General features: G+C 39.5%; 49 protein-coding genes and 1 other annotated feature (1 of these 50 running past the window's edge). Of the genes, 19 read left to right on the top strand and 30 right to left on the bottom strand.

Annotated elements, in window-relative coordinates; genetic code table 11:
• Positions 1–772, top strand: partial view of a tRNA dihydrouridine(16) synthase DusC gene (gene dusC, locus GWI58_RS13950; protein WP_094959980.1) — the 3' portion only. 161 nt of this gene lie to the left of the window's left edge; 772 of the gene's 933 nt are visible here — the last part of the coding sequence; its start codon lies beyond the left edge, outside the window; it ends in the stop codon at positions 770–772.
• A gap of 205 nt (positions 773–977) precedes the next feature.
• Entirely contained in the window at positions 978–1,226 is a 249-nt protein-coding gene (locus GWI58_RS13945) for a GlsB/YeaQ/YmgE family stress response membrane protein (protein WP_004244486.1), read from the top strand.
• 83 nt (positions 1,227–1,309) lie between these two features.
• Here the strand turns inward: GWI58_RS13945 and sseA are convergent, their stop codons facing one another.
• The 4 genes from sseA to metC all read right to left on the bottom strand — a co-directional run bounded on the left by sseA (position 1,310) and on the right by metC (position 5,217).
• Entirely contained in the window at positions 1,310–2,155 is an 846-nt protein-coding gene (gene sseA / locus GWI58_RS13940) for a 3-mercaptopyruvate sulfurtransferase (protein ID WP_161769290.1), read from the bottom strand.
• Between the two features lie 12 nt (positions 2,156–2,167).
• On the bottom strand, positions 2,168–2,353 hold the full coding sequence (locus GWI58_RS13935) for a hypothetical protein (protein ID WP_012367682.1): 186 nt from the start codon (positions 2,351–2,353) through the stop codon (positions 2,168–2,170).
• Positions 2,354–2,638: 285 nt separating this feature from the next.
• Positions 2,639–4,006 (bottom strand): C4-dicarboxylate transporter DcuC, encoded by a 1,368-nt coding sequence (gene dcuC, locus GWI58_RS13930; protein ID WP_161769289.1) that lies wholly within the window; start codon positions 4,004–4,006, stop codon positions 2,639–2,641.
• Positions 4,007–4,041: 35 nt separating this feature from the next.
• Positions 4,042–5,217, bottom strand: coding sequence for a cystathionine beta-lyase (metC, locus tag GWI58_RS13925; protein ID WP_161769288.1), 1,176 nt, complete (start codon positions 5,215–5,217; stop codon positions 4,042–4,044).
• 408 nt (positions 5,218–5,625) lie between these two features.
• Here metC and purB point away from each other — a divergent pair, with 408 nt between their 5' ends.
• Together purB and GWI58_RS13915 are read left to right on the top strand one after the other, a co-directional pair.
• Positions 5,626–6,993: an adenylosuccinate lyase gene (gene purB / locus GWI58_RS13920; RefSeq protein WP_161769287.1), complete on the top strand. Its 1,368-nt coding sequence runs from the start codon at positions 5,626–5,628 to the stop codon at positions 6,991–6,993.
• A 70-nt stretch (positions 6,994–7,063) separates the two neighbouring features.
• A complete protein-coding gene (locus GWI58_RS13915; protein ID WP_004252118.1) occupies positions 7,064–8,443 on the top strand; it encodes an MmgE/PrpD family protein in 1,380 nt (459 codons plus the stop codon).
• A gap of 120 nt (positions 8,444–8,563) precedes the next feature.
• Here the strand turns inward: GWI58_RS13915 and GWI58_RS13910 are convergent, their stop codons facing one another.
• Positions 8,564–9,472 carry a LysR family transcriptional regulator gene (locus GWI58_RS13910; protein WP_004244494.1) on the bottom strand — a complete coding sequence of 303 codons (909 nt, stop codon included), beginning with the start codon at positions 9,470–9,472 and terminating at the stop codon, positions 8,564–8,566.
• 263 nt (positions 9,473–9,735) lie between these two features.
• Here GWI58_RS13910 and dinG point away from each other — a divergent pair, with 263 nt between their 5' ends.
• On the top strand, positions 9,736–11,844 hold the full coding sequence (gene dinG, locus GWI58_RS13905; RefSeq protein ID WP_004247579.1) for an ATP-dependent DNA helicase DinG: 2,109 nt from the start codon (positions 9,736–9,738) through the stop codon (positions 11,842–11,844).
• 60 nt (positions 11,845–11,904) lie between these two features.
• Here the strand turns inward: dinG and dps are convergent, their stop codons facing one another.
• Both dps and rhtA read right to left on the bottom strand, forming a co-directional pair.
• Positions 11,905–12,411 (bottom strand): DNA starvation/stationary phase protection protein Dps, encoded by a 507-nt coding sequence (gene dps, locus GWI58_RS13900; RefSeq protein ID WP_004244496.1) that lies wholly within the window; start codon positions 12,409–12,411, stop codon positions 11,905–11,907.
• Between the two features lie 277 nt (positions 12,412–12,688).
• Positions 12,689–13,579 carry a threonine/homoserine exporter RhtA gene (gene rhtA / locus GWI58_RS13895; RefSeq protein ID WP_094959982.1) on the bottom strand — a complete coding sequence of 297 codons (891 nt, stop codon included), beginning with the start codon at positions 13,577–13,579 and terminating at the stop codon, positions 12,689–12,691.
• A 348-nt stretch (positions 13,580–13,927) separates the two neighbouring features.
• Between rhtA and GWI58_RS13890 the strand changes: the two genes are divergently transcribed.
• Together GWI58_RS13890 and GWI58_RS13885 are read left to right on the top strand one after the other, a co-directional pair.
• Positions 13,928–14,506, top strand: a complete 579-nt coding sequence (locus GWI58_RS13890; protein WP_060557036.1) for a TIGR00730 family Rossman fold protein — start codon at positions 13,928–13,930, stop codon at positions 14,504–14,506.
• A 9-nt stretch (positions 14,507–14,515) separates the two neighbouring features.
• On the top strand, positions 14,516–14,980 hold the full coding sequence (locus GWI58_RS13885) for a GNAT family N-acetyltransferase (RefSeq protein WP_004244499.1): 465 nt from the start codon (positions 14,516–14,518) through the stop codon (positions 14,978–14,980).
• 63 nt (positions 14,981–15,043) lie between these two features.
• Here the strand turns inward: GWI58_RS13885 and GWI58_RS13880 are convergent, their stop codons facing one another.
• The 3 genes from GWI58_RS13880 to moeA all read right to left on the bottom strand — a co-directional run bounded on the left by GWI58_RS13880 (position 15,044) and on the right by moeA (position 19,015).
• A complete protein-coding gene (locus tag GWI58_RS13880; protein ID WP_046335115.1) occupies positions 15,044–16,744 on the bottom strand; it encodes an amidohydrolase in 1,701 nt (566 codons plus the stop codon).
• Between the two features lie 256 nt (positions 16,745–17,000).
• The gene (gene moeB / locus GWI58_RS13875) at positions 17,001–17,768 is read right to left on the bottom strand and encodes a molybdopterin-synthase adenylyltransferase MoeB (RefSeq protein WP_036971803.1); all 768 of its coding nucleotides are present in this window, start codon (positions 17,766–17,768) and stop codon (positions 17,001–17,003) included.
• A 5-nt stretch (positions 17,769–17,773) separates the two neighbouring features.
• Entirely contained in the window at positions 17,774–19,015 is a 1,242-nt protein-coding gene (gene moeA, locus GWI58_RS13870; protein WP_094959984.1) for a molybdopterin molybdotransferase MoeA, read from the bottom strand.
• A 215-nt stretch (positions 19,016–19,230) separates the two neighbouring features.
• On the opposite strand from moeA, the gene GWI58_RS13865 reads away from it, so the two are divergent.
• From GWI58_RS13865 to yeiB, 3 genes are all read left to right on the top strand, one after another.
• Entirely contained in the window at positions 19,231–20,400 is a 1,170-nt protein-coding gene (locus tag GWI58_RS13865) for a YbfB/YjiJ family MFS transporter (protein ID WP_004244503.1), read from the top strand.
• A 145-nt stretch (positions 20,401–20,545) separates the two neighbouring features.
• Positions 20,546–21,208, top strand: a complete 663-nt coding sequence (gene folE, locus GWI58_RS13860) for a GTP cyclohydrolase I FolE (RefSeq protein ID WP_004244504.1) — start codon at positions 20,546–20,548, stop codon at positions 21,206–21,208.
• Positions 21,209–21,217: 9 nt separating this feature from the next.
• A complete protein-coding gene (yeiB, locus tag GWI58_RS13855; protein ID WP_094959985.1) occupies positions 21,218–22,369 on the top strand; it encodes a DUF418 domain-containing protein YeiB in 1,152 nt (383 codons plus the stop codon).
• Here the strand turns inward: yeiB and sanA are convergent.
• From sanA to metG, 6 genes are all read right to left on the bottom strand, one after another.
• Positions 22,366–23,091, bottom strand: coding sequence for an outer membrane permeability protein SanA (sanA, locus tag GWI58_RS13850; protein ID WP_004244506.1), 726 nt, complete (start codon positions 23,089–23,091; stop codon positions 22,366–22,368). The two genes, yeiB and sanA, sit on opposite strands and share 4 nt — an antisense overlap.
• A gap of 134 nt (positions 23,092–23,225) precedes the next feature.
• Entirely contained in the window at positions 23,226–24,923 is a 1,698-nt protein-coding gene (locus tag GWI58_RS13845; protein ID WP_004244507.1) for an NAD-dependent malic enzyme, read from the bottom strand.
• A gap of 214 nt (positions 24,924–25,137) precedes the next feature.
• A complete protein-coding gene (cdd, locus tag GWI58_RS13840; protein ID WP_004247586.1) occupies positions 25,138–26,022 on the bottom strand; it encodes a cytidine deaminase in 885 nt (294 codons plus the stop codon).
• A 215-nt stretch (positions 26,023–26,237) separates the two neighbouring features.
• On the bottom strand, positions 26,238–26,939 hold the full coding sequence (locus tag GWI58_RS13835; protein ID WP_004247587.1) for a CidB/LrgB family autolysis modulator: 702 nt from the start codon (positions 26,937–26,939) through the stop codon (positions 26,238–26,240).
• Complete coding sequence (locus GWI58_RS13830) at positions 26,933–27,400, bottom strand: CidA/LrgA family protein (protein WP_004247588.1); 468 nt, start codon at positions 27,398–27,400, stop codon at positions 26,933–26,935. The genes GWI58_RS13835 and GWI58_RS13830 overlap by 7 nt, the downstream gene beginning before the upstream one ends.
• 135 nt (positions 27,401–27,535) lie before the next feature.
• Complete coding sequence (metG, locus tag GWI58_RS13825; RefSeq protein ID WP_094959986.1) at positions 27,536–29,563, bottom strand: methionine--tRNA ligase; 2,028 nt, start codon at positions 29,561–29,563, stop codon at positions 27,536–27,538.
• Positions 29,564–29,767: 204 nt separating this feature from the next.
• Between metG and apbC the strand changes: the two genes are divergently transcribed.
• The 5 genes from apbC (at position 29,768) to dcuC (GWI58_RS13800) (ending at position 36,172) form a co-directional block, all read left to right on the top strand.
• On the top strand, positions 29,768–30,880 hold the full coding sequence (apbC, locus tag GWI58_RS13820) for an iron-sulfur cluster carrier protein ApbC (protein ID WP_004247590.1): 1,113 nt from the start codon (positions 29,768–29,770) through the stop codon (positions 30,878–30,880).
• A 212-nt stretch (positions 30,881–31,092) separates the two neighbouring features.
• Positions 31,093–31,734 carry a uridine kinase gene (gene udk / locus GWI58_RS13815; RefSeq protein ID WP_004247591.1) on the top strand — a complete coding sequence of 214 codons (642 nt, stop codon included), beginning with the start codon at positions 31,093–31,095 and terminating at the stop codon, positions 31,732–31,734.
• 76 nt (positions 31,735–31,810) lie between these two features.
• The gene (gene dcd / locus GWI58_RS13810) at positions 31,811–32,392 is read left to right on the top strand and encodes a dCTP deaminase (RefSeq protein ID WP_004244515.1); all 582 of its coding nucleotides are present in this window, start codon (positions 31,811–31,813) and stop codon (positions 32,390–32,392) included.
• A 45-nt stretch (positions 32,393–32,437) separates the two neighbouring features.
• Complete coding sequence (asmA, locus tag GWI58_RS13805) at positions 32,438–34,369, top strand: outer membrane assembly protein AsmA (protein WP_049218427.1); 1,932 nt, start codon at positions 32,438–32,440, stop codon at positions 34,367–34,369.
• 441 nt (positions 34,370–34,810) lie between these two features.
• Positions 34,811–36,172, top strand: a complete 1,362-nt coding sequence (gene dcuC, locus GWI58_RS13800) for an anaerobic C4-dicarboxylate transporter DcuC (RefSeq protein WP_161769286.1) — start codon at positions 34,811–34,813, stop codon at positions 36,170–36,172.
• A 161-nt stretch (positions 36,173–36,333) separates the two neighbouring features.
• Here the strand turns inward: dcuC (GWI58_RS13800) and GWI58_RS13795 are convergent, their stop codons facing one another.
• Positions 36,334–37,914, bottom strand: a complete 1,581-nt coding sequence (locus GWI58_RS13795; protein ID WP_104836320.1) for a TerC family protein — start codon at positions 37,912–37,914, stop codon at positions 36,334–36,336.
• A gap of 244 nt (positions 37,915–38,158) precedes the next feature.
• Here GWI58_RS13795 and gndA point away from each other — a divergent pair, with 244 nt between their 5' ends.
• Positions 38,159–39,565 carry an NADP-dependent phosphogluconate dehydrogenase gene (gene gndA / locus GWI58_RS13790; RefSeq protein ID WP_004247595.1) on the top strand — a complete coding sequence of 469 codons (1,407 nt, stop codon included), beginning with the start codon at positions 38,159–38,161 and terminating at the stop codon, positions 39,563–39,565.
• A gap of 119 nt (positions 39,566–39,684) precedes the next feature.
• Here gndA and GWI58_RS13785 read toward each other — a convergent pair whose 3' ends face one another.
• Positions 39,685–40,182 (bottom strand): YbaK/prolyl-tRNA synthetase associated domain-containing protein, encoded by a 498-nt coding sequence (locus GWI58_RS13785; RefSeq protein ID WP_104836321.1) that lies wholly within the window; start codon positions 40,180–40,182, stop codon positions 39,685–39,687.
• Positions 40,183–40,495: 313 nt separating this feature from the next.
• On the opposite strand from GWI58_RS13785, the gene yiaY reads away from it, so the two are divergent.
• Positions 40,496–41,647: an L-threonine dehydrogenase gene (gene yiaY, locus GWI58_RS13780; protein ID WP_036920008.1), complete on the top strand. Its 1,152-nt coding sequence runs from the start codon at positions 40,496–40,498 to the stop codon at positions 41,645–41,647.
• Positions 41,648–41,789: 142 nt separating this feature from the next.
• On the opposite strand, the gene hisIE is transcribed toward yiaY, so the two are convergent.
• From hisIE to hisG, 8 genes are read right to left on the bottom strand one after another with little or no spacing between them, the layout of a single operon-like run.
• Positions 41,790–42,407 (bottom strand): bifunctional phosphoribosyl-AMP cyclohydrolase/phosphoribosyl-ATP diphosphatase HisIE, encoded by a 618-nt coding sequence (gene hisIE, locus GWI58_RS13775; RefSeq protein WP_049197219.1) that lies wholly within the window; start codon positions 42,405–42,407, stop codon positions 41,790–41,792.
• A complete protein-coding gene (hisF, locus tag GWI58_RS13770; protein WP_004244523.1) occupies positions 42,407–43,180 on the bottom strand; it encodes an imidazole glycerol phosphate synthase subunit HisF in 774 nt (257 codons plus the stop codon). The genes hisIE and hisF overlap by 1 nt, the downstream gene beginning before the upstream one ends.
• A complete protein-coding gene (gene hisA, locus GWI58_RS13765; protein ID WP_004244524.1) occupies positions 43,162–43,899 on the bottom strand; it encodes a 1-(5-phosphoribosyl)-5-[(5-phosphoribosylamino)methylideneamino]imidazole-4-carboxamide isomerase in 738 nt (245 codons plus the stop codon). Before hisA ends, hisF begins: the two co-directional genes overlap by 19 nt.
• Positions 43,900–43,905: 6 nt before the next feature.
• On the bottom strand, positions 43,906–44,496 hold the full coding sequence (gene hisH / locus GWI58_RS13760; protein ID WP_094959759.1) for an imidazole glycerol phosphate synthase subunit HisH: 591 nt from the start codon (positions 44,494–44,496) through the stop codon (positions 43,906–43,908).
• Positions 44,496–45,563 (bottom strand): bifunctional histidinol-phosphatase/imidazoleglycerol-phosphate dehydratase HisB, encoded by a 1,068-nt coding sequence (gene hisB / locus GWI58_RS13755; protein WP_104836322.1) that lies wholly within the window; start codon positions 45,561–45,563, stop codon positions 44,496–44,498. Before hisB ends, hisH begins: the two co-directional genes overlap by 1 nt.
• Positions 45,564–45,611: 48 nt before the next feature.
• The gene (hisC, locus tag GWI58_RS13750) at positions 45,612–46,694 is read right to left on the bottom strand and encodes a histidinol-phosphate transaminase (RefSeq protein ID WP_104836323.1); all 1,083 of its coding nucleotides are present in this window, start codon (positions 46,692–46,694) and stop codon (positions 45,612–45,614) included.
• A 2-nt stretch (positions 46,695–46,696) separates the two neighbouring features.
• Positions 46,697–48,013, bottom strand: a complete 1,317-nt coding sequence (hisD, locus tag GWI58_RS13745) for a histidinol dehydrogenase (protein WP_004252067.1) — start codon at positions 48,011–48,013, stop codon at positions 46,697–46,699.
• 6 nt (positions 48,014–48,019) lie between these two features.
• A complete protein-coding gene (gene hisG / locus GWI58_RS13740) occupies positions 48,020–48,919 on the bottom strand; it encodes an ATP phosphoribosyltransferase (RefSeq protein ID WP_004244529.1) in 900 nt (299 codons plus the stop codon).
• Positions 48,920–48,963: 44 nt separating this feature from the next.
• Positions 48,964–49,095, bottom strand: a sequence feature (His leader region).
• A gap of 330 nt (positions 49,096–49,425) precedes the next feature.
• Between hisG and GWI58_RS13735 the strand changes: the two genes are divergently transcribed.
• Positions 49,426–50,247: an SDR family oxidoreductase gene (locus GWI58_RS13735; protein ID WP_004247604.1), complete on the top strand. Its 822-nt coding sequence runs from the start codon at positions 49,426–49,428 to the stop codon at positions 50,245–50,247.
• Here GWI58_RS13735 and GWI58_RS13730 read toward each other — a convergent pair.
• Positions 50,244–50,864: a glutathione S-transferase family protein gene (locus GWI58_RS13730; protein ID WP_004244532.1), complete on the bottom strand. Its 621-nt coding sequence runs from the start codon at positions 50,862–50,864 to the stop codon at positions 50,244–50,246. The two genes, GWI58_RS13735 and GWI58_RS13730, sit on opposite strands and share 4 nt — an antisense overlap.
• Positions 50,865–51,021: 157 nt before the next feature.
• On the opposite strand from GWI58_RS13730, the gene GWI58_RS13725 reads away from it, so the two are divergent.
• On the top strand, positions 51,022–52,224 hold the full coding sequence (locus GWI58_RS13725; protein WP_004247605.1) for a serine hydrolase: 1,203 nt from the start codon (positions 51,022–51,024) through the stop codon (positions 52,222–52,224).
• A gap of 89 nt (positions 52,225–52,313) precedes the next feature.
• Here the strand turns inward: GWI58_RS13725 and GWI58_RS13720 are convergent, their stop codons facing one another.
• The 3 genes from GWI58_RS13720 to GWI58_RS13710 form a co-directional block, all read right to left on the bottom strand.
• Positions 52,314–53,984, bottom strand: coding sequence for a formate--tetrahydrofolate ligase (locus GWI58_RS13720; RefSeq protein WP_161769285.1), 1,671 nt, complete (start codon positions 53,982–53,984; stop codon positions 52,314–52,316).
• Between the two features lie 347 nt (positions 53,985–54,331).
• Positions 54,332–55,696: an L-serine ammonia-lyase gene (locus GWI58_RS13715; RefSeq protein ID WP_004244536.1), complete on the bottom strand. Its 1,365-nt coding sequence runs from the start codon at positions 55,694–55,696 to the stop codon at positions 54,332–54,334.
• 114 nt (positions 55,697–55,810) lie between these two features.
• A complete protein-coding gene (locus GWI58_RS13710) occupies positions 55,811–57,139 on the bottom strand; it encodes an HAAAP family serine/threonine permease (protein ID WP_004244537.1) in 1,329 nt (442 codons plus the stop codon).
• Positions 57,140–57,671 lie beyond the last annotated feature (532 nt).

The raw sequence follows: 57,671 nt of genomic DNA, 5'->3' as shown, positions 1-57,671 counted from the left end.
CACCCAAAGCCGCACGCAAAGTGGCACCTTGGTGCGGGTACAATTATTAGGGCAAAATCCACAATGGTTGGCAGAAAACGCTTTTCGAGCCGTCTCTTTAGGTTCATGGGGGGTTGATCTTAATTGTGGTTGTCCTTCTAAAACCGTCAATGGTAATGGCGGTGGTGCCTCGTTATTAAAACAACCAGAAATGATTTATCAAGCAACTAAAGCGATGCGTGGTGCTGTACCTGCGGATTTACCTGTTTCTGTAAAGGTACGATTAGGGTGGGATTGTTCATCTTATTGCCATGAAATTGCCGATGCGGTAGAACAAGGTGGCGCGACAGAAATTACTATCCACGGTAGAACAAAAGAAGATGGTTATCGTGCTGATAAGATAAACTGGCAAGCGATTGGTGAAATTCGCCAAAAATTGACTATTCCCGTTATCGCTAACGGTGAGATTTGGTGTCGAGAAGATGCTATCTCTTGTTTAAAGATAACCGGTTGTGATGCGATTATGATAGGTCGCGGGGCGATGCATACGCCCAATTTAAGTAATGTGATAAAAGGTATTGAAGAAAAAATGCCTTGGTCACAAGTGATCCAATTACTTAAACGCTATATTCGTCTAGAAAAACAAGGGGATACCACTTATTACCATGCTTCCCGTATAAAACAGTGGTTGGGATATTTAAGAAAAGAGTATCAAGATGCTGATGCACTTTTTAGTCAAATTAGAACGCTAAAAACCTCACCTGAAATAGCCAAAATAATAGAAGCGTTATAATAACCACAATAGGTTATTAATAGCCAAAACCAGCATTAATAATAAGGTGCTGGTTTTTTCTATAAAAAGGTAAAAATATCTGAATATGAAAAAAATAATTGCTGTTTAAGTACAATTATTGGAAAAAATCACTATTTCGTCTTACACTCTTAAAGTGACCATTTTTAATATACTATCTATATTATCACTACATTTAGGGGGAACTATGGGATTTCTTTCTTGGATTGTGTTCGGTCTTATTGCGGGTATCTTAGCCAAATTCTTAATGCCTGGCTCGTATGATATCGGCCTTATCTGGACCTGTATTCTAGGTATTGTGGGTGCTGTAGTTGGTGGTGTAATTAGTAATTTCTTTGGTAAAGGCAAAGTAGATGGTTTCAATTTTGGTAGTTTTGTCGTTGCCGTAATAGGGGCAATCGTTGTGCTTTATTTAGCAAAAATATTTGCCAGTTAATTGGAAATAAAGAGTCTATTAATACTATTAAACCCGCATCTGCGGGTTTACTTTTTTGCGTTAACTTCACTATCGCTTTTATTTTATTCGCATTCACAAGGTAATGCGTTTTCTGCTCCCCACTGCGCCCAAGAGCCATCATACAGTGCGATATTCTGGCAGCCCAATAGAGTTAAAGCTAAAAATAGAATAGCTGCTGTCATACCTGAGCCACAACTGACAATAATTGGTTGAGATAAATCGACACCTGCTTGTTCAAAAATGTGCTGTAATTGCGCTTTATCTTTTAATTGTCCATTAATAACTAAGTTATCCCAAGGAACATTTTTACTATTGGGAATATGGCCCCTACGTAAACCGGGACGAGGCTCTGGTGCTCTACCATAAAATCTATCCGCCGAACGAGCATCAATGATTTGGTTTTGTTGCGTAGTCAGATTATCCAGTATTTGTTGTTTATCGACACGACGTTGAGTGTGGCGTGTGACGATAAAAGGGGAAGTGGCTGGGACTTTGGGCGTTTCTCTTTGTTCAAGGGGAAACCCCGCTTCTTGCCAAGCTTGTAAACCACCGGCCAGAATACGCACCTTGTGACAACCTAAGGTAGTAAAAGTCCACCAGCCACGAGGTGCTGAAAAGAGATTACCGATATCATAGAGGATCACTGTTGTATTATTTGAAATACCTAACTGAGTTAAGGTTTCAGAAAACAGTGTGTCAGATGGCAACATATGTGGTAATGATGTTGTTTTATCGGCGATTTCATCCAGATCAAAAAAATGGGCACCAGGGATATGACGTTCAAGATAGCGTTGATGATAGTCAATATCTTGCGTAGGCATGGGCGCACTGACATCAACTATCACCAGATCTTGATCGTCGTGATGTTCAAAAAGCCATTGTGGAGTAACAAAATAATCAAATTCCATGGTGCAACCTCTTTATTTCGTTGATGGTGAGCTATCTGGTAGAGCTGGAAATTGCTGTGCTGGTGAGCGATTAGGTTGAGTTTGCTCTGTGTCTACGGGTGTGGTTGAGCGCGTATAAATATTTAGTCCGGCAAGAAAAACGCCCCCAAGGGAGCCAAAAGCCAGTAGTGCGATAACAACAAGAAGTAATTTTTTCATAAGATTTATGTGCAGATGAATGTTACTAAAAAGTATATCTAGATATGCCATTGAAACAAGTGCTGTACCACATAAAGCAGTAAATTGGTTAGTATTAAAATAGGATATCGCTGTTCAAAAAACAAACAGATTTGGAATATAATAATACCTAGTTTTAATTATGGTGATAGTTATTGTTTAGGGTGATGGATAATAACAAAAAGCCCTTAAACTCAGGAGTCACCGAGTTTAAGGGGAAGGGAATACAACTTATTATTTTATTTGATACACAATCGGTGCTGTAAATTATGTGTATAAAAACCAGAATGTCATCGCTAAGTTAACGGTAGCGGCGATAGCCATTGGAATTGCGGTTCTTTTCACTATTTGGAAAGGTGAGACATTGGCAATTCCTGCAATAGCAACAATAGCTGCCGTAATAGGTGAAACTGTGCGACCAAAGCTGGTCATAATTTGCATAGGTAAAATTAAAGTGATGACATCGACTTTTAAGAACGCAGCAATTTTGGGTGTTAATGCGGCAAATGAAAAGAATGCAGCATTACCCGATCCCATTAAAAAGGCTGCTAATGCTAAGATGGCACTCATCACAATAATCATCGTAGCAATACCAAAGCCAGCATCTTGAGCAGAACTAATTAAGGTATCTACCGCGCCACTTTTTAGTAATCCATTAGCAAAAAATTCCCCAGATACAATCAACGATACAACTAAAACAAACTGTTTTCCCATGCCTTCAAAGAACAACATAAAACTGTTCATTACCGCTTTAGCATCGCGCAATCGCACATATTCAAAGACTAGTGCAATAACCGTACTAATAATCATTGCGGTAGTCACTTCTAATTTAATGTAATTATGAAATAACGGACTAAAACCAATAATGAGAATTAAAGGGATCACGGGTAATAAGGCATATGATAATGGCACCTGACTTCCTTCTTCTTTTACATTATCAATAGCTGTTGGGTCGAAAACAAAACCCTCACGTTTATCCCACCAACGTTGAATAAAGAAATGGGTAATAGCAACCGCAATGATAATAGGAATAGTGATAGGGAGTTGGAGTTGAACAAAATAGACTGCAGGTTCAATATCCGCTGTTTTAGCCGCCATAATAACATTTCCAGAGCCGGGTCCATGATCAATAAATTGACAACAACCGATAACAGCTAAAGCAGATAGAGGACTAATACCTGAGCGAATTAAAATAGGGTACATCGTTACCATGAGTAACATTCCTAAACCTGCATGGCTAGGAATAAAAATAACTAAAATTTGTGTGACTAAAAATGAAATAACCAGTAATAAGTAGGGGGATTTAATCGTTTTTAATGGTTTTTCAAAAATAGCAAATAAAGCTCGGCTGGCGCCCACGTGTTCCATATAACGTGAGAAACCAGCAATTGCCATTAAGGTTAAACCTAAACCCGCTAAACGCGAGCTCATAATATCGGTAAAAATTTGGAAAATATCAAAATACTTAAATTGTGTAGATTTATTTTCCGGTAATAAAGGGTTGAGATCGAGAGAAGCTGTAAGGAGCAATAACAGCATGCCTCCGAGTAATAACACAGGTTGAGGTTTATAACCTCGAGCCAGCAAATAAACTACCAACGCAGTAACTAGCGCGGCAATAACTAAACCAGTCATAATTAATTCCCCAGTGTCGTGATGCAGTATTGTTGTTATTGATTTAATGCACTAAATGCTTGGGTGAGATCTGCAATTAAGTCATCAGTAGACTCAAGACCAATATGTAAACGTACAAAAGGACCGTGGCCTTCACGCCAATCTGTTGCTGTTCTGGCACCCATAACATTGGCGGGTAATGCAAGACTTTCAAATCCTCCCCAAGATGCACCAATACCAAATAAGGTTAATGCATCAATAAATTGTTCAGATTGTTTAATGGTATATTTTTGTTTAAATTCAATGGTTAATAATCCATTACTACCTTTACAATCACGTTTCCATAAGTCATGGCGAGGATGTGTGGGTAACTCTGGAAACCAAACTTTGGCCACTTCAGGGCGTGTTTCTAACCACTGAGCGATAGCCAGTGCTGATTTACCATGATTTGTAAGACGTTGAGCAAGAGTCCTCATTCCTCTCAGGACTAAGGCGGCATCATCAGGGCTACTTGCTTGACCAAGAGCTTCTGGTAATGCCCCAATTTGTTTCCATGCGGTTTCATTTGCGATCATAATGCCCATCATGACATCTGAGTGACCGCATAAATATTTAGTTGCAGCAATTACAGAAACATCAGCACCTAATTCCAAAGGGTTATAAAGCCATGCCGAGCCCCAAGTATTATCCACCCCAACAGGAATATTTTTTTCATGAGCGATATGGCAAATTTCTGGTAGATCCAGCATTTCATAAAGTAATGAACCCGGTGATTCAACGAAAATAAGTTGAGTGTTTTCTTGAATTTTTTGCTCGAAATCTGAACCGTCAGTTTTAAAAAAGCTATAAGTGATATTATTAGGCTCTAAAAAAGTAGAGGCTATTTTACGTACGGGTTCATAGACAGAATCAGCAAATAAAACATGCCCACCACTTCGGGCGTAGCCCATAATAGTAAATGCAATTGCGGCTAGCCCTGTAGGAAAGAGCTGTGCTCGATAACCACCTTCTAATTCAGTTACTAATGCTTCAAGTGCAAACGCTGTTTCTGTACCACGAGCACCATAGCTTAATACTCGTTCAGTAATACGACGATCGCGTATTTCACGCCAACTTTTTATTGAATCAAAAACAATAGTACTGGCTCTCATAACAGGAGGGTTAATTGGGCCAGATGTTTTAATTGCTTGACGCCCACTATGTATCAATGTTGTTTGTTTATTCTGTTTCATTATTTATATCTCCGAATATAGAAAATAAGATCTCCCAGTAATTAATTTAGAATTTAATTACTATTTTGAGCTGGAAATTTGTAGTTGCTATTATTTATAACAAAGATATTTATTTTTAAAATATCTATTTTTAAAAAATGATGATCTTGCTCTAATTTTTTATCATTAATTATTCTAATTAAATCTTAAAGATTGTTTAAGATTTAAAAGGTATAAATAATAAATTAATTTTATTTTGCAACCCATTGAATTTTAATTAATTTTCAATTGATTAGAAATTCTTTAAATTAGATTAAAATTATCAAAGTGTTTTTATTAAAATTCTATTGCATAAATAAAGTAACAAGCTAACAACTCGTTTTCTTTTAAAAACGATTTTTTATTATTCTTTTAACAGGGGAAATAATTATGGGAACTAGTGTGTTTGATTCTGTTTTATTAAAAAACTTATGGTCAACAGAAGAAATGAGAACTATTTTTTCTGACAAAACTAGAATGCAAAATTGGCTTGATTATGAAGCAGCATTAGCAATAGAACAAGCTGAGCTTGGTTTAATTCCTCAAAAGGCGGCTGAGGTTATTGTACAGAGTGCAAAACTTGAAAAATTAGATATGGATTATGTATTAGAACAAGTTCGTCTTACTCGACATCCATTAGTACCTACTATTCGAGGCTTAGAATATGCTTGTTCTGAACATTATGGAGAATATGTTCATTTTGGGCCGACAACACAAGATGTTATTGATACAGGCTTAGTGCTACAACTTAAAGCTGCTCATCAAACTTTTTTACGTGATATTAAAATATTAGGTCGTTCATTACTTTCTTTAAGTGAAAAACACCGCAATACACCTATGGTTGGACGCACTTTAGCGTTACAAGCGTTACCAATCACATTTGGGCATAAAACAGCAATTTGGTTGACAGAGTTAGCGCGTCATTATCAACGACTTAAAGAGGTGGAACCTCGTCTATTTGTTGGCAGTGTAGTCGGTGCTGTCGGGACTAAAGCTTCTTTAAGCGATAAAGCTGATGAATTAGAAAAACGCGTATTAAAACGCTTAGGATTAGGTATACCGGAAATCTCATGGCAACCAGCACGTGATAGATTTAGTGAATATGGTATGTTAATTGGATTAATTAGTGGAACGTTAGGGAAAATAGCTAACGAGATCTTAATATTAGCACACAATGAAATTGATGAGCTTTCAGAGCCTTTTGGTAAAGGGCAAGTTGGCTCTTCAACTATGCCACATAAACGCAATCCAGCTATTGTTGAAAATGCCGCCTGTGTAAGTAATACCTTAAAAGCTAATCTTTCTGTATTAACGGATATGATGAAACATCAACATGAACGTGATGGTGCTATCTGGAAGATGGAGTGGAAGATTATGCCAGAAATGTGTCTGATGTTATCTGTTATCTTGGATAATATGAAAACAGTACTAGGTGGGCTAAATGTTCATATTGAAAAAATGCGTCACAACATGGATATCTTAGGTGGGTTTATGTTAGCAGAACGTGTGATGTTTGCTCTGTCCGATAAAGCAGGCAAACAAACTGCTCACGAAATTGTGTATGAAGCGTCAATGTCTGGACAAGAAGAGGGGATTACTTTCGTAGAAGCTATTAATCGTGATACTCGTATTCGTGACCATATTTCACAAGAAGAGTTAAATGCTTTGCTAGATCCAACTACCTATGTTGGTAATGCTCCTGAGCAAGTTGATCGTGTAGTCGCTCAAACAAAAGCTTCCGGCTGGTTAAATGATTAATTGATGGAATGAAATCTCATAAAAAGCCAGTGATAACTGGCTTTGTTATTATCAGCATTGAGGTATTTATATGACATTGAGTCAGCATGTAGCTAATTTTATTACTACAACGACATTTTCACAGCTTCCAACGCAACTGATAGCTCGAGCCAAATTACATTTATTAGATACATTAGGTGTAGCACTTGCAGGGAGTACACAATCTAGCTCGAAACAAGGACGTCATGGGATTACTCTTTTACCCGATAGCCAAGGTAAGATCCCCATTTGGGGAAGTATGCAGACAGCTAATACCACTGCAGCAGCCTTAGCCAATGGTATTGCTGCACATGCATTAGATTTCGATGATACACATACTGATTCTATTACTCACGGTAGTGCTGTATTAACACCGATAGCTTTTGCGTTAGGGGAAACATTAAACGCCTCAAATGAAGAAATATTAACGGCTTGGGTTATTGGTTGGGAAGTTGCTGCACGGGTTGGTTTAGCGAGTCACAGTGGTTTCCATCAACGTGGATTTCATGCAACGGCGATTGCTGGGATCTTCGGTGCAACAGCATGTGCGGCTTCATTATTAAAACTTACGTCACAGCAGGCGGTAAATGCGTTAGGACTAACGGCAAGTCAAGCAGCGGGTATCGCTGAATATCTGACTAATAGCTCATCGGCAAAATGTTTTCATGCCGGATGGGCCGCTCAATCCGGTATTATTGCAGCCTCGTTAGCTAAAGGGGGAATGACTGGGCCTGAGACAATATTTGAAGGGCGATACAGTATTTATCATACTCATGGGATCAGCGAGCAAGCGATCCCTGAACAAGTTGCACAAGGATTAGGTGAACAATGGGAGTTTTTAAATGTTTCAATAAAACCTTATCCGGTTTGCCATTTTGCTCATGCTACTGTTGATTGTGGACGTCGTTTACTTAAAAGAGGGATCAGTGCGGAAGAAATTGAACAAGTAGAATGTGTGATTGATCCAGTTGCTGCTGCATTAATTTGTGAGCCACTCGAAACAAAATGGGCGCCAAAAACAGCTTATGGGGCAAAATTTAGCTTACCTTGGTTATTTGCTATTGGTTTTTTGGATAATGCGTTAACTTTATCATCGCTTTCAGCGGAAAACTTACAGCGTAACGATATCCAACTATTGGCGAAAAAAGTGAGCTATCGTTATCCATCAGAAAATGAAATTCCCTTTCCGAGCTATTTTCCTGGATTAATCTTTGTTAGATTGAAAAATGGGCAACAATTAACTGAAAGGATCGATATTCAGTATGGTAACCCTGAAAATCCGATGGTTGATACGGATGTAATAGCGAAGTTTTATGATAATGCCAAGTGTGTAATGAAAAAGACACAAGCTGATCAACTGATTGAAAATATAATGAATTTTGAAAATATACCTATTTCATTACTTACACAATTATTACGGGTAGAGGCATAACTCTTTTATCTGCATCCACAGGGACAAGATAATGAATCTGATACCTTTTGTTTAAATGAGTTGCACCTGATAAATGGCACTGACAATTTATTGTAGTGCCATTTTTGTTTCCTTAATGAGTTAGTGGTTTTGAAGGGTAATATCTGCGTGATTAATGACTTCATTCTGCTCATTTTTTAATGAATCAAATAGTATCTGAGCTGCTTTACTCGGGCTATTGGCATTAAGATAAAGGTTATAACGAATAGCAGGTAATGGCGGTAATCCCTCTTTTTCACCCAAAATACGTAAATCATCACCAGAAAGCTCGATAGAGCGTGCCATTATACCTAAACCAGCACGAACGGCCGCTCTGGCACCAGATAAGGTGGTGGCAATATAGGCAATGCGCCAGCGAATATTTTGTTGATCAAGGTGATTTATCATCATATCACGGTAAGTACTTGGTTCATCAAGAACCACTAAAGGTAACGGTTCGTCAAGATCAAATCTAAAATGTTTACCGCAATACCATAACGAAGGCGATACGCGTAAGACAATTTTAGGGTAACCGACATGCTCTTCTGTAGAAATGGCTAAATCGACCTCATTATTTTCCAACATTGACATTAAAAAAGGGCTACGTTTAACAATAATCTCCATAATTAAACGAGGATAAGCACCTGAAAAACGAGCAAGTAGATCGGGTAAGATTGTGTTTGCTGTATCATCGGGAGAGCCAATCTTTAATATTCCATCAATTTCTTCATGCAATAAAGATAAACATGCTTCATCATTAATGCGCAAAATCCGCCGAGCATAATTAAGCAGTTGAGTGCCTGCTTCGGTTAATGTTTTATTTCTCCCTTGTCGAGCAAAAAGCTCTTTACCTATTAATGACTCAAGGCGTTGCATTTGTTGGCTGACTGCAGATTGTGTTCGGCAAACTGATTCAGCGGCTGCGGCAAAGGTGGAACCATCGGCAACAGCAACAAAAGTTCTGAGTAGGTCTAACTCTAAATTAAAAATAGGGCGCTTTGCAGAAGTCATTTTATTATCTCTTAATTGGTGTTGTGGTGCGAAATAAAACGCAAGAGGTATTATTTTTATAAAGGTTAATAAAGTTCTTTTTAATTGGCATACCGCTCTCTTTCATACTATGAAGAGTTGGATCAATAATCTATAACACCGCTCAATAAATTCGTAGGGTTACGCAGTATTTGATGAAAAAGGCGAGTAAGTGCAGCTGACTACTGATTTTTATACAGTGTTATGCGACAATAACGCTTATTTTAATGACAAATAGAGTAGTTATGTCCCTTTCTCAATCTGTAAAAATGCAAATCAGCCAATGGTATAAAGCATTACCTGAGCATATTGAAGGCTTTATTCCACGAGCGCCTCAGCGCGAAATGATTGCTGAAGTTGCGAAGACATTTTCTGATGAAACGGGGCGACATCTAATTATTGAAGCGCCTACAGGAGTAGGTAAAACACTCTCTTATCTTATTCCTGGTATTGCTATCAGTCGGGAAGAGAAAAAACCACTGATTATCAGTACGGCGAATGTGGCGCTACAAGATCAAATTTACAGCAAAGATCTGCCTTTACTAAAAAAAATTATTCCAGACCTGACTTTTACTGGGGCTTTTGGGCGAGGTCGTTATTTATGTCCCCGTAATTTAGAGGCAATTTGTGCAACAGAAGGTGAGCAAATTGATTTAATGTTCTTGCTGGAAGATAAAGTTGATGTCGCAACCAGTGCGGAAAGGGAGATTTGCCAAGAGTTAAAGCACGATTTTACCAGCTTTGGTTGGGATGGTTTGCGTGATCACCATAAACGAGCATTAACGGATAGTTTATGGCGCAAGATTAGCACAGATAAAATGAATTGCTTAGGTCGTAATTGCCAATACTATCATCGCTGTCCTTTTTTTCTGGCCCGTCGAGAAATAGACGAAGTTGATGTGGTTATCACCAATCATGCTCTTGTGATGGCTGCGATGGAAAGTGAATCGGTGTTACCTGATGCAAAAAATATCTTATTAGTGTTAGATGAAGGGCACCATATTCCTGATGTTGCTAGAGATGCGCTTGAAGTTGAAGGGGAAATAACCTTATCGGCATTAAATATGCAACTTGATAATATGACTCGTCATGTCAGCCAATATTTAGCACAATTTATCCCAGTCAAACCACCCAAATTAGCCGATCCCATTCGTTTTGATGCTCATATTGCAAAAATGCGCGAAGCCTATCAAGACGTTGAACATTTTACCCGCGCGTTATTGCCTGAGCGCAGTGAAAATGATGAATATTTATTTCCCTTAGGTCAATTACCTGAACAATTACTGTTATGTTGCCAAGACTTATTTAAGCTAACCGATGGTTTAAAAATGTTAGGTGAGTCGATTCTTAACGACTTAACTGAGCGAACAGCAAAAGAAGATGTTGTACGTTTACATCGCGCGATTTTAACCACTAGCCGAATGGTTGGTTATCTGGAAAATATGGCAAAATTATGGCGACTTGCGACATTAGAGCAGACATCAAAAGCACCCGTCTCGAAATGGCTTACTCGTCGTTATGATAAAAAGCAGTCACATCTCTATTTACATTGTGCTGGTATTCGCGTTAGTGAACAGTTAACACAATTATTATGGAAAAATATTCCTCATGTGGTGATCACTTCTGCCACACTACGTTCATTAAACAGTTTTTCGCGTATTCAAGAGCTTACAGGACTAAGCGAACACTTTGATGATCGTTTTATTACCTTGTCATCGCCTTTTACACATGAAAGGCAAGGGAAACTCGTTATCCCTAAAATGCGTTATGAACCGACAATGGCGAATGAAAAAGCGCATTTAAAAGAGATGGCACGCTATTTTCGTCAAGGAATGGTAGAAAACCACCATCGAGGGCAATTAGTATTATTTAGTAGTCAACGGGCGATGGAAGGGTTTTTAGAGGAAGTTAAAGATCTACGTTTGAGTCTCTTAGTCCAAGGAGATCAACCGCGCTATCGTTTAGTGGAGACACATTGTAAGCGTATTGATGCGGGTGATAATAGTGTATTAATTGGGCTACAATCTTTTGCTGAAGGGCTAGATTTAAAAGGTGACTATTTAACGCAAGTACATATTCATAAAATTGCTTTTCCACCTGTTACTGATCCGGTTATTGTGACGGAAGGGGAATGGTTAAAATCACTGAAACGTTATCCTTTTGAAGTGCAAAGCTTACCAAGTGCATCATTTAATTTGATCCAGCAAGTTGGGCGTCTTATTCGTAGCCATCATTGCCATGGTGAAGTTGTTATTTATGATAGACGTTTATTAACGAAAAACTACGGTTCACGGCTATTAACCGCGCTACCTGTCTTTCCTATTTATCAGCCAGATATACCTAAAACAGAATAATAAAAAGGCTACCTATATTGGTAGCCCTTTTCAGTAAGAAACATGTGATTAAGTAAGCAATTAGTTTTCAATATTTGCTTCAATAAACCATAAGAATTTATCTAGATCACGGGATGCAGCGGTAAACATATCAGCAGTATCTTCATCTTCAACTTCATCAATCGCTTTACGAATATCATTAGCGACTACCGCATAGCGATCAGCCAATGCTTTAAGGTGATCTTGCACATCATGAATATCGAGTGGATAGGCTTTTAAAGGTGTTTTTTTACTGACAGTTTGTGGTGTACCAAGGACTGTGCCACCTAATTGTACTAAACGCTCAGCAAACTCATCAGTATGTTCATTGATGGTATCACGGAAACCATCTACCATTTCGTGTACGGCAATAAAGTTTCTACCGCGCATATTCCAGTGTGCTTGTTTGGTAATGAGAGACAAATCGATAAACTGAGTCACCATTTGCTGCAGTAGTTCGATAGTATGCAGTTTAACACTGTCATCAACATTATTACGGGTATAAAGCAGGGCTGAAGGTGTGGATTTGACTAATTTAGCAGTACTCATAATCGTTCTCCCTAAATAATTAATAACTCAATATCTTAATTTCTGTTAATTATGATAGTGGATTATTAATGGTTAGTCTTATCGCTTGCTACTATTAAATTGATAGGGCATTACTAATAAAAATGTCATCTATCGAAATAGCCTATTTAGAATAAGACAATATGCTTAAAATAGCAATGTTAGGGAAGTAAAGTTATTATTTAATAAGTAAAAAGAGATCAACAGATCTCTTTTCATTTAATATTTTATTTATTAATAAGTTAAACTGTATAAATATTTATTCTACTTTTTCAATTTTGGTTTTTCTTTTCATGGTTGCAGTGGAACCAATTGACGCTAACACAATAAATGCCAACGCAACCCATTGTATTAACGTTAAATGTTCATGTAAGAAAATAATACCAATAAAAGCCCCCATACAAGGCTCTAAACTCATCAATGTCCCAAAGGTTTTTGCCGGTAAACGGGTAAGTGCAATCATTTCCAAAGTATAAGGAAAAGCGGTAGACAAAATCGCAATAGCTAATCCAATAGGTAATATAGACCAACTAAAAACTAGCTCAGGGCTACTTTGTAGCATACCAATAGGGAAAAAGATAAAGGCGGCGATAAGTGAGCCAATAGAAACTGTCGCTGCGCCATAGCCTTTTCCTGCACGTTGTCCGAAAACAATATACAGTGCCCAACCGATACCCGCACCTAATGCATATAAAATGCCTAGGGGATCGAGTCCGTGAATATTATCCCCAATCGGCAGTAATAACCCTAATCCAGCAATCACTAAGATTATCCATAAAAAATCGATTGCTCTGCGTGAAGAAAACATCGCTACCGCAAGCGGTCCCGTAAACTCAAGTGCTACTGCAATACCTAATGGAATAGTTTCAAGAGCCAAGTAGAATAAGTAGTTCATTGCCCCTAATGATAAACCATATAAAAATAGTGGCATTATGGCACTACGAGAAAAGCTTAGACGCCATGGTTTAAAAATAAAAAACAGGATCAGAGTACCTAAAAAAAGGCGTAATGCTGTGACTGCGGGGGCGCCAATAACAGGAAACAGGCTTTTTGCCAATGATGCGCCACTTTGTATTGATAGCATAGAAAGAAGCAAAAGAAGCACAGGGTAGAACACCTGTAATTTAGCTGAGTGTCTGGCTGACAACATCCTGAAAAACCTCGTCAAAAGTAAAACGTTGAGTACTCTGTTATCCTATATAACAAAGGATCACATAATATAAAGTAAATTTGTGATTTTTAATATAGTTATTTATTAATTATTTATTAATAACACAACTTAAATTATTTTAGTTTAGGGATAGTTTAATAATATTAAAATATATTTGGAAAATACAGTAAGGATGAATAAAAACAATCAAATTAAATGTGTATTATTAATAAAACAAACAGAGAGATATATTATAAAAGTGATAAAATAATTTTTTTTGACCTTTTTTATAACTGAGGGGTTCAGTATAATTTTTCACTTGTTTTAACTAGCTAAAGAGAATTAAAAATGAATAAAATAAAGTCTATTGCCGTGTATTGTGGTTCAAGTTTAGGCGCTTCACCAATTTATAAACAACAAGCGATTCTTTTTGCTAAAGAGCTGGTTAAACGTAATATCACTTTAGTTTATGGTGGTGCTAGTGTAGGAATTATGGGCACGCTCGCGGATACCGTTTTACAGGAAGGGGGTAAAGTTATTGGTGTGATCCCAACGTTATTAGAAGGGCGTGAAATCTCACATAAAAATCTGACAGAGCTCCATGTCGTTGAAACTATGCACCAACGTAAAAGTAAAATGATTGAACTCGCGGACGGCTTTGTGGCACTACCGGGTGGTTTTGGCACATTAGAAGAGTTCAGTGAAGTGTTTACTTGGAGCCAAATTGGCCTTCATCAAAAGCCATTAGGTCTATTTAATATTAATGATTTTTATCAGCCATTACTGACTATGATAGATAAAATGGTAGATGAAAAATTCTTACATGAAAAATATCGTCATATGGCGATTGTTGAGCAATCACCTATCCAGTTATTAGATAAATTTGAAAGTTATATTGCCCCTTCGATTAAAACCTACGATAAATAAAGGTAGAGCATGATAACCATAAGAAAAGCTGTACTTTCTGATGTTGAGCAGATTAATACCCTGTATGGCTATTTATTTGCTGAGATGGCGAAATTACAGCCAGAAAGATTAAAACCGGGTAAACAAGATGAAGCATTTATTATTAATGGCATTAAAAATGATAAATTTCATCTGTTAGTGGCTGAGTTAGAACAGAAAATTGTCGGTTTTACTATTGCCCAAATACAAGAGACACCGCTATTTAACTGTTTAGTACAGCGTAAATATGCTTATATTTTTGATATTGTTGTTGACCCTTCTGTTCGTGGACAAGGGGCAGGGGCATTGTTGCTAAATGCCATGAAGGCGTGGGCCAAACAACAAAAAATGACCCACCTAGAGCTTTCCGTATTGGCTGAAAATGCCGATGCTAAACGTTTTTATCAGCGAGAAGGGTTAAAAGAAGTCAGTACCGTGATGGGTATTGCTTTGTAAGTTTCGCTTAATCATGGCAAAAATAAACCCGCTGAGTGCGGGTTTATTAATTATGTTATTCAGCTAAATTGTGGGTTTCCCCGCAATTATCGTACACAATACCCTGACATTTTCAATATCTTCTGCCGATATTTCAAACAAGTTTCTATCTAAGACAATAAAATCGGCGAATTTTCCTACTTCTAATGAACCAATCTGTTTATCCATATCTAGTGCATAAGCGGCATTAATGGTGGCGGCTCGTAATACTTCGATTAAGGTGAGATTGCGATCATTATCTAAACGTGGCTGAGAGGGATCTTTTTGTCGAGTCATGGCAACTTTAAAGTCATACCACTCATTTAATGGATCAATCGGCCAATCACTGCCAAATGCGACAGTCACTCCCGCATCAATAAATTTACCGGCGGTTTCTAGATATTGGCAACGTGCTTTGCCTAACATTTCAAGATCTTTATCAATATTATGTTGCTCTACGCCAGCCCATTGAAAGGAGAGAAAAGGGTAGGTATTTAATTGGGCAAAGCGCGCATAATCTTTTTCACACATTAATTCGTTATGCGCAAGGCCGGGGCGAATATCTTTTTCTGGCAAGGCTTTGCGCATTTCACTAATGGCGTCAAGTGCGACACTAATAGCCCCTTCAGCGACGGTATGAATATGAGGATGATAACCTGCACGGCTAATCTCAGTGACTAATGGCGTCAAGATTTCAGGTGAAAAATAGAGATCGCCAACATGCTCTGAATCTTGCCAATGAGGCGTTTCATCCGTACCGACATTAATACGATAAGGGGCGTGTAAACGGGCTGTCATAATCGGCGCTTGTAATACACCATCAAGAAAAAGCTTAATATGGCGAATAGCGACACTGGGTTGCGCGCCTTGGCTGATTTGATGCCAGTGAGAGAATCGTGTTATTGCTTGTTGTACAGCATGAGGAATAGCTGCAATATCAGCCACATCATCAGGGGTAATTTCAACCGCATTCTCAACACGAACCGTTAATTCACCCGCTTCTCGCAAGGTATTAAAGGCACGTAATTGTGGCTCACCAACACGTGCATCCATGATAGTCGTTACCCCTTGTTGATTGAGCAACTTTTGTACATGGCGTGCGATTTGTAGATTTTGCTCTGCCGTTAAAGGCGGTAGACTATCAATAGCCTGCATAGCTGGCGCATCTTCAAGAATACCAATAGGTGTTCTATCCCCATCACGTTCAATATTGCCATCAGGGGGATCGGGGGTTTCAGCCGTAATATTTAATAATTCTAGTGCGCGGGAATTTGCTAATACGCTATGACAATCACTAGAAAAAAGTAAGATAGGACGAGACGTATTTAAGCTATCAAGGTGATAACGCGTCATTTGTATCCCTTCCGGTTGCATCCCTTCACGATACCATGCTGACACTTTCAACCAAGCTGTATCACTATCGATGGGATCAGCATCAAGATAGCGTTGGATACGCGATAGAATTTCATCGATTGTTAAGGAGAGATAATCAAGGTGACAACCTGCTAATGTGGCTCCCCCCCAAAATGGATGCATATGAGCATCAATAATGCCGGGCATCACCATTTTCTTCTGTAAATCGATATGCTGTGTTTTTTCATTACAGTAAGCAAGTAAATTCGATTTTGTGCCTGTTGCAATAATAATGCCTTGGGAAATAGCGATAGCTTCGACGAAATTGTTACTATTATCAGCGGTATAGATTAGGCCGTTATAATAGAGTGTGTCTGCAATTTGAAATGTCATTCTTCTACCTTGTATAGCTTTTTTGGCGATGATGGCTAATTTTCGGTACTAATCGGGCATCCTATGAAGTTTTGATGCGGGCGGTCATATTAGAATTAAATGACGCTCAATACTACCTGCGTGTTACATTGATTTAACTAACTGTTTTATCAACGGGCGAAAATAATAGGATAAACCGCATAGAATACCACTATATGGAAGAGAATAAGGTAAGCAGAACCGATAGCTACTTACCCTATTAAAATATTAGAAGGGGTCAATTATCGGGCAAATTAGCCGCACATACATCACAGTGTGGATTTTTAGGTAACTTAAATTCACGAAATTGCATCCGCATAGCGTCAAATATTAATACTTTGCCATGTAAAGTTTCACCATAACCAGTGAGTAATTTGATGGCTTCAATGGCCTGTAAAGTGCCAATAGTACCCACAACAGGGGCCATAATACCCGCTTCAACACAAGTTAGTGCATTATCACCAAAAAGATGACTTAAACAGCGATAGCAAGGTTCATCATCTTGATAGGTAAAGACGCTAATTTGGCCTTCCATACGAATGGCTGCACCAGATACTAAGGGTTTTTTCTGCACAAAACACAGTCGATTTAGTTGTTCGCGGATAGTGACATTATCTGTGCAATCCATTATCAGATGATGTTGGCTGATTAATTCAGCCAGTGCTTTATCTTCAAGTAGTGCATCAACCGTATCTATCTGTACATGGGGATTAATCGCGTTTAATGTTGTTTTAGCTGATAAAACTTTCGGCTGACCAATGGTGCTATCGCGGTGTAGGATCTGGCGTTGAAGATTGGACAGTGAAACGGTATCAAAATCTAATAGTGTCAGTTTGCCAACACCTGCGGCAGTAAGATATTGCGATACACTACAGCCTAATCCCCCAACACCGACAATCAATACAGAAGCACCTTTCAGTGCTTCTTGACCGTCAAAATCAAAGCCTCTTAACACAATTTGGCGATTATAACGCAGCGTTTCTTCATCGGTTAATTCTATACTCATAAACACTATTCGCTTTTTAGCAGAGGATTAAATAACTCAATAGTGACGGTTTCACCCGCTGCAACTTTACCACGCTCTCGCTCTAAGACGATAAAACAGTTTGCCACACTAAAGGAGCTATATACGTGAGAGCCTTGATGTCCCGATGTTGTTACTTGCCATTCACCATTTTCATTAATACTGGCGATACCGCGTTGGAAATCCAGACGACCGGCAGATTTTTTTAATGGTGAACAGGTTTTAGCATGGAAACGCTGTGGTGCTCGCCACTGACTAAAACCAGATAAACGGGCAATTAAAGGCTGTACTAATTGGTAGAATGTCACTGTTGCTGATACAGGATTACCCGGTAATCCGCAGAACCAAGCATTATGTAAGCGACCAAAAGCAAAAGGTTTACCCGGCTTAATGGCTAATTTCCAAAAACCAATCTCGCCTATTTCATCTAAAATTTGTTTAGTATAGTCCGCTTCACCCACAGAAACTCCGCCACTGCTAATCACTAAATCCGCTTGTGCATCAGCGGTTTTAAAGGTTTCTCGCAGTTTTTCTGGCGAATCTGGAATAACGCCTAAATCAAGCACATCACAATCTAATTTTTCCAACATTAAGCGTACGGCAAAGCGGTTAGTATCATAGATTTGCCCCGCTTTTAATGGTTGGCCAATAGTTTGCAACTCATCACCCGTTGAAAATACGGCCACTTTTAATTTGCGGTAAACATTAATATTGGCAATACCGAGTGAAGCAATAAGAGGTAACTGTGCTGTAGAAAGTTTTGTTCCTGCGGGTAAGACGATATCGTTTTGTTTTATATCCTCACCAATACGACGAATATTTTGTCCAAGTTTGGCCGGATGTGGAAAAAGAATACCGTTGTCAGTCACTTGTGTTTCTTCTTGCATAATAACGGTATCGACACCTGCGGGTATCATGGCTCCGGTCATGATACGAACACATTGTCCTTGTGGTAATTCACCTTCAAAAGGGACTCCAGCAAACGCTTTGCCTGCAATAGGTAAAGGAGATTGAGTGTTTAGATCCGTATAGCGTACACCGTAACCATCCATGGCAGAATTATCGAAAGGAGGTACATTGAGTGGTGAAGTGATGTGCTCACTTAAGATATAACCTGCTGCCTTATGCAAAGGGATACTAAGGGTATCTGTGATTGCCACCGGTTTTTCAAGTAATTTTTCTAGCGCCTCATCAAGGGATAACAAACCGCTAACCTGACATTGACTCATTGTATACTCCAAAATCTATCGAAATGTGCTGTTTTATTTCATGATACTAATCTATCACGATGAAGCACATCATGTTAGCGATCATCTCATCAGCAAAAAAAGAAAATATTACTCAACATAAAATGTTAACTATTTAAAACAAAACTGTTAGTTAATGTGTTAATAATATTGTTGTATTTTAAATGTAATAAATAACATCAATACAATGGAGCCTTATGAATACCTCAACCCACCCAAGCCATTCAGCACAAGCCTTTCATATCGCTTTTAGTGGTTTCCTTGCTTTAGTTGTTGCTATGGGGATAGGGCGTTTTACTTTTACGCCTCAAGTACCGCTAATGATTGCGGACACACAACTGACATTAACCAGTGCCAGTATTGTTGCTGCATTTAATTATCTAGGATATTTAGCTGGTTCATATGATGCGATGAAAGCAACTAAAGGTGTGGGCTATCGGCTTTGGGGGGGATTATGGGGAGCGGTGATCATTACACTGCTTAGTGCGGTACTTAATGATGCTTTAACTCATAGTATTGCCCGTTTTTTTATTGGTTGGGCAAGCGGTTGGACATTAGTGCTTGTTGCTTCGTGGGCAAATGAAGTATTAGCCCGTTTAAATCGCCCGGCATTAAGTGTGGCAGTCTATGCAGGAACAGGGGCGGGGATCTTTATTAGTGGCCTTCTTGCGGTATTCATTCTCAAGTGGCAGATGAGTGCGACAACAGGTTGGTTGATTTACGGTGTGTTGGCATTTATTTGTGCAATTTATGTGAGCTATCATTTACCCAAACCTTGGTCAATTAATCGTGAGCAAGTCAAAGTAGAGCCACTTATCTTAACGCCGGCGATGAAAAAATTGATTTGGGGTTATACCTTTGCGGGCTTTGGTTATATTTTACCTGCGACCTTTTTATCTCAAATGGCGACAGAACGTTTTCCCGGTAGCTTAGTTGCTCAATTTGTCTGGCCTATTTTTGGTGCTTCCGCAGCTTTATGTATTGGGATCGCGATACTGACACGTAATGTCCTTAATACACAATTACGATTGGCGATAACACTATGGTTGCAAGCACTGGGGATCATCATTGCCGAATGGCTACCCACAATTACAGGTCTTGCTATTGGCGCATTTTTAGTGGGGGGAGGGTTAATGTGCGCGGTGCAATTGGCATTTTTACGTGGTAAAGAGTTGGCACCTGATCATGCTCGTTATATGGCAGGATTATTAACAACATTTTATGCTATTGGACAGCTAGTTGGGCCTCTGGTTTCCTTCCTTTCAACGGCGTTAACGGGAAGACTAGAGCCGGCATTATATGTCGCCTTTGTGATATTGATCATCGGCGGTATTTTGGTTTGTATGAAAGAAAACAATAAAGGGTAAAACAATAAAAAATGACAAAAAAGCAATAATTTCATAACCAAAAATGCAGTATTGCTGGATAATGTGATTCAGCTCATCTAAAGTGTAACGGTTATCGTTGAATTAGGTAACAGAGACTTAATTAATGTGTTTATCGGAGAGTCCAATGTCATCAACATTAAGTAAAGAGGCGCAATGGGTACATGCCGCGTTAGTGGAGCGTGGTTTGGAAACGCCTCTTCGTGAGCCAAAACTTTCACCCAGTGAGAGTAAACAACAAATTAAACATCACATGACGGAAGTGATGAAATTGTTAAACCTAGATTTGAGTGATGACAGTTTAGCGGAAACGCCACATCGCATTGCGAAAATGTATGTTGATGAAATTTTTTCAGGCTTGGATTATCACAACTTTCCTAAAATCACCCTGATTGAAAATAAAATGCAGGTTGATGAAATGGTCACTGTTCGTGACATCACATTAACCAGTACTTGTGAGCACCATTTTGTCACTATTGATGGTAAAGCAACGGTTGCTTATATTCCTAAAGATAAAGTGATTGGTTTATCAAAAATTAACCGTATTGTGCAGTTCTTCGCACAACGCCCTCAAGTGCAAGAGCGTTTAACGCAACAAATATTGATTGCCTTACAAACGCTATTGGGGACGAAAAACGTTGCTGTCTCTATTGATGCCGTTCACTATTGTGTAAAAGCAAGAGGCATTCGTGATGCAACCAGTGCAACCACCACAACCTCATTAGGTGGACTATTTAAATCTAGCCAAAATACTCGCCAAGAGTTTTTGCGTGCTGTACGCCATCTTTGAGATGAATAAATGGAACAAAGTTCACGTCAACGCATCGACGCTTTAGATGCGTTGAGAGGAATAGCGATCCTTGGCATTTTATTACTCAATATCTCAGGTTTTGCCTTATTAAGAGTTGCCTCATTTAATCCTATGCATTCAGGAGAGGCGACTTTTGCGGACAAACTTACTTGGATGGGATTAAATTTATTTACCCAAGGAAAGTTTCTGTTTATTTTTGCGCTGCTATTTGGCGGAACACTTTATTTATTATCTCAACGCTCTGTTGCTTGGAACGTCTCTCGCCTAATTATTCTGGCATTAATCGGTATTATTCATACCCTATTACTATGGGAAGGGGATATCTTATTTCCTTATAGTATTTGCGGATTATTTGTTCTCTTTTTTATTAAAGCATTACCTATTAAGCGGCAATTTATCCTTGGGCTGCTGCTCTATTTATTTGGCGCGATTATTTTAGCTTTTTTATTTTATTACTATCGTGATTTTGTTGAAATAGTTTGGTATAGCTCTGACTATTCCGCCATGATAGAGACTAACTGGAAAACCGGAAACTATATAAATAGTATCTACTGGCGATTAGATGAACTGAGTGATTTTATTTTTAATTTAGTTCGTCAATATAGTTGGTTTTTAATTGGCGCCATGTTAATGGGGGCGGCGTTAATGGCATCCGGTTGGTTACAACGACGCTATTCACAGTCTCATTATGGTTTGATAGCGGTTTGTTTTTTAGTCATAAGTTTACTTTTCCAAGGGACGCTTGTTATTACCGATTATTATTTAGATTGGCATTATATGTGGTCTGCGGTAGTGGCTCAGCCTATCACCATGGTGATCCAAATTATTCAAAGCTTAGGTTATATTGCTTTACTCTATTGGGCATGGCCTTATATTCAACACAGTTTTATCGCCTATGCTTTACGTTGTGTGGGGAAAATGGCGCTTACCACCTATTTACTACAGAGTATTATTGGCACAACGCTTTTCCAGCGGATGGGGTTATTTAACCAATTTACCTTATTGCAGCTTATGCTATTTGTGATTGCCATTTGGGTGATAAATATTATCTTTGCCGTAACGTGGTTACGCTATTTTTCTCAAGGGCCAATCGAGTGGCTGTGGCGCCACTCGTCAACAGGGTTAGCTAAACGCTTTTAACTGTTTTTGCCATTGTTTAATGGCAACGCTTCTACCTCTTGTGGTGAAACCGCCGGATAGCCCTTAATATCATCAGGAATATTTTGTACAGCAGGTATCGCTTCTGGTGGACCTAGAAAACGCGGTTCACGTTTTAATATATAGAGATCGACAACCGCACCTGCTCTGGCTAAAACTTCACGTACACGCACCTTAAACATACTCTTCGGCGAAGCAACAGCAAAACACTGAGCATCAATGCCTTTTTCAAGGGCAATAAAGACGGCTCGTTCGCAATGGAAACGCTGAGTGATAATAGTAAAGCCATCTGTCCCAAACACTTCTTTTGTGCGTACTACCGAATCTAAAGTTCTAAATCCAGCAAAATCCATAACGATACGCGATGCAGGTATGCCTGCTTTAATTAAATCTTTACGCATCGTATTGGGTTCATTATAGCTATGCTGTGCATTATCTCCACTGAGTAACAGATATTGCACTTTGCCGCTGTTATAGGCATTAACAGCACCTTGAATACGATATTGATAAAATTGGTTAAGATAGCCTGTGGTGTAATATTTAGCAGTACCTAATACCATGCCTACTTTTTTGGCGGGTAGTTTATCTATATCTTCGAATATATAGGGGCTAGTTTTTACACCTATCCAGCGATCACAAGCAATTAATGCCACCGCAACTAAGATAAAAAGGGTCAAAAAGAGATAAATGAGGCGCTTTAGCATATCCTTGCCTTAATGACTCAGGGTTTTCTAATAGGTTAAAGGCTACTTGAGCACTAATTGGGAAGCAAGAAAAAAGCGCGCTATTAGTGATAATAGTGCGCTTTTCAGAATGAAACCTAATGATTTTAACTCAATTAGAATGACGTTCTCTTGTAAATACGGTATTCAGGCTCCCAATAGTTACGTTCAATCGCTTCTTCTAAAGCAGAATCAGACGTGACCGTTGCAACACCTTGCACCTGTGCTTCTTTGGCAACTTGTTTAGCAATATAACGTGAAACTTGTTGAATATCGGCTAATAAAGGTAATAGTGGGCCATCGCCTTCTTTTGCCATAGGCGAGCAATCGGCTAACGCACGGCTTGCAACCATTAACATGGCATCAGTAACACGCTTTGCACCACTTGCAATAACGCCAAGGCCAATACCTGGGAAGATGTATGAGTTATTGCATTGTGCAATAGGATACACTTTCTCTTTATAGGTGACTGGGGCAAATGGACTTCCTGTAGCAACAAGAGCTTGTCCATCAGTCCAATTAATAATATCTTCAGGACGCGCTTCAACACGAGACGTTGGGTTAGAAAGAGGCATTACGGTAGGACGTTCACAATGCTTATGCATTTCACGAATAATCTCTTCAGTGAAAAGTCCTGCTTGACCAGAAACGCCAATCAGAATGGTTGGCTTAGCATTTTTAACCACTTCTAACAGTGAAATTGCATCCGTTTCTGTTTGCCAATCGGCCAGCGTTTCGCTTTTTTGAATAAGCTTACTTTGGAAATCGAGTAAGTTTGGCAGTTTATCCGTTAACAAACCAAAACGGTCAACCATAAAGATACGTGCACGAGCTTGTTCGTCGCTTAGTCCTTCAGACTTCATTTGTGCAATAATTTGCTCTGCAATACCACAACCGGCTGAGCCTGCACCTAAGAAAGCGACAGTTTGATCTTTTAATTGACGCCCCGCAGCACGGCTTGCCGCAATTAGACTACCTAATGTCACAGCGGCAGTACCTTGAATATCATCATTAAAGCAACATAATTCATCACGATAACGATTTAATAACGGCATGGCATTTTTTTGTGCAAAATCTTCAAATTGCAGCAGTACATTTGGCCAACGACGTTTAACGGCTTGAATAAATTCATCGACAAATTCGTTATATTCATCTCCGGTAATACGTGGGTGGCGCCAGCCCATATAAAGTGGGTCATTTAAACGTTGTGGGTTATTGGTGCCAACATCCAGTACAACGGGTAAGGTATAAGCGGGGCTTATTCCACCACAAGCGGTATATAAAGAGAGTTTACCAATAGGAATACCCATACCACCGATACCTTGGTCACCTAAACCAAGGATACGCTCACCATCTGTGACCACAATCACTTTTACGTTTTGTTTGGTGGCGTTTTGTAGCATATCATCAATATTGGCGCGGTTAGGGTAAGAGATAAAAAGTCCACGCGCACGGCGGTAAATATCAGAGAAGTGCTCACAAGCTTCACCTACTGTGGGGGTATAAATGATGGGCATCATTTCAGTAAGGTGAGATTCCAACAGACGATAAAATAGCGTTTCATTGGTATCTTGGATATTTCTTAAATAGATGTGTTTATCGTTATCATTTTTAAAATCAAGATATTGACGGTAAGCGCGTTCCACCTGCTCTTCAATGGTTTCTACTGCCTCAGGCAGTAAACCATGAAGGTTAAAGGTGCTGCGTTCTTCTTCGCTAAAAGCACTACCTTTATTTAACAGGGGAAATTCAAGCAGGATTGGGCCTGCATACGGGATATAGAGAGGACGTTTACTTTCGTGTTCCAGTTCCATGAAAAATACTCTTGTAAGGCAGTTAGTCACATGACAAGTGTAGATCCTACAAAATAATAAAAATATGTACAGCTTATGTTATTTTTTTATGATTTTTCTGCTTAGAAATGAGAGATAGATACAATTGTTATGACTTTTTCTGATAAGCATCAGCAAAAATTTACATGCTGATGCTTTTTTATGAGGACAATTTAACAGTATAAGTTAAAAAATGTTACAAAGTGACACGCTGTATTTGGCGGCAACCTAAAGCTGTTAATGTTGCTTGTGTGGCATCCCACTGAGTTAATAGGCTGTCTGCTTTTTCAATTAATATTGCAGACTCAATATCCATAACATTTTCACCCGCCATATTTAATGCAATAAGTGCCGCTTGTAATGGTGGCATACTAGGATTGAATGCGGCATTTTCAGCATAACTACCTTGAAAGATCTTACCGCTTTTCATCTGTACAGCAATACCACTGTGAGAATGGCTGTAAGGGGCATGACTACGATTTATTGCTTGTAGTGCCTGTTGTGCTAGTTGGCTAGTGTTATCTATTTGATAACCGTGATTAACTTTATCCATCAGTAGGGTAGTGATATTGAGATCTTTAGGGCCAAAGCTATCAGGTAAGTAGTCACCTAAGGTTGCCACTTTTCGGCCTGGGAGATGGATTGCAATATGAGTGCCGCTATTTAGTTCGTTCATAAACTGACGACAATGACCACAAGGGGTATAGTTAACTGTGATGGCAACTAAACGAGACTCACCGCGTAACCAAGCATGTGTAACCGCACTTTGCTCTGCGTGTACTGTTTGTTGTAATGGGGCGCCAGCAAACTCCATATTTGCCCCAAAATAGAAGTGGCCGCTTTCACCACGAGCAATGGCACCCACATTAAAATGAGAGATAGGTGTCACAGCACAAGCGGCTGCAACAGGCAGTAATGCGAGGGCTAACTCATCATCATTACATTGTAACTGTGTTTTTAACGCATTAACTTGTTCTGCAGTGAACATTGCCGGAAATTCATCCTGCTCAAGATAAGGCGTAAGTGCTTGTTGTAATTGAGGGGATAAATCTGACCAAATTGCCTGAAAACGAGTATGCATATAGGTGTCTCCCATTAATCTTCTGCTATTGTAAGATTTTAGGCATCTTTACCTATTCTTATATGTGATTAAAATCATATTTTCAATGAAACCATTGCAACTGAATGATTAATTGGGAGATGCATCTCAAATTTATAGTAAATTGATTTTAGCATTAGCATAAAAAACCTTCGCTCTGAACGAAGGTTTTTTATGTGTTCTCTTGATTTAGCTAATTAGCTAAAAAGGTGCAAAATAAAAGGAAAAATAAAGGGTGCAGTAAGTGAAGTAATAATACCGCAAGTCATTAATGCTAATGAACTATATGCCCCTTCAATATAATCAATTTCAGCTGCTCTTGCGGTACCCACTGCGTGAGAGACTGTTCCCATCGCTAAACCACGAGAAGCGTGAGTTGGAATACGTAATATTTTAAATAGCGTATGACCAAAAATGGCACCTAAAATACCTACTGCAATAACACATGCAGCACTGATTGCAGGAATACCACCTATGGAATCCGCAACAGCCATTGCGATAGGGGTTGTTACCGATTTAGGCAAAATGGAGGCAGCAATTTCAGGAGTCGCGCCAGCCCATAATGCAATCGCTGTACCACTAGCCATGGCGGCGATACTACCAATAAAGCAGATACTAATTAACGATTTCCATTGTGCGCGTATTTGGTGTAATTGTTGATATAAAGGGATAGCTAAAGCAACAACAGCAGGTTGCAACAAGTCGTTAAGGATACGACTTCCGGCAAAATAATCCTCATAAGCGGTGTGTGTCACTAATAAAATAGGAATAATAACAACAATAGCAATCAATAACGGATTTAAAATAGGCCATTTAAATCGAGCCGCCAGTTTACGTGCTAAGTAGAAAATAATAAGTGTTAGCGGTAATGACCACCAAATATTCATTAATATTAACATTTTTTCTTCTCACTTAACGCTCTGTCGTCGTCTTGTTGTTCTGCTAATTCTACATCCTCTACTTTATCGGGTTTAGCACCGATAATAGGACGTTCACGATGCACGTAATGTGAGCAGTAAGCGACTAGCGCCATCACCGCAAAGGTACTGACAACACAGGCCAGAACAATAGGAAAGAGTTGTTGGCTTAATAAATTATAATAGTTCATTACACCCACCCCGATAGGAATAAAGAGCAATGACATATTTTTCAGTAAAATATTACCACCGGGTTTTACCCAACGTAATGGAATAAGCTGGAAGGCAAGTAAACCAAATAGAATAAGTAGTCCAACAATACTGCCCGGCACCGCGAAAGGTAATAAGGCTGAAATAAGATTACCGGCAAAAAGACAAAGATAAAGTATAAAAAATGATCGTATATAGTGCCAGATTGTGATCTGCACCCGCTTAGATTTCATAGATATGTGTCCTAAATCAACTGACGTATTTATCATACACCAATTTTCAAAGTGTGCTATGGATCACAATAAAAAAAGAGCGGGGCTCTTTATAGAACCCCGCTTTGTATTTGCATTTTGAATAAAGGTCAGTTTTTATTTCACTTGGTGACCCGGTTTAGCCCCACTATCTGGGCTAAGTAAGAAAATATCTTCACCACCAGGGCCTGCGGCCATCACCATACCTTCTGAAATTCCAAAACGCATTTTGCGAGGTGCTAGGTTTGCAACCATAACCGTTAAGCGACCTTCTAATACTTTCGGATCAGGGTATGCAGAACGAATGCCGGAGAATACTTGGCGTGTTTCTCCCCCTAAGTCCAGTATTAATTTTAGCAACTTATCTGAGCCGTCAACGAAATCAGCCTGTTTAATTTCAGCAATGCGCATATCAATTTTGGCAAAATCATCAAATTTAATGGTTTCTTGAATAGGCGCGTCTGCTAATGGACCCGTGATTTCTTTGACTGGCGCAATGGTACTTTTTGAAGCTTCTACCATTGCATTGGCTTTATCCATTTCAATACGATTAAACAATGCTTTAAATTTAGTAATTTCATGGTTTAACAGCGGTTGCGACAGAGCATTCCAAGTTAATTCAGTTTGTAAGAAGGCTTCTGAACGTTCTGTTAAAGAAGGTAGAATTGGTTTTAAATAAGTCATCAGTACACGGAATAAGTTAATTCCCATAGTACAAATAGCTTGCAACTCAGCCTCTTTACCTTCTTGTTTAGCAACCACCCAAGGCGCTTTTTCATCAATATAGCGGTTAGCTTCGTCTGCTAATGCCATAATTTCACGAATAGCTTTACCAAATTCACGGTTTTCAAAACATTGTGCGATGCTTTCTTGCATATCGACGAAATGTTGATATAACTTCGCATCATCAAGGTTTGCCGCTAATCTGCCATCAAAGCGTTTACTGATAAAACCCGCAGTACGGGACGCGAGGTTAACCACCTTGTTGACGATATCGCTGTTTACACGCTGTACAAAGTCTTCTAAGTTTAGGTCAATATCATCAATACGTGATGAAAGTTTTGCCGCATAGTAATAGCGTAGGCAATCAGCATCAAAGTGATCAAGATAGGCACGTGCCGTAATAAAGGTACCGCGAGATTTTGACATCTTCGCACCATTGACGGTGACATAGCCATGCACAAATAGGTTGGTTGGTTTACGGTATTCACTACCTTCTAACACTGCCGGCCAGAATAAGCTGTGGAAATAAACGATATCTTTACCGATAAAATGGTATAAGTCAGTTTTGCTCTCTTTGTTCCAGAACTCATCAAAGCTTAAATCACCACGCTTTTCACATAGGTTTAAGAATGAGCCCATATAACCAATAGGGGCGTCTAACCAAACATAGAAATATTTACCCGGGGCATCAGGGATTTCAAAACCGAAATAAGGGGCGTCACGGGTGATATCCCACTGTTGCAGACCGCTGTCAAACCACTCTTGCATCTTATTGGCTACTTGCTCTTGCAATGCACCGGAGCGGATCCACTCTTGCAACATATTGCTAAAGGCTGGGAGATCAAAGAAATAGTGTTCAGTTTCACGCATTACCGGCGTTGAACCCGATACCACAGAGCGAGGATTAATTAATTCTGTCGGGCTATAAGTTGACCCACATACTTCACAGTTATCACCATATTGATCGGGCGCTTTACACTTAGGGCAAGTCCCTTTAACAAAACGATCAGGCAAGAACATGCCTTTTTCTTCATCATAAAGTTGAGAAATCGTTTTACTTTTAATATGACCATTTTTTTTCAGGGCTAGATAAATTTTCGTCGATAATTGACGATTTTCTTCACTGTGTGTGGAGTGATAATTATCGTAGCTGATATTAAAACCGGCAAAATCCTGTTGATGCTCTTTGCTCATCTCTTCAATCATGGCTTCTGGGGTAATACCCAATTGTTGAGCTTTCAGCATAATAGGCGTGCCGTGAGCATCATCAGCGCAGATGAAATGAACTTCTTTGCCGCGCATTCGTTGGTAACGGACCCAGATATCAGCCTGAATGTGTTCAAGGATATGACCGAGATGAATTGAACCGTTAGCATAAGGTAACGCGCAGGTTACCAATAATTTATTCGCGACGTGAGACATAGTAAGGATCTTACTTCCATTAAATTAAAAAAAGGGTCTTTGATGTTAACCTATTCGTCATGATGTCGCTAGGGCAATCATAGAGTTTTTGCAAGAGAAATTTCGCTTGGCAAATTGAGGTAAGGCATTATCGTAGTCATTGACTATCTGATATGATAGGTGCACTCAGATATTTAATGAATAACGAAAATGAGAGGAGCCGGGATGAGTGATAAATCCCCCGAGCAGACCACCCCTGAGATTCTGAAAGAAAAAGTTTCAGGTGTCTTGTCTACTTTTGAACACCCGACATTGAAACGTAATCTGCTTTCCCTAAAAGCATTACATCAGTGTGCGATGATTGATGATGTCCTTCATATCGAATTAGTAATGCCGTTTGTGTGGAAAAAACCTTTCCAACAACTGATTGAAGAAAAAACGGCAGAGCTGCGTAATATGACGGGAGCCAAAGCTGTTGAGTGGAAGCTAAAACACAATATTGCCACACTACGTCGTGCAAACGATCTACCAGGTATTAATGGCGTACGTAATATTCTGGCGGTGAGTTCAGGTAAAGGCGGGGTGGGTAAATCCAGTACCGCGGTAAACCTTGCTTTAGCGCTTGCACAAGAAGGGGCTAAAGTAGGTATTCTGGATGCGGATATTTATGGTCCATCCATTCCTAATATGTTAGGTACAACCATGGAACGCCCAACTTCACCAGATGGGCAACATATGGCACCTATTATGGCGTATGGTCTAGCATCTAACTCTATCGGTTATTTAGTCACAGACGATAATGCCATGGTATGGCGTGGTCCAATGGCAAGCAAAGCGTTGATGCAAATGCTGCAAGATACATTATGGCCTGATTTAGACTACCTTGTGATCGATATGCCACCAGGAACGGGTGATATTCAATTGACCTTATCACAAAATATTCCGGTGACTGGCGCCGTTGTTGTTACAACACCACAAGATATTGCGCTGGTGGATGCGATGAAAGGCATTGTCATGTTCAAAAAAGTCAATGTACCCGTATTAGGTATTATTGAGAATATGAGTGCGCATATTTGTAGCAATTGTGGTCATCTTGAGCCTATTTTTGGTACAGGTGGTGCTGAGAAATTAGCCGAAAAATATCATTGCCAATTATTGGGTCAAATTCCACTGCATATCTCTTTACGTGAAGATTTAGATCGCGGACAACCGACGGTGATGCGTGATCCTGAAGGTGAGTTCGCTGATATCTATCGTGAAATTGCTTCAACTGTTTCTGCGCAAATGTATTGGGATGGGGATGCTATTCCAACGGAAATTTCTTTCCGCGCGGTATAAGCGGTGAAACAATAATCTATTGATTATTATGGGAAGTCTTTTAGGCTTCCTTTTTTTTATCCGCTGAGATCCGACTATTTTTGATAAAAAACAAAGAGATTTTTGGTTTTACGCTGGAACCAGAAGGATTTCAAAACTATAATCTGCGCGAGCGTAATATTTACATATTATTACGTTATTCCTCTTTTTTATTTCAAACCAGGTTTTTTATTATGGCTGACACAGCACATCAGTGCACAATTGTAGGTATCGCTGGAGCCTCTGCTTCAGGTAAAAGTCTTATTGCCAGTACACTTTACCGTGAATTAAGAGCGCAAGTAGGTGATCATAATATCGGTGTGATACCAGAAGATTGCTATTATCGTGACCAAAGTGATTTAACAATGGAAGAACGATATAAAGTTAACTACGACCACCCCAATTCGATGGATCACGCACTTTTATACCAACACTTGTGTGAACTAAAAGCCGGAAACGCCATCGAACTCCCTCAATATGATTATGTCGCTCACACCCGTAAATCAGAAACCATTCATTTTAAACCAAAAAAAGTTATTATTATTGAAGGTATTCTGTTATTAACAGATAAGCGCTTACGTGAAGAGATGGATTTTTCTATCTTTGTCGATACGCCATTAGATATCTGTTTAATGCGTAGAATTAAACGTGATGTGAATGAACGTGGGCGTAGTCTAGATTCTGTTATTGAACAATATAATAAAACTGTTCGTCCGATGTTCTTCCAGTTTATTGAGCCTTCTAAACAATATGCCGATATTATTGTGCCTAGAGGGGGAAAAAACCGTGTTGCGATCGATATTTTGAAAGCAAAAATCGGACAGTTTTGTGAATAATTGAGTTCATTTGTAGGCAGCTTTCATGCATGATTAACCATGAAACTGCCTGTTTAACTTGAAGAAGGGAAATAAAATGCGATTATGCGACCGTGATATTATTCAGTGGCTTGATGAAGGTAAATTAGTCATTGAACCCCGCCCGCCTGTCGAGCGAATTAACGGCGCAACAGCGGATGTTCGCTTGGGTAACCAGTTTCGTGTTTTCCAAGGACATACTGCGGCTTACATTGACCTCAGTGGCCCCAAAAATGAAGTTAATGAGGCCCTTGAGCGGGTGATGAGTGATGAAATTGTATTACCAGAAGGCGAAGCGTTTTATCTTCATCCCGGAGAGCTTGCCTTGGCGGTTACATTAGAGTCTGTCACATTACCGGATAATGTAGTAGGGTGGTTAGATGGACGCTCATCTTTAGCGCGATTGGGATTAATGGTACACGTCACGGCTCACCGAATTGATCCGGGCTGGCATGGGCACATCGTATTAGAATTTTTTAATTCAGGTAAACTGCCATTAGCATTAAGACCGGGTATGGTGATTGGCGCATTAAGTTTTGAACCTATGTCAGGCTCTGCGGATAGGCCTTACAATCGTCGCCAAGATGCGAAATATAAAAATCAACAAGGTGCGGTAGGAAGTCGGATTAGCGAAGATTAATTTTTCATTAACGACTATTATCAACTTTATTAAGCGGGTAACAATATGAAAAGGTTTTTGACAACACTCGCCATTTTGCTTGTAGTGATTTTGGCAGGCTTAACGACATTAGTTTTGCTCATTAACCCTAATGATTTTCGTGGTTATCTTGTTGAACGCGTTGAAAAACAAAGTGGCTATAAATTAACCTTACAAGATGATATGCGTTGGCATGTCTGGCCAAAACTCAGCATTATTAGTGGTAAAATGTCATTAACAGCTCCCGGTGCTGAGCAACCATTGATCACTGCTGATAATATGCGTCTTGATGTGGAATTATGGCCATTACTTTCCCACCAGTTGGAAGTAAAAGAAGTGATGCTAAAAGGCGCAGTGGTTAGACAAACGCCTGAGAGTAAAGCAATACCTAAAATAACCCCGCCTTCTGTTGCCAATGAAGACAGTACTCGTCCGATTATTGAGCCAAAAACAAATCGTTGGCAATTAAATATTGCTAAGGTGAGGATCTCCGATAGTTTGATTATTTGGCAAACCAAAGGGGGAGAGCAACTTAATTTACGCGATATCAATTTATTATTAAAAACGGACGACAAAAAACAAATTAACCTTGAGATGAGCACCAAAATTAATCGTGATCGTCGCGAGTTAATGTTAAATGTTGTTGCTAATGCTGATATGAGTGGCTACCCATATCAAATCAGTGGCAATATCGCTCAATTAGATTATGCATTATCGGGAATAGGGCTTCCGGCTCAAGGGATCTCCGGAAATTTAACCTCAGATTTCAATATTAAAAATGATAGTGTAAATGTTATTGCCTTAAATAATTTAAATATGACGGCAAATGAGAGTCAGCTACAAGGTAGCATCACGGCTGAATTGGCTAAAAAGAACCGCTATCAAGTGGAATTAACTGGGGACACTTTAAATTTAAATACCCTATTACCTGAGTTAGCACAGCCTAATTCATCTGAAACGGCATCGTTAACCTTGGCAAATACCCCGTCGAGATCATTCTCATTCTTTAGCCATGCTCAGGCTGCACCATCACCCAATGCAACTATTATGGCTCGTCCGGTTATTACCTCCGCGACAATTGAAAACAAAGCGTATGATTTAACCCACTGGGGTGATATTGAATTTAGCTTAAACTTAGCGCTCAATAAGTTATTGTATAAAGAATTAGAAATAAACAATGTTAAATTAACCGCATTAAATAACCCCAAATCATTAAATATTGATAGGTTAGAAGGGCAGATCCTAAACGGAGATTTTTCACTGCCTACGGTGATTTCTACCAGCATTGTGCCAGCACATATTAGTATGAATGTCACAATGAATAATATCCCTTTGCAACCTTTATTACGCGTCTTTGATCAGCCAGAAAATTTCAGTGGTTTAATTTCTGCTAAAGGGCATCTAGAAGGTGCCGGATATAATCGCAACGCGTTTCTTAATAGTTGGCAGGGTACACTGGATACGTCATTAAGCGAATTTAAAATGCTAGGATTAAATATTCCACAAGTGATCCAGCAATCTATTGCACAAACAACCGATCAAGTGGTTTATCCTGAAGATATTGAGAACTATACCAAAGCAGATAGTGTGATTGCCCAGTTTAAACTAGCACCTAAAGGCCGAGTGACGTTAAATCAGTTAGATGCTCAAGCAAGTGCTTATCAGATCAGCGGGCAAGGTCAATTAGATCTACAACGTCATAATCTAGATGTGATGCTGATGGTTAATATCAAAAAAGGTTGGGGCAAAGAGAATGAATTTATTCGCCAACTGGCCAAAATAGATATTCCATTAAGATTGTATGGTAATTGGAATGCTATCCAATATGAGTTTAACGTTGAAAAATTACTACGTGATCAATTACAGCAAAAAGCAAAACAGGCCATAGATAATTGGTTAAATAAGCAAGATGATAGCCCCGAAGTTAAAGCGCTTAATCAATTATTGAAAAAAATATAATTTTTAAAGTTGTTAACAAGGTGGAATAAATTTTTATTCCACCTTGTTTTGTTTTGTTTTGTTTTTTGGCTAATAAATTGATTTTATTAATTTATGATTAATAATCCCTTCTCTTATATTAAACAATATCTGTGAAACACAGATGCTGTATTACGTTTCTTATTCTCATTCTCCCCGTTCCCTGTCACTGTTAACAGAAAATGGATAAAATGATTAAATTATGCTCATAGTGCATTATGTTTATCATTTAATTCAGTTTTTGCCTAAAAAATACTCATTCGTACTGTTTACATGTAAAAAAATAGTCGTTTTTTTTGATATATGTCATACACTGCAACGTTGCCTTTGGGCAGAGTGTGTCCATTGCACTAAATGCAAAAAAATGATGATAAAAACAAAAAGCTTCATTTTATAAATAACTATCGTAGACAGGAACTATACATGATTGAAATTCTTATCGGCGCCCTCGTCGCTGTGGGTGTTGGGCGTTACATTGTTAAGGGATATTCGCCAACAGGTGTGCTACTTACTGGTGGGCTATTATTGCTTATCATCAGTGTGATTATGGGCAAATCAGTATTACCAGTTAGTGTCACAAGTACCGGTTATCGCTTAATCGATATTGTTGAGTATGTAAAAAATCTACTTATGAGCCGTGGTGGTGATCTGGGGATGATGATCATGGTGCTATGTGGGTTTGCTTCTTATATGACTCATATTGGTGCCAATGACGTGGTCGTGAAACTTGCCTCACGCCCATTAAAAATGATCAACTCACCTTATCTTTTAATGGTAGCGGCTTATATTGTTGCATGTTTAATGTCATTAGCTGTTTCATCTGCAATAGGTCTTGGTGTGTTATTGATGGCGACCTTATTCCCAGTGATGGTCAATATGGGAATTAGTCGTGGTGCGGCGGCAGCTATCTGTGCTTCACCTGCATCAATTATTTTAGCGCCAACCTCTGGTGACGTGATTTTAGCGGCACAAGCTTCTGAAATGCCACTTATTGATTTTGCGTTTAAAACAACACTGCCTATCTCTATTGCCGCAATTCTTGGGATGTGTATTGCTCACTTTTTCTGGCAACGTTATCTTGATCGTAAAGAGCATATCGAAACAGAGATGTTAGATGTGAACGAAATCAAAACTCACGCCCCTAATTTCTATGCGATTTTACCTTTCACACCTATTATTGGTGTATTAGTTTTTGATGGTAAATGGTTACCAGAGCTTCATATTGTTGCCATTATTATTCTTTGCATGATGTTATCTGCGGTTATTGAATTTATCCGTAGCTTTAGTGCTAAAGAGGTTTTTGCCGGTTTAGAAGTTGCTTACCGTGGTATGGCTGATGCATTTGCCCAAGTGGTAATGTTATTAGTTGCCGCAGGAGTTTTTGCTCAAGGTTTAACAACGGTTGGCTTTATTCACGCGTTAATTGATGGTGCACAATCATTAGGCTCAGGGGCAATTGTTATGATGATTGCATTAGTCTTAATTACCATGCTCGCGGCAATGACAACCGGCTCAGGGAATGCGCCTTTCTATGCTTTCGTTGAATTAATTCCGCGCTTAGCAAGTAATATGGGTGTGAATCCTGCTTACTTAACTATTCCGATGTTACAAGCATCAAACTTAGGACGGACTTTATCACCTGTATCGGGTGTGGTGGTTGCTGTATCAGGAATGGCAAAAATTTCACCTTTTGAAGTGATGAAACGCGTTTCTGTGCCAGTATTGGTCGGGCTTGTGATTGTGATTGTTGCAACGGAAATACTGGTACCCAGTACATTAGGTTGATCATCAATAAATTATTGAAATAAAGTTAGCTTTATCTACTTTATTTTTCATTCTATTGACGGGCTTTGTTATGCATAGACAAAGCCCATTTTTTTATTAAGCACCATTTTCAGATAAAAAATATCCGCCTTAGAGACGGATATTTGGTTATTTAATAGAAATTAAGCTTCGTCGACGTTTTCTTCGTCTTCAGGTGTTGGTTCAACAATACGTACTTTATTAATACGGTGATTGTGTACATCTAATGGTTCAAATTCAATACCATCAATAACCACTTTTTCACCGACGGCAGGAACGCGTTGTAAATGTTCCATCAATAAGCCAGCCAAGGTTTCATACTCACGTTTTTCATCCAACTTAATAGGAATATAAAGCACTAAGTCTTCCAGCGGTGTAAAACCATTGACGGTCCATGAGCCATCTTCATTTTGTACTAAGTCGTGACGAGAGTCATTTTCCTCTGTACTTACTGGTAAATTACCGGCGATCGTTTCCATTACATCGGTTAAGGTAACAATGCCTTCGACAGAGCCAAACTCATCAACCACAAATGCAAAGTGAGTATGAGCATTACGGAATTGTTCTAATGCCTGTAATAGTGATAACCCTTCAGGGAAGATTAAGGGTTGTGTAATTAATAAACGTAAATCTAATGGTTCATTACGTAACTGTTGATTTAATAATTGAATAACATTTACCACGCCGATAGGTTCGTCGCTATGTTCTTCGTCGGTAATAACAAGACGAGAATGGGGATCTTTCTCGAGTAATTGGCGAATATCATCTTGGGTGGCTTTTAAATCAACATATTCAACATCATGGCGTGAAGTCATAATACTATTGACGTTTCGCTGGCTTAAACCCAGAACACGCACAATCATTTGGCGCTCTTGAGGATCAAATACCTCTTCTGTATTAGCAACTAAATCTGAAGTATGTGGATCAAGTTCTGATGAATCTGGTTTGCCATTAATAATACGCAATACCGCTTCCGCTGTACGTTCACGCAAAGAGCGAGAAGCAGATAAGAAACGGCGACGGTTAAACTGTGCCAATTGGTTAAATATCTCTATCATAATAGAGAAACCAATGGCTGCGTATAAATAGCCTTTAGGTATTGGATAGCCAAACCCTTCTGCAACCAGTGCAAAGCCAATCATCAATAAGAAACTTAAACATAAGATAACAATAGTTGGGTGATTATTGACAAATGTAGTTAATGGCTTACTTGCGAGGATCATCAAGAACATCGCAATAGTGACTGCTGCAACCATCACACCGAGATGGTCAACCATTCCTACCGCAGTGATAACAGAATCAAGGGAGAATACGGCATCTAGTACGATGATTTGGGCAACGACAGACCAAAAATGAGTCGTTTTGCGTTGTTTCCCTTCACCATGATCTTTACCTTCTAGCCGTTCGTTAAGCTCCATCGTCGCTTTAAACAGCAAGAATATCCCACCTATCAACATAATGAGATCTCTGGCACTAAAAGGGTGGCCAAATAGAGTGATCAGTGGTTTGGTGAGGGTTATCAACCATGAGAGACTAAATAGCAACACAATACGCATCACCAGGGCACACAATAAGCCGGTGATACGTGCTTTATCTCTTACTTTTGCTGGAAGTTTATCTGCCAGAATGGCAATGAATACTAGGTTATCGATACCTAGTACGATTTCAAGAACAATAAGGGTGGCCAGTCCAGCCCATATCGTCGGATCTACGATCCATTCCATACAGTTTGTTTTACCTTCTATAAAGACGGCTTATGCCGACTGGGGAATAATGAGCAATTTAGCGGAATTTTTCAATAAATTATTATTGATAGTGGCAGAATAATTTCATTTTATCCATAAGGAATGCGATATCGATTGCATCAATAACTACCACCAAATGAGAGAGTGAGTTACTATGTGATCAGGTTAACAAATTGTCAGTACATTGAGACTGGCTGGTTTATATTCAGACGGGAGTTATTTCATGTCAAAACAGCAAATCGGTGTGGTTGGTATGGCAGTGATGGGACGTAACCTTGCGCTAAACATTGAAAGCCGTGGTTACACTGTATCTATCTACAACCGCTCGAGCGATAAAACCAATGAAGTGATCGCTGAAAATCCAGGTAAAAAACTGGTTCCGAATTACTCTATTGAGGAATTTGTTGATTCATTAGAAAAACCGCGTCGTATTTTGTTAATGGTTAAAGCGGGTGAAGCAACAGATAAAACCATCGCAGCGCTGACACCACATTTAGATAAGGGCGATATCCTTATTGATGGCGGAAATACTTTCTTTAAAGATACTATTCGTCGTAATCGTGAGCTATCGGCTCAAGGTTTTAACTTTATTGGTACGGGTGTTTCTGGTGGTGAAGAAGGGGCATTAAAAGGACCTTCTATTATGCCTGGTGGTCAAAAAGAAGCCTATGAGTTAGTTGCTCCTATTCTTGAGAAAATTGCCGCGGTGGCAGATGGCGAGCCTTGCGTCACTTATATTGGTGCAGATGGTGCAGGTCACTATGTGAAAATGGTACACAATGGTATCGAATATGGTGATATGCAACTGATAGCAGAAGCTTATTCAGTATTAAAACACTCACTAGGTTTAACTAACGAAGAGTTAGCGGACACTTTTACCGAGTGGAATAAAGGCGAATTAAGTAGCTACCTTATTGAAATTACTGCTGATATTTTCCGTAAGAAAGATGAAGAAGGTAACTACCTTGTTGATGTTATTCTTGATGAAGCGGCAAATAAAGGCACCGGTAAATGGACTAGCCAAAGCTCTTTAGACTTAGGTGTTCCTGTTACGTTGATTACAGAATCTGTTTTTGCACGTTATATTTCTTCACTGAAAGATCAACGTGTGGCGGCATCTAAAGTATTATCAGGTCCAACACCAAAAGCATTTACTGGTGATAAAAAAGCTTTTATTGAGAATGTTCGTCGTGCACTATATTTAGGTAAAATTGTCTCTTATGCGCAAGGCTTCCAACAATTGAAAGCTGCATCAGATGAATATAACTGGGATCTAAATTACGGTGAAATTGCGAAAATTTTCCGTGCAGGTTGTATCATTCGTGCTCAATTCTTACAAAAAATCACTGATGCCTATAATGACGATGCGAATATCGCTAATTTATTATTAGCACCTTACTTTAAAAATATCGCTGATGAGTATCAACAAGCATTGCGTGATGTTGTTTGTTATGGTGTTCAAGCAGGTATTCCTACGCCAACATTCTCTGCGGCTATCTCTTATTACGATAGCTACCGTGCGCAAGTGTTACCAGCAAACTTAATTCAAGCACAACGTGACTATTTTGGTGCGCATACTTATAAACGTACTGATAAAGAAGGCGTATTCCATACTGAGTGGATGGAGTAATTTTTAAAAACAGTGAGTTATAAGTGTTAGGGGTGCTGAATTTCAGCACCTTTTTACTATTTGTAGTTAAAAAGTTATAGTTAAAAAATACTTTTTAACTGCATTTTATAGTACTTTTATTAATCATTATCATCGTGGCGAATAAAATGAATTAACTCAGGCTGAGCAATACGCTGATAATCTTGTGTATTTAAAATAATCGAACGTTCTAATGTTCCAGCATTAAAGGCTAATTCATCAAAACGTTCAAATAATAGCGGATCAGCAACCAGTTTTAGTGCTGGATGAAAACTAAAAGGTGGGATCGCGCCAAATACACATTGCGTTAGTTCATCAACTTCTTTCGGGCTTGCAAGAGAGGCTCTTGTCCCACCAATAGCGATAGCGAGTTTTGATAGATCAGCTTGTTTATCAGCAGGTAAAATGGCGAGTACGTGTTGTTTAATACCATTACCTTTTACATGACAAACTAGACCTTTTGCCCCTTGCCCTAATTGTGTACCTCTTATTTTAGCAACTTCCTCAGAACGACCCGCGGTCGGGTGTTCCATGACGCGATAACGGGCGTGATGGTGATTGAGTAATGTGGTTAATTGCTCGAAAATAGTCAAAGACATCAATGACTCCTAAGATTAAGCATGTATTTTTATTCGGTCATTATACGACTTTAAAAAAATTTTTCTGCGGTGATATGTTTCTTTGGTATTTATTATTTTGATAAGCCTATCAAATTATTTTGTTACAAATGATAATATGTTAATAGTATTATCCTATTGAATTAATAGGATAATTAGATTATCTATATTATTTTAGAGCTCTAATATTATAAAAAAATTAATATTTATTCATTATATTGATAATGATCAATTTAAGAATAAAAAGAATAGAACATATTAAAACGTAGATTAAATTACTAAAAGGAAGTCAATAATGGCCAGTTCAACATTTTATATCCCTTCAGTAAACAAATTAGGCGCAGGTTGTCTTGCAGACGCGATAAACTCAATGAAAGACTTTGGCTTTCATAAGGCACTGATTGTTACTGATAGTGTTTTAAATCAATTAGGTGTTGTAAATAAAGTGAGTGAATTACTGGCAAAATCAGGTATTGCTAGCGTTACTTATGATGGTACAGCGCCAAACCCTACCGTTGAAAATGTTGAAGCGGGGTTAGCCTTATTAAAAGAGCATCAATGTGACTGTGTTATCTCTTTAGGTGGTGGCTCTCCTCATGACTGTGCTAAAGGTATCGCACTAGTCGCTGCCAATGGTGGTAAGATTGCCGATTATGAAGGGGTTGATCGCTCTGAGCATCCGCAATTACCACTGATTGCAATTAATACAACCGCTGGTACTGCTTCTGAAATGACACGTTTTTGTATCATCACAGATACTGCGCGTCATATTAAAATGGCTATTGTTGATAAAAATGTAACACCAATCTTATCTGTAAATGATTCAGAGTTAATGATTGGCATGCCAAAAGGTTTAACCGCAGCTACGGGTATGGATGCGTTAACCCATGCTGTTGAAGCTTATGTCTCTACTGCCGCTAATCCTATTACTGATGCATGTGCGTTAAAAGCAGTGACGATGATCAGTGAGTCTTTACGTAAAGTCGTTGAAAACGGGGGTGATACAGCAGCACGTGAAAATATGGCTTATGCACAATTTTTAGCGGGTATGGCATTTAATAATGCTTCTTTAGGTTATGTGCATGCTATGGCTCACCAATTAGGTGGTTTTTATAACTTACCTCATGGTGTATGTAATGCAGTATTACTGCCTCATGTTCAAGCTTATAATATCCAAGCTGCAGCAGGTCGTTTAAAAGATATAGCGCAAGCTATGGGTGTTGATGTTTCGGCAATGAATGATGAGCAGGGTGCGCAAGCTTGTATTGATGAGATCCGCAAAATCGCCAAAGATGTCGGTATTCCAGCAGGCCTGAAAGAATTAGGCGTGAAAGAAGAAGATTTTAAAACATTAGCTGAAAATGCATTAAAAGATGCATGTGCCATCACTAACCCTGTTCAAGGTAGTGAAAGTGATGTTATCGAGATATTCCGCCAAGCAATGTAATCGCTAAAAATAAGAGGGTTAATATAAGTTAACATCTTGTTTAAGCAAAGAATTAACACCTCAAATATCAATGTTGTATTTGAGGTGTTTTTTATATTATTAAGTATTAAGTGGTCATGTAGTTTAATGACTGACACTTATTTTATTGCGCTTTTTTATGACGCTTTTGTAAGCAATCAATCACATCAGATAGAGATAGCGATTGGTCTTGTAATAGCACCATTAAATGATAGAGCAAATCAGAAGCTTCATTTTTTAACTCTTCACGATCATTAACAGTTGCAGCTAAAGCAGTCTCAACACCTTCCTCTCCGACTTTTTGTGCGATACGTTTGGTTCCGCTGGCATAAAGTTGTGCCGTATAAGAGCTATCTGGCGAGGCGTTTTTACGCTCGCGCAGTAAGTTCTCAAGCTCATAAAGAAATCCCCATTGGCTTTGAGCCGGAGCAAAACAACTTTCAGTCCCATTATGACAAGTAGGCCCGATTGGGTGAGCTAAAATAAGTAAAGTATCGTTATCACAATCAGGATAAATATCCACCAATTTAAGGAAATTGCCTGATGTTTCACCTTTTGTCCATAAACGTTGTTTAGTTCGTGAATAGAAAGTGACCTTGCCACTGTTTAGCGTCATTTCTAATGCGGCTTTATCCATATAACCAAGCATTAAGACATCACCAGAAATAGCATTTTGGATAATGACAGGCATTAGGTTATCGACTTTTTGCCAATCTAATTGGGCGAGTTTTGTATTATTCATTATATTCTTACCTTAACGCCATTTTCTGCGAGATACTGTTTCAATTCGTTGATATTAATGATCTGCTTATGGAATACGGAAGCGGCAAGGGCACCGTCAACATTGGCTAATTTAAACGCATCCAGAAAGTGTGACATTTCACCTGCACCGCCAGAAGCTATCATGGGAACCTGAGTGACTTGGCGTACCAGTGCGAGTTGTTTTAAATCATAGCCTTGTCTTACACCATCTTGGTTCATCATGTTTAACACTATTTCTCCCGCCCCCCGTTGCTGTACTTCTTGTACCCAATCGAGCGTTTTCCATGGCGTTTGTTGCGTGCGTTTTTCATCACCCGTAAATTGATAAACGAGATATTCCCCGGTTTTTTCATCAAACCATGTATCAATTCCCACAACTACACACTGCACACCGTAGCGATCGGCAAGGCGAGAAATCAGTGTTGGATCAGAAAGTGCAGGGGAATTAATTGAGATTTTATCTGCCCCAAAAGAGAGAATTTTCCCGGCATCTTCTACTGAGCGAATGCCACCCGCAACACAAAATGGAATATCAATCACTTCGGCTACCCGCGATACCCAACTTTTATCGACCACTCGGCCATCAGAAGAGGCGGTTATATCATAAAAGACCAGCTCGTCGGCACCTTCTTTCGCGTAGCGTTCTGCTAAGGGAACAATATCACCAATAATTTCATGGTTACGAAATTGCACACCTTTAACAACCTGTCCATCACGAACATCAAGACAAGGAATTATGCGTTTTGCCAACATGATATCGCCTCTTGTAATGTGAATTTGCCTTCTAATAGTGCTCTGCCAACAATAATGCCCGCAACACCCGATCCAGGAAGTGCTGCAATATCCTGTAAATCGCCAATACCGCCTGAAGCTTGGAATAAAATATCAGGGAAACGCTGGCTAATTTCTTTATACAGTTCGACGTTAGAACCGGCTAAGGTGCCATCACGAGAAATATCGGTGCATAATACATGCTTTAATCCTACAGGTTGATAAAGTGCGATGATCTCTTCTAGTGTATAGGGGGAGTTTTCTTGCCAGCCACTTACCGCCACCCATTTTTTACCTTGTTCGTCGATACGAACATCAAGGGCGAGTACAATCGCATCGGCACCATAACGCTCAAACCATGTTTTGACTAATTCGGGCTGGCTCACCGCTGTAGAGCCAATCACCACTCGACTTGCTCCTGCGGCTAATAGCGACTTCACATCTTCTTCGCTACGAATACCACCACCAACTTGCACAGGAACGTTAACACAGGCAACTAGCTGTTTTAATAGTGGGATCTGCCGTGCAAGTGGATCTTTCGCACCAGTTAGGTCGACGAGATGCAATAATTTTGCTCCGTCTTGTTGATACTGTTGATAGCGACGGATCGGATCATCATCATAATCACGTTGTTTATTATAATCACCTTGATGAAGACGAACGACTTTGCCATCAATTAAATCTAATGCCGGAATAATCATAACGCGTTACATCTCCAAAAAATTCTTAATCAGTTGAGCACCCGCTTTTCCTGAGCGTTCAGGGTGAAATTGCACCCCATAGAAATTATCTTTCTGAATGGCACTGCTAAAGCGTGAACCATATTCTGTTTCGGCTATGGTTGAGTCATTGAGCCCTAAACCATAGCTGTGAACAAAATAGAACCAAGCGTCGCTGTCAATATTGCGAAATAGAGGGTGAGCGGGTTTTGCTAATACCTGATCCCAACCCATATGCGGTAAGGGTAATCCTTTGGTATCAAGTTTATTGATATTACCGTCAACTAATCCTAATAGAGGGATATTGTGACCTTCTTCACTCAGAGAGGCCAAAATTTGCATCCCTAAGCAAATACCTAATACGGGTTGGGTTAACGCTTTAATTAAAGGGATAAGTTCACGGGCTTTTAGTTGTTCCATAGCGGCACGGGCTGTTCCCACCCCGGGTAGAAACAGTTTATCAGCAGATAACACGATATTTTTTTCATAAGAAATAATCGGATCGTAACCTAGCCTTTGTACGGCGTATGCAACCGAGGCTAAATTAGCACAACCTGTATCAAGAATGACGACTTTCATCACAGCACACCTTTTGAACTGGGTAAGGTATTTCCTTCAACACGGATAGCTTGGCGTAAGGTACGACCAAATACTTTAAACAGACTTTCTGCTTTGTGGTGATCGTTTTTGCCTTTTGATTTTAAGTGTAGAGTGCAGCCCATAGTGTAAGAGAGAGAGCGGAAAAAGTGCTCAATCATCTCTGTGCTTAAATCACCAACGCGCTGATATTTAAATTCTGCTTTATATTCAAGGTGAGGGCGTCCAGAAATATCCAGCGCACAACTTGCTAGGCACTCATCCATAGGCAAAGTAAAACCAAAACGTGCAATGCCACGTTTATTACCTAATGCTTCTCGCAGTGCTTCGCCGAGTGCAAGACCGGTATCTTCAACGGTGTGGTGATCGTCAATGACTAAATCCCCTTGTACATTGATATTTATACGAAAGCCACCGTGGGTGGCAATTTGATCTAGCATATGATCAAAAAAACCAACTCCAGTGCTAATTTGGCTTTCACCTTCACGATCAAGCCAGATATCAATGGCTATTTGTGTCTCTTTGGTTTTACGTTCAACGTGGGAGTAGCGATCTTTTTTCGTCAGCAATTCACTGATAGCTGACCAGCTTAATTCATTGGCGTTATAACGTAATCCGTTGATCCCCATATTTTCAGCTAATTGTAGATCGGTTTGTCTATCACCAATCACATAGCTATTGGTTTTATCAAGAGCACTTTCAACCAGATATTGGGTGACTAACCCTGTTTCAGGTTTACGACAAGGACAGTTGTCTTCAGGTTTATGAGGGCAGATTAATACTTCATCAAAAACAATACCTTGTGAAGAAAAAACCTGCATCATGAGATTATGAGGGGGTTCAAAGTCAGCTTGTGGAAAACTGTCTGTACCAAGCCCATCTTGATTGGTGATCATAATAAGCTTATAGCCCGCCTGTTGTAAGTTGAGTAATGCGGGAATAACGCCATTTTCAAAGGCAAGCTTATTGAGACTATCAACTTGGTGATCGGTTGGTGGCTCTGTGATCAAAGTACCATCACGATCGATAAAAAGAATTTTCTGGCTCATGGTTGAGATCCCTCAGTGGTGATTTTTTATTGTTATCATTAGTGATGTTTATACGTTTGCCGTTTGTCTATTTTTTATAGCGGTTATCACGCTATCACACTCTTGACGCGTACCGATAGAGATGCGTAAACAACCTGCCAGCCCATATTGACGCTGTTGATCGCGTAAAATAATCCCTTGCTCCCATAAACTGCGGAAAACACAATCAGCATCAGTGAATTTCACTAAAATATAGTTGGTTTCACTACAATAAACCTGTTCAACATTGGGTAAATTTTTTAGTGCATCCGCTAAATATGTTCTATTGCGTACAATTTCCATTACCCGTTGTTTCATCGCTTCTATACCTTGGTCAGTTAATGCTTGTGCCGCAATATCAGCAACCGGGGTAGAAAGTGGGTAAGGGGCGATCACCTTAAGTAATAATTCAATAACAGGTGAATTGGCAAGTGCAAAGCCACAACGCAGTCCCGCTAATGCAAAAGCTTTAGAGAGAGTTCGTAAAATGGCTAAATTCGGATACTCTTTTAACCAAGCGACTAGTGATGCTTGAGGACAAAACTCAATATAAGCTTCGTCAATAGCCACAATGGCTTTGCCTTTAGCCAATGCTAATACATCACGAATAAGCGAAGGATCAACGATATTGCCTGTTGGGTTATTGGGGCTGCAAAGATAAATCAGTTTGACATTATCAAGTTGTGATGCGATGGCTTTGACATCAGGCTCCCAATCAGCAAGAGCAGGGACAACACGCTGTTCTACACCAAAGGTTTCCGCACTGACGCTGTACATACCATAAGTGGGTGGACAATAGAGAACAGCATCTTTACCAGGCTCACAAAAAGCACGGATCAGTAGTTCTATCGCTTCATCGGCACCTCGGCTAACTAACACTTGCTCAGGTTGGACGCCTGCATATGCTGCATAGCGATTAATTACGTTAACTGGCTGACACTCAGGGTAGCGGTTTAAATTTTTTTCATTAAACGTAAAGTCAGGAGCGGTAGGGTATTCATTGGCATTTAACCAAACCGAGCCATTTCCACCTAAACGTCTCGCTGATTGATAAGGGGTTAACTGGCGAACATTTTTTCTGGCTAATAGGGTAATATCAAAGGGCGTGTTCATGGCTAGTTATCTCCTTGAGCCAAGGCGTTAACGCGAAGTGTGACGGCATTTTTATGTGCAGTTAATTGCTCTGCTTGCGCTAATATTTCAATGGTATTGGCTAAATCAGCCAAACCTTGAGCAGTCAGTTTTTGTACGGTCATACGTTTCATAAAATCGGCTAAGCCTAAACTCGAATAGGTGGCGGTATAACCGTATGTAGGTAGTACGTGATTGGTGCCAGAAGCGTAATCTCCCGCTGATTCAGGAGACCAAGCCCCTAAGAACACTGAGCCGGCGCTAGTAATGCTATCAACAAGTGAGTCTGCATCATTAGTCTGAATAATTAAGTGTTCAGGCCCATAGCGATTACTGATTTCAATACATTGGTTGAGATCACGGGTGATAATGACACGACTTTCGGCTAAGGCTTGTTGTGCTATTTCTGCGCGAGTTAATTGTGTTAATTGGGCTTGCGTCTCGCTAATGACCGCTTTGGCAAGGGCTTCATCTGGGGTTAATAGCACTACTTGTGAGTCAGGACCGTGCTCTGCTTGTGATAGTAAATCAGCGGCAATAAAGGCAGGATCAGCATCGGCATCAGCAATCACTAATACTTCCGAAGGGCCGGCTGGCATATCAATAGCCGCACCTTGTAGCGATTGGCTGACTTGGCGTTTTGCTTCTGTTACATAGGCATTTCCCGGACCGAAAATTTTATCTACCTTTGGGATAGACTCTGTACCAAAAGCCATCGCAGCAATGGCTTGAGCACCACCGACTTGGAATATTTCATCAATACCAATTTGTTGCGCAATATACAAAATTTCATCAGCAATCGGTGGCGGAGAGCATAAAATTATTTTGCGACAACCGGCAATACGGGCCGGTAGCCCCAACATCATCACTGTTGAGAGTAAAGGCGCTGATCCACCGGGAATATAAAGTCCTACGGCATCAATAGGGCGACTGACTTGTTGGCAAAATACACCAGGTTGCGTTTCTACCTCAATGGTTTTAGGAATTTGCGCTTCATGAAAACGGCGTATATTGCTCATGGCTTGCGCTATTGCTTGTTTGATTTCGTTATTGAGCCTTGCACAAGCCGCGTCAATCTGTGTTTTTGTCACCAATACGCTATCGGGAGCCGCTTTATCATATTTTTGACTCAGTGCCTTAAGGGCTTTATCCCCATCGTTGCGTACCTGAGAAATAATCGTAGCAACTTGCTCTGTAATAGGCGCTGATGCGGATATCGCTGGGCGAGTGAGTAGCTGTTGTTGTTGCTGTTGGGTGCATTTATCCCAGAAATTTAATGTATTAAACGCCGTTTTCATCATCTCACCTTATTCCATCATTTTTTCTATTGGTAAAACAAGAATTGAACTTGCCCCTAATGCTTTTAGTTTTTCCATCGTTTCCCAAAAGAGGGTTTCACTGCTGACCATGTGCATTGCTACTCGATTTTGATCACCCGCTAAAGGAAGGATGGTCGGGCGCTCAGCACCCGGTAATAGGGCGATAACATCTTCAAGGCAATCACTTGGCGCGTGTAACATAATGTATTTTGATTCGCGCGCTTGAATAACTCCTTGAATACGCGTCATTAAGCGATCGATAAGGGCTTGTTTTGTTGCGTCCATTTCACCGTCACGTTGAATTAAACAAGCTTTAGAACGATAAATAACTTCTACTTCTTTTAATCCATTGGCTTCTAATGTGGCGCCAGTAGAAACTAAATCACAAATAGAATCGGCCAGACCGGCTCGAGGTGCGACTTCAACGGAGCCATTTAATAAGCAAGATTTAAAGGTGATCCCTTTTTGGTCTAAATAACGTTTTAATAGATTAGGGTAAGAGGTGGCAATACGGGTATTATTGAGGCATTCAACCCCTTGATAATCAAAATCAACCGGTGCAGCAAGAGATAAACGGCAAGCACCAAAGTCAAGACGACGCAGTGTGATATAACTTGGATTTTCTCCTTGTGCTCGGCGTTTTAGTAATTCTTCTTCTAATACGTTTTCACCAATAATGCCTAAATCAACCACTCCGTCCATCACTAAACCGGGGATATCATCATCTCTGACACGTAAAATATCGATAGGCATATTTTCCGCATAAGCGATAAGGCGTTGTTGGTTTAAGTTTATTTTAATGCCACAACGCGCTAAAAGTGCTCGTGAATCATCACTTAAACGACCTGATTTTTGCATGGCAATTCGTAATCTTGCTTTATCTAACATAATGTTACCCTATCTTTGTCCGTATTCTTGTTATGAAATTTAGCTATAAAAAAACCCCGGAAGTTGCCTTCCGGGGTTTTTATTTTATTGTCTGCACTCAGACCACCGGAAGCGTTACCTAAACGTCTTCCAGCACTCATCGCCTGAAAGACTAGTCAGGATGATGGTGATGATGGTGGTTTAATTGAATGCTATACATAATGTTTTCCTAGCGAATAAAAATACCCGTTATAAATAATTAACCAGTATTTAGAATTTGTCTGCCTTTCAACCTACCTGATTTATAAAGTAAAAAGCAACCTATTTTTTAATAATAATTTAAATAAATTGTAACCTTATGTTTTTTTAGAGAATTTTAATATTTCTTTTCTTTACTTAACCGAGTAAGTGCGCCAGTATATTAAAGCAGGCTAAATATATATAACGCTTAAGCAGTTTTTATCAGTAATGGATAAAATTAAGTTTTGTTACATAATTTAAATAAGCCATGAAAGTAGGGGTAGAAAATGAAACGGATCACGATAGTCGGATTAGGTTGGTTAGGATTACCACTTGCCAATGCCTTGCGTGAAGCGGGGTATCAAGTAAAAGGAACAAAAACCACAGAAGATGGTGTAGAAGCAGCACGAATGAGTGGTGTTGATTGTTGTCTAATGAATTTAACACCGGCTATTGAGTGTGATAGAGATGATTTTGATTACTTAATGGAAACTGACGTACTGATTATTACATTACCTCCCAGTGCGGCGGGGGGAGGATATGATTATGTTGAAGGGATACAAACATTAGTGGATAGCGCCATGTCTCGGCATGTGACAAGAGTGATTTATATTAGCTCTACTTCAGTATATGGCAATCAAAGTGGTGTTATTACAGAAGAAGTTGATATTAGGCCAGAAACGCAATCCGCTAAGATGATAGCGGAAGTTGAAAATTGGTTACATCGCTTACCACTCACGACCGTCGATATTTTACGTTTGGCGGGGTTAGTTGGGCCTGGTCGTCATGCAGGACGCTTTTTATCCGGTAAAAAACAGGTCAAAGGTGCACATCAGAGTGTCAATTTAGTGCATTTAGACGATGTTATTTTTGCGATAGAGCAACTGCTTGCTCAAAATGAAGGAGGCCGTTTATATAATTTATGCGCGCCTATTCATCCTAAAAAGAAAGATTTTTACAGCCGTGCTGCTGCACAGTTAGATCTTACTCCCCCTGAATTTGCTCTAGAAGATAAACCGCCAGCACGAGAGATCGACGGTCAGGAGATTTGCCGAGATCTCGGATTTCATTATCACTATCCTGATCCCGACAAAATGCCAATGAGTTAATTTACCGGCAGTAAAACGACATCACGGAAGATCTGATTTTCACTTAATTGTGCAAACCAGCGTTGTAGATGTGGATAATTTGCACCTTCTTGACAAACCTCTAGCCATGGGTATACCAAAGGAGCAATAGCGATATCAGCTAATGAAAAATAGTCACCGGCAAAATAAGCTGTTTTAGCCAGTTGATCATCGGCAATTTTGATCAGTTGGTTTAATTTCGCTTTTAGGCTCTGTACAAGCTGTGGATCTTGCTGCTCTTTTGGTGTGCGAACAAGATTTATCATCATTTGTTGGATTGGAGAAAAAAGGCTACCATTCGACCAATCCATCCATTTTTCAACGTTTGCGCGTTGCTTTACATCGGTTGGGTAGAGATGATAATTTTCATATTTGGTACATAAATAACGAATTATGGTATTTGACTCCCATAAGGCAAAATCATCATCTTGTAAGGTAGGAATAGATGCATTGGGATTGAGTGCTAAATAGTTGGCCTCATGAAGTCCACCAAAAGGGCCTCCGACATCAATTTGTTCGTAAGGAGCTTGAAGCTCTTTTAAACACCACAGGACTTTTTTAACGTTCGATGAGTTTTTTCTACCCCAGACTTTTAACATAAAGGTCTCCTAAACCACGATAAGTAACAAAAATTCCCTCTGTAGGGCGTTAAATATGAATATAAGATAAATCTTTATCTATCAATGTTGGCGTCTTATTCCATAAAGCCCTATAGTAGGAAAGCTTTAACAAATTGATATAAAAGGGTGATCGGTAATGAAAACAAATCTTCCATCCGTATTGGCTAAGGTTACCGCGGGAATGGGTTTACTGCTAATTATTTCTAGTCCTACTTTTGCGGTGAATAATCCTGTGCCACCTCAAATTGAGGCTAAATCTTACGTATTAATGGATTATAACAGTGGAAAAATACTTGCTTCAGAGAAGCCTGAAGAGCGCCTAGATCCTGCCAGTCTAACCAAAATAATGAGTAGTTATGTGGTAGGACAAGCAATAAAAGAGGGACGTATGTCGCCCGATGATATTGTTATTGTTGGGCGCAATGCTTGGGCGACGGGTAATCCTGTTTTAAAGGGCTCATCCTTGATGTTTTTAAAACCAGGCGATCGAGTTAAAGTGATCGACTTAAATCGAGGTATGGTGATCCAATCTGGTAATGATGCCAGTATTGCGCTGGCAGAACATGTTGCCGGTAGCCAAGAAACCTTTGTTGATCTTATGAATACCTATGCCGCGAATTTAGGTTTAAAAAACACTCACTTTAAAACAGTACATGGTCTAGATTCTGAAGGGCAGTACACCACAGCACAAGATATGGCGTTATTAACAGCTGCCATGATCCGCGATGTACCTTCAGAATATGATATTCATAAAGAAAAAGAATTTACCTTCAACAATATTCGCCAGCCAAATCGTAACCGTCTATTGTGGAATAAAAATATGAATGTCGACGGTGTAAAAACCGGGCATACCAATGGGGCTGGCTATAACCTTGTCTCTTCGGCAACCGAAGGAAATATGCGTCTGATTGCAGTGGTTTTAGGGGCGCCATCAGATAAAGTGCGTTTTGCTGAAAGTGAAAGATTACTCGGCTGGGGTTTCCGCTTTTTTGAAACCGTGACACCTGTAAAAGAGAACGTGCCCCTGACTACGCAAAAAGTATGGTATGGCGATAAAGGTGAAGTGGCTTTAGGTGTTGCTAAAGATGCATCAATCACCATTCCTAAAGGAGAGCTAAAGAACTTAAAAGCCTCTTTTACATTGACTAACCCCGAATTAGAAGCACCATTAACACAAAATCAAGTAGTAGGAACAGTGAATTTCTTACTAAACGATGAAGTGATTGAGCAGCGTCCATTAGTGGTAAAAGAAGCGGTTGAAGAAGGGGGTTTCTTTAGTCGTATCTGGGACTTTGTGGTTAAAACAGTCTCTGGTTGGTTTAATGCGCTTTTTGGTTAATTAAGCTCATAATTACTGAAAAACTCACCCATTTAAAATAAGAATGCCAGTATTAACTGGCATTCTTTATTGAGCAGGTTTTAAGTGCCTTAGAACAGTCCTTTTATTGCCCCATGATCATCAACGTCCATCGCCATTGCTGCCGGTTTTTTAGGTAATCCTGGCATCGTATTTATTGTGCCCGTTAATGCAACAACAAAGCCTGCACCAGCACTGACATACACTTCCCGGATATTAATGGTAAAATCAGTCGGGCGACCAAGTAATGCGGGATCATCTGATAGAGAATATTGCGTTTTTGCCATACAAATAGGGAAATGGCCAAAGCCCATATCCTCGATTTTTGTTAGCATCTCTTGGGCGTTAGCATTGTAAGTCACCCCTTTTGCACCATAAATTTCTTGAGCAATGGTCTCTATCTTTTGCTTTAAAGGCATATTATCAGGGTAGAGTAATTGAAACTGTGGTGCATCATTTTCTAGTGTGTCAATAACCTGATTGGCTAATTCAATACCACCCACGCCACCTTTTTCCCATACTTGACTAATGGCAAAACGACATCCTCTTTGCTGGCAATATTGGGCGATAAATTCATGCTCTTTAGCAGAGTCTGTCACATAAGCATTTACTGTAACAATAACCGGAACACCATATTTTTTCAGATTTTCAATATGCTTACCTAGATTTTCGATCCCCGTTGCTAAAGCGGTGAGATTTTCGTGATCCCACTGTGTTTTGCCTAAGCCACCATTATATTTTAATGCCTTAGTGGTAACGACTAAAACTGCACAGTCTGGTTGTAAGTCGCCTATGCGACATTTGATATCAAAGAATTTTTCCGCACCTAGATCAGCACCAAATCCCGCTTCTGTTACAGTGATATCAGCCAGTTGAAGAGCAAGTTTAGTCGCTCTTAGACTATTACAGCCATGGGCAATGTTGGCAAAAGGGCCACCATGAATAATCGCGGGGGTATTTTCTAACGTTTGTACTAAATTAGGATTAAGGGCATCTTTAAGTAAGGTTGCCATAGCGCCGACAGCGTTGAGATCTTCAGCACTAACAGGCTCGCCTTCATAGTTATATGCAACGATGATACGTGCTAAGCGCTGTTTTAAATCATTAATATCTTTTGCTAAACAAAGGATAGACATAATTTCGCTAGCAACGGTGATAACAAAGCTATCTTCTCTAACCACTCCATCTTTGTCGCCACCTAATCCAATCACTAAATGACGTAGTGCGCGATCATTCATATCCATACAGCGCTTAAAAATAATCTTTTTAGGATTAATGTTAAGGGGATTACCTTGATAAAGCGAGTTATCTAACATCGCTGCTAATAAATTATTTGCAGAGGTGATAGCATGAAAATCACCGGTAAAATGAAGATTGAGATCTTCCATCGGTACAACTTGTGAATATCCACCGCCAGCCGCTCCTCCTTTTAGACCAAAACAAGGGCCTAAGGAGGGTTCGCGTAATGCAATAATGGCACTTTTGCCTAATTGATTAAGGGCTTGTCCTAATCCTACCGTAACGGTGGTTTTACCTTCACCTGCTGGCGTGGGATTAATGGAAGTGACAAGCACCAATTTACCCTGTTTTTTTGAGGTGACTTTTGACCAAATACTCTGGCTAAACTTGGCTTTGTATTTGCCATAAAATTCAATATCGTCTTGGTCTACATTTATTTTTTTAGCAATATTTTGGATGGGTAAAAGCGGTGCTTGATGGGAAATTTCAATATCTGATTTCATTTTGGTTCTCTTTTTATCCCGTGTAGAGCTACATGAGTGATAATGCATCAATGCTATCGATTCAACAGATCAAGAAAAAATGTATCGCTCTGTTGCTACTTATTGAGCGAATAACCCTCTAATTAATCAACTTTAGCTAATAATATAAATATGACCAATAGATTTATAGGTTTATAGATATTGGACTTTAGAAGATATGCTCGGTGTCACATGATACTGCCATTGTAATAAAAAATATAAAATTATTATGATGTGGTTGAAGAGATATAGGACGGGGGAGCAAAAATAAATAATGCCAGCAAAAGCTGGCATTGGTTTATGGGTAACAATCATGTCAAAGTGTTAAATTAATCGCAAGAGACTTTAATGGCTAAGCCACCTTGCGATGTTTCACGATATTTAGAATTAATATCTTTACCTGTTTCATACATAGTCTCGATGACTTTATCTAAACAGATACGTGGATCACTGACACGACGAAGCGCCATCCGTGCTGAGTTTACCGCTTGTACGGCAGCAATAGCATTACGCTCGATACAAGGCACCTGTACTTGTCCTGCAACCGGATCACAAGTAAGACCTAAGTTATGCTCCATTGCGATTTCAGCCGCAATACAGACTTGCTCAGGACTACCCCCTAGCAGTTCAGTTAAAGCCCCTGCAGCCATTGAGCAGGCTACACCGACTTCACCTTGACAACCCACTTCAGCACCGGAAATAGAGGCATTCATTTTGTACAGCGACCCAATAACACCGGCCACTAAGAAAAAGCGTGTATAGGAGTTTTCGTTGACTGGGCGAATAAATTTATCGTAATAGGAGAGTACGGCAGGAATAATACCGCATGCGCCATTAGTGGGTGCTGTTACAACACGTCCACCGGCGGCATTTTCTTCGTTTACGGCTAATGCAAACATATTGATCCAATCAACCACTGTCATAGGATCGGTGGTGGTTTTATCTTCAGTCACTAACATACGACGTAATGCAGACGCGCGACGAGGAACACGTAATGGTCCCGGTAATAAGCCTTCGGTATTAACACCGCGCTCGATACCTGATTTCATTACCTCCCAAACGGCAGCAAAATGGGCTGAGATCTCTTCTTTACTGCGTAATGCAAGCTCATTTTGCATCACCAGTGCAGAAAGAGAGAGACCGGTTTCCTTACAGTGACGTCGTAAATCAGCAGCATATTGATAAGGATAAGGTACTTCAACTTTATTCTCTTCGGGCTGACCAAAATGCTCTTCATCAACAATAAAGCCGCCACCAATGGAGTAATAGGTTTTTTTCAACAGAAGTTGTTCGCCATTATAGGCGCTGATAGTCATACCATTTTCATGAAGAGGTAAATTACTTTTATGAAAATTCATGCCTCCAACCGCGGGGAAATCAACCTCTTGAGCACCATTAGCTAACATCAAACGTCCGGTATTTTCGACTTGTTTAATAAAAGGTGCGATAGCGTCAATATCAACCGTATCAGGTAAATTACCGGCTAATCCCATAATAATCGCGATATCTGTTGCGTGACCTTTACCTGTTAGAGATAAAGAGCCATACACATCAACGACTACGCGGGAAACAGAGGAGAGAAGGTTTTTCTCAGCAAGTAAATCGACAAATTCTTTACCTGCTTTCATTGGGCCTACCGTGTGTGAGCTTGAAGGTCCAATACCGATTTTAAAAATATCAAAAACGCTAACCATAATATTCGCCTCCCTAATTTAAAGGCGCACTGTGTGTTATTAGAATGAAAACTGTTTTGTAGACTGTAGCGATATGGCTACTTTCATTTTAGAAAGTAGCCATCGATAAACTTATTAGTTAAAGAAATAATTAATGAAAGTATTACCTAAGGTGTAGAAAACCGCTGAGATTGCAATCAGACCCATGATAACAACAAATACGTTGCTAATATGGCCTTGATATTTTTTCATCGCTGGTACTTTACGGATAGCATACATAGGCATTAAGAACAGTAACATTGCGATGATTGGGCCACCCAGTGTTTCAATCATACCAAGGATACTTGGGTTTAATGTTGCAACGATCCACGTTGTAACCAACATAAACAGAGCTGTGATTTTGTTTAAACGATCTTTTTCGACATTCTTACCAATTCCGCGCATCCCTTTGATAATTAAGCCATTGAAACCTTCACGAGCCCCTAAATAGTGACCTAAGAAAGATTTAGTAATCGCAACAAAGGCAATGAAAGGTGCAATGTAAGCGATAACGGGTGCTTCAAAGTGGTTAGCAAGATAAGACAGAATACTGATGTTTTGCTCTTTTGCTTCAGCTAAATTTTCTGGGGTTAAGCTAAATACGCAGCTAAACACGAAGAACATAACAGTGATCACCATCATAATATGAGCATAAGCTAAGATGCGTGAACATTTTTTCTCTGCATTGTCACCGTACTCTTCGCGTTTTGCCACAGCAAAAGCAGAGATGATAGGTGAGTGGTTAAAAGAGAACACCATCACAGGGATAGCTAACCATAAGGTGACTAACAAGCCTTGGCTCATACCAGAAGTTGAGGCGTGATCAAAAGAGAGCGTATCAAGAATGGCACCATTCCATTCAGGAATGAGGTATAAAGCAAGTACCATCAAGATGGCAACGAATGGGAATACTAAGACACTCATTGCTTTAACAATAGCTTGTTCACCAAAGCGAATGATACACATAATACCGACAATCAGTACCAGTGATAAAATCGCACGAGGTGGTGCTGTCATATGCATTTGGTGAACAATAAAGCTTTCTACCGTATTAGTGATAGCGACACTGTAAACCAACAAAATAGGATAAATAGCAAAGAAATAGAGCAGAGTGATTAATACACCTGCTGTTTTACCAAAGTGTTCTTCAACCACTTCAGTAATATCTTCACCTGGATTTTTACCTGATAGCACAAAGCGACACATACCACGGTGTGCAAAAAAGGTCATAGGAAAAGCAAGTACTAACATAATCAACAGAGGAATTAAGCCACCAATCCCGGCATTGATAGGTAAAAACAGAACGCCAGCACCGATAGCTGTACCATACAAACCGAGCATCCATACTGTGTCTGACTTACGCCATGTTTTGTAATCACTTTGGGTATTACCCTGTGCGATAGAACCAGCTTTGGTTGTATCCATAATACTCTCCGAAATAACGCGGTAAAAAAATAATGAAAAATAAAGTGAGTCATTGCCTTTTTACAAAGCAATCACTGCATAAATTTTATTATGAATAAATGAGCGCATTGAGTGCCTGGTGTTATCTCAATATCTTCAATTACCACATACTAAAAAAGCTAGATTTTAAAAGAATAAAAATCTTCTAAAATTTGAAAAAATATTCAATAAGTTTATATCTAGACTTTAGATGGGCAGAATATAGTGTTTTTCAGGATAAACTACCGTGATCACCATCTCAAATGCTAAATATAACTAAAAAATCGCTAAATGTAACATTTTTTATACTTTGTGCTTTTTGTGTGCTGTTTATAAACATTTTGAAATGGTTTTCCAAAATTGTTTATTTTTTAGAATAAAATTAAATATAGAAATATTCATATGTTAATGATTATTTTTCCTGCTTTCTATTTTTTATAAAATAGATGATTTAAATCAATGAGGTTATTTTTATTTACATTTAAAACATTATTTTAACTTTATAATTTATTGA

The organism is Proteus sp. G2674, assembly GCF_009915195.1.
Lineage (GTDB): Bacteria > Pseudomonadota > Gammaproteobacteria > Enterobacterales > Enterobacteriaceae > Proteus > Proteus mirabilis.
This window is presented reverse-complemented; position numbering and strand designations above follow the sequence as displayed.

Excerpts from the sequence above, each read along its gene's own strand:
- dps (WP_004244496.1), bottom strand. The coding sequence starts at position 12,411 with ATGAGTACTGCTAAATTAGTCAAATCCACACCTTCAGCCCTGCTTTAT.
- hisH (WP_094959759.1), bottom strand. The coding sequence starts at position 44,496 with ATGAAAGTCGTCATTCTTGATACAGGTTGTGCTAATTTAGCCTCGGTT.
- GWI58_RS13730 (WP_004244532.1), bottom strand. The coding sequence starts at position 50,864 with ATGTTAAAAGTCTGGGGTAGAAAAAACTCATCGAACGTTAAAAAAGTC.
- GWI58_RS13795 (WP_104836320.1), bottom strand. The coding sequence starts at position 37,914 with ATGGAATGGATCGTAGATCCGACGATATGGGCTGGACTGGCCACCCTT.
- GWI58_RS13835 (WP_004247587.1), bottom strand. The coding sequence starts at position 26,939 with ATGTTAATATTAATGAATATTTGGTGGTCATTACCGCTAACACTTATT.
- GWI58_RS13845 (WP_004244507.1), bottom strand. The coding sequence starts at position 24,923 with ATGGAACTGGAACACGAAAGTAAACGTCCTCTCTATATCCCGTATGCA.
- dinG (WP_004247579.1), top strand. The coding sequence starts at position 9,736 with ATGTCCCTTTCTCAATCTGTAAAAATGCAAATCAGCCAATGGTATAAA.
- sanA (WP_004244506.1), bottom strand. The coding sequence starts at position 23,091 with ATGCTAAAGCGCCTCATTTATCTCTTTTTGACCCTTTTTATCTTAGTT.
- hisF (WP_004244523.1), bottom strand. The coding sequence starts at position 43,180 with ATGTTGGCAAAACGCATAATTCCTTGTCTTGATGTTCGTGATGGACAG.
- GWI58_RS13910 (WP_004244494.1), bottom strand. The coding sequence starts at position 9,472 with ATGACTTCTGCAAAGCGCCCTATTTTTAATTTAGAGTTAGACCTACTC.
- GWI58_RS13935 (WP_012367682.1), bottom strand. The coding sequence starts at position 2,353 with ATGAAAAAATTACTTCTTGTTGTTATCGCACTACTGGCTTTTGGCTCC.
- metG (WP_094959986.1), bottom strand. The coding sequence starts at position 29,563 with ATGTCTCACGTCGCGAATAAATTATTGGTAACCTGCGCGTTACCTTAT.
- hisC (WP_104836323.1), bottom strand. The coding sequence starts at position 46,694 with ATGAACACGCCCTTTGATATTACCCTATTAGCCAGAAAAAATGTTCGC.
- dcuC (WP_161769286.1), top strand. The coding sequence starts at position 34,811 with ATGATTGAAATTCTTATCGGCGCCCTCGTCGCTGTGGGTGTTGGGCGT.
- GWI58_RS13915 (WP_004252118.1), top strand. The coding sequence starts at position 7,064 with ATGACATTGAGTCAGCATGTAGCTAATTTTATTACTACAACGACATTT.
- purB (WP_161769287.1), top strand. The coding sequence starts at position 5,626 with ATGGGAACTAGTGTGTTTGATTCTGTTTTATTAAAAAACTTATGGTCA.
- asmA (WP_049218427.1), top strand. The coding sequence starts at position 32,438 with ATGAAAAGGTTTTTGACAACACTCGCCATTTTGCTTGTAGTGATTTTG.
- GWI58_RS13785 (WP_104836321.1), bottom strand. The coding sequence starts at position 40,182 with ATGTCTTTGACTATTTTCGAGCAATTAACCACATTACTCAATCACCAT.
- yiaY (WP_036920008.1), top strand. The coding sequence starts at position 40,496 with ATGGCCAGTTCAACATTTTATATCCCTTCAGTAAACAAATTAGGCGCA.
- GWI58_RS13880 (WP_046335115.1), bottom strand. The coding sequence starts at position 16,744 with ATGACATTTCAAATTGCAGACACACTCTATTATAACGGCCTAATCTAT.
- GWI58_RS13720 (WP_161769285.1), bottom strand. The coding sequence starts at position 53,984 with ATGAAATCAGATATTGAAATTTCCCATCAAGCACCGCTTTTACCCATC.
- GWI58_RS13710 (WP_004244537.1), bottom strand. The coding sequence starts at position 57,139 with ATGGATACAACCAAAGCTGGTTCTATCGCACAGGGTAATACCCAAAGT.
- GWI58_RS13725 (WP_004247605.1), top strand. The coding sequence starts at position 51,022 with ATGAAAACAAATCTTCCATCCGTATTGGCTAAGGTTACCGCGGGAATG.
- rhtA (WP_094959982.1), bottom strand. The coding sequence starts at position 13,579 with ATGTTGTCAGCCAGACACTCAGCTAAATTACAGGTGTTCTACCCTGTG.
- yeiB (WP_094959985.1), top strand. The coding sequence starts at position 21,218 with ATGGAACAAAGTTCACGTCAACGCATCGACGCTTTAGATGCGTTGAGA.
- hisG (WP_004244529.1), bottom strand. The coding sequence starts at position 48,919 with ATGTTAGATAAAGCAAGATTACGAATTGCCATGCAAAAATCAGGTCGT.
- dcd (WP_004244515.1), top strand. The coding sequence starts at position 31,811 with ATGCGATTATGCGACCGTGATATTATTCAGTGGCTTGATGAAGGTAAA.
- moeB (WP_036971803.1), bottom strand. The coding sequence starts at position 17,768 with ATGAGTATAGAATTAACCGATGAAGAAACGCTGCGTTATAATCGCCAA.
- gndA (WP_004247595.1), top strand. The coding sequence starts at position 38,159 with ATGTCAAAACAGCAAATCGGTGTGGTTGGTATGGCAGTGATGGGACGT.
- udk (WP_004247591.1), top strand. The coding sequence starts at position 31,093 with ATGGCTGACACAGCACATCAGTGCACAATTGTAGGTATCGCTGGAGCC.
- GWI58_RS13865 (WP_004244503.1), top strand. The coding sequence starts at position 19,231 with ATGAATACCTCAACCCACCCAAGCCATTCAGCACAAGCCTTTCATATC.
- hisD (WP_004252067.1), bottom strand. The coding sequence starts at position 48,013 with ATGATGAAAACGGCGTTTAATACATTAAATTTCTGGGATAAATGCACC.
- cdd (WP_004247586.1), bottom strand. The coding sequence starts at position 26,022 with ATGCATACTCGTTTTCAGGCAATTTGGTCAGATTTATCCCCTCAATTA.
- folE (WP_004244504.1), top strand. The coding sequence starts at position 20,546 with ATGTCATCAACATTAAGTAAAGAGGCGCAATGGGTACATGCCGCGTTA.
- GWI58_RS13945 (WP_004244486.1), top strand. The coding sequence starts at position 978 with ATGGGATTTCTTTCTTGGATTGTGTTCGGTCTTATTGCGGGTATCTTA.
- metC (WP_161769288.1), bottom strand. The coding sequence starts at position 5,217 with ATGAAACAGAATAAACAAACAACATTGATACATAGTGGGCGTCAAGCA.
- GWI58_RS13735 (WP_004247604.1), top strand. The coding sequence starts at position 49,426 with ATGAAACGGATCACGATAGTCGGATTAGGTTGGTTAGGATTACCACTT.
- GWI58_RS13885 (WP_004244499.1), top strand. The coding sequence starts at position 14,516 with ATGATAACCATAAGAAAAGCTGTACTTTCTGATGTTGAGCAGATTAAT.
- moeA (WP_094959984.1), bottom strand. The coding sequence starts at position 19,015 with ATGAGTCAATGTCAGGTTAGCGGTTTGTTATCCCTTGATGAGGCGCTA.
- dcuC (WP_161769289.1), bottom strand. The coding sequence starts at position 4,006 with ATGACTGGTTTAGTTATTGCCGCGCTAGTTACTGCGTTGGTAGTTTAT.
- hisIE (WP_049197219.1), bottom strand. The coding sequence starts at position 42,407 with ATGAATAATACAAAACTCGCCCAATTAGATTGGCAAAAAGTCGATAAC.
- sseA (WP_161769290.1), bottom strand. The coding sequence starts at position 2,155 with ATGGAATTTGATTATTTTGTTACTCCACAATGGCTTTTTGAACATCAC.
- GWI58_RS13830 (WP_004247588.1), bottom strand. The coding sequence starts at position 27,400 with ATGAAATCTAAGCGGGTGCAGATCACAATCTGGCACTATATACGATCA.
- GWI58_RS13715 (WP_004244536.1), bottom strand. The coding sequence starts at position 55,696 with ATGGTTAGCGTTTTTGATATTTTTAAAATCGGTATTGGACCTTCAAGC.
- hisB (WP_104836322.1), bottom strand. The coding sequence starts at position 45,563 with ATGAGCCAGAAAATTCTTTTTATCGATCGTGATGGTACTTTGATCACA.
- GWI58_RS13890 (WP_060557036.1), top strand. The coding sequence starts at position 13,928 with ATGAATAAAATAAAGTCTATTGCCGTGTATTGTGGTTCAAGTTTAGGC.
- apbC (WP_004247590.1), top strand. The coding sequence starts at position 29,768 with ATGAGTGATAAATCCCCCGAGCAGACCACCCCTGAGATTCTGAAAGAA.
- hisA (WP_004244524.1), bottom strand. The coding sequence starts at position 43,899 with ATGATTATTCCGGCATTAGATTTAATTGATGGCAAAGTCGTTCGTCTT.